Origin of the sequence: Neorhizobium sp. LMR1-1-1.1 (genome assembly GCF_040675795.1) — a bacterium.
Taxonomy (GTDB): Bacteria; Pseudomonadota; Alphaproteobacteria; order Rhizobiales; family Rhizobiaceae; genus Neorhizobium; species Neorhizobium cellulosilyticum.
The window spans coordinates 288,357-346,027 of the sequence record NZ_JBEGHE010000001.1 but is presented as its reverse complement, the minus strand read 5'-3'; the positions used below and the strand labels follow the sequence as shown (position 1 = coordinate 346,027).

The 57,671-nt window shown below is 59.7% G+C and carries 52 protein-coding genes (2 of these 52 cut by a window edge); 19 read left to right on the top strand and 33 right to left on the bottom strand.

Features of this window, described 5'->3' with window-relative positions; genetic code table 11:
* From MRBLMR1_RS01455 to MRBLMR1_RS01395, 13 genes are all read right to left on the bottom strand, one after another.
* Nucleotides 1–623, bottom strand: partial view of an ABC transporter permease gene (locus MRBLMR1_RS01455; RefSeq protein WP_148143163.1) — the 5' portion only. Its footprint begins 325 nt before the window's first position; only the first 623 of its 948 coding nucleotides appear in the window; its start codon is at nt 621–623; its stop codon lies beyond the left edge, outside the window.
* 274 nt (nt 624–897) lie between these two features.
* Entirely contained in the window at nt 898–2,421 is a 1,524-nt protein-coding gene (locus MRBLMR1_RS01450; RefSeq protein ID WP_148143161.1) for an ABC transporter substrate-binding protein, read from the bottom strand.
* A gap of 124 nt (nt 2,422–2,545) precedes the next feature.
* Nucleotides 2,546–3,298, bottom strand: coding sequence for an ABC transporter ATP-binding protein (locus MRBLMR1_RS01445; protein ID WP_500063500.1), 753 nt, complete (start codon nt 3,296–3,298; stop codon nt 2,546–2,548).
* Nucleotides 3,295–4,146 (bottom strand): ABC transporter ATP-binding protein, encoded by an 852-nt coding sequence (locus MRBLMR1_RS01440; protein WP_148143158.1) that lies wholly within the window; start codon nt 4,144–4,146, stop codon nt 3,295–3,297. Before MRBLMR1_RS01440 ends, MRBLMR1_RS01445 begins: the two co-directional genes overlap by 4 nt.
* Nucleotides 4,143–5,075: an ABC transporter permease gene (locus MRBLMR1_RS01435; RefSeq protein WP_500063498.1), complete on the bottom strand. Its 933-nt coding sequence runs from the start codon at nt 5,073–5,075 to the stop codon at nt 4,143–4,145. The genes MRBLMR1_RS01440 and MRBLMR1_RS01435 overlap by 4 nt, the downstream gene beginning before the upstream one ends.
* Nucleotides 5,072–6,076 carry an ABC transporter permease gene (locus tag MRBLMR1_RS01430; protein ID WP_500064026.1) on the bottom strand — a complete coding sequence of 335 codons (1,005 nt, stop codon included), beginning with the start codon at nt 6,074–6,076 and terminating at the stop codon, nt 5,072–5,074. Before MRBLMR1_RS01430 ends, MRBLMR1_RS01435 begins: the two co-directional genes overlap by 4 nt.
* A 285-nt stretch (nt 6,077–6,361) precedes the next feature.
* Nucleotides 6,362–8,002, bottom strand: coding sequence for an ABC transporter substrate-binding protein (locus MRBLMR1_RS01425; RefSeq protein WP_148143642.1), 1,641 nt, complete (start codon nt 8,000–8,002; stop codon nt 6,362–6,364).
* 49 nt (nt 8,003–8,051) lie between these two features.
* Complete coding sequence (locus tag MRBLMR1_RS01420; protein WP_148143152.1) at nt 8,052–9,101, bottom strand: dipeptidase; 1,050 nt, start codon at nt 9,099–9,101, stop codon at nt 8,052–8,054.
* 381 nt (nt 9,102–9,482) lie between these two features.
* Nucleotides 9,483–10,160, bottom strand: coding sequence for a phosphoribosyltransferase (locus MRBLMR1_RS01415; RefSeq protein ID WP_148143151.1), 678 nt, complete (start codon nt 10,158–10,160; stop codon nt 9,483–9,485).
* 19 nt (nt 10,161–10,179) lie between these two features.
* The gene (locus tag MRBLMR1_RS01410) at nt 10,180–11,967 is read right to left on the bottom strand and encodes an adenine deaminase (protein WP_500063495.1); all 1,788 of its coding nucleotides are present in this window, start codon (nt 11,965–11,967) and stop codon (nt 10,180–10,182) included.
* Nucleotides 11,964–12,887, bottom strand: a complete 924-nt coding sequence (locus MRBLMR1_RS01405) for a nucleoside hydrolase (RefSeq protein WP_148143149.1) — start codon at nt 12,885–12,887, stop codon at nt 11,964–11,966. The genes MRBLMR1_RS01410 and MRBLMR1_RS01405 overlap by 4 nt, the downstream gene beginning before the upstream one ends.
* Nucleotides 12,888–12,971: 84 nt before the next feature.
* Nucleotides 12,972–14,033 carry a LacI family DNA-binding transcriptional regulator gene (locus MRBLMR1_RS01400; RefSeq protein ID WP_246712515.1) on the bottom strand — a complete coding sequence of 354 codons (1,062 nt, stop codon included), beginning with the start codon at nt 14,031–14,033 and terminating at the stop codon, nt 12,972–12,974.
* Nucleotides 14,034–14,141: 108 nt separating this feature from the next.
* A complete protein-coding gene (locus tag MRBLMR1_RS01395) occupies nt 14,142–15,059 on the bottom strand; it encodes a LysR family transcriptional regulator (protein WP_148143146.1) in 918 nt (305 codons plus the stop codon).
* A gap of 131 nt (nt 15,060–15,190) precedes the next feature.
* On the opposite strand from MRBLMR1_RS01395, the gene MRBLMR1_RS01390 reads away from it, so the two are divergent.
* Nucleotides 15,191–16,366, top strand: a complete 1,176-nt coding sequence (locus tag MRBLMR1_RS01390; RefSeq protein WP_148143144.1) for an acyl-CoA dehydrogenase — start codon at nt 15,191–15,193, stop codon at nt 16,364–16,366.
* A 59-nt stretch (nt 16,367–16,425) separates the two neighbouring features.
* Here the strand turns inward: MRBLMR1_RS01390 and MRBLMR1_RS01385 are convergent, their stop codons facing one another.
* Nucleotides 16,426–17,340 carry a GNAT family N-acetyltransferase gene (locus MRBLMR1_RS01385; protein ID WP_500063492.1) on the bottom strand — a complete coding sequence of 305 codons (915 nt, stop codon included), beginning with the start codon at nt 17,338–17,340 and terminating at the stop codon, nt 16,426–16,428.
* Between the two features lie 597 nt (nt 17,341–17,937).
* Between MRBLMR1_RS01385 and MRBLMR1_RS01380 the strand changes: the two genes are divergently transcribed.
* The 3 genes from MRBLMR1_RS01380 (at nt 17,938) to MRBLMR1_RS01370 (ending at nt 21,371) form a co-directional block, all read left to right on the top strand.
* Nucleotides 17,938–18,534: a cupin domain-containing protein gene (locus MRBLMR1_RS01380; RefSeq protein WP_148143140.1), complete on the top strand. Its 597-nt coding sequence runs from the start codon at nt 17,938–17,940 to the stop codon at nt 18,532–18,534.
* Nucleotides 18,535–18,700: 166 nt separating this feature from the next.
* The gene (locus MRBLMR1_RS01375; RefSeq protein ID WP_148143139.1) at nt 18,701–20,137 is read left to right on the top strand and encodes an NAD-dependent succinate-semialdehyde dehydrogenase; all 1,437 of its coding nucleotides are present in this window, start codon (nt 18,701–18,703) and stop codon (nt 20,135–20,137) included.
* A 127-nt stretch (nt 20,138–20,264) separates the two neighbouring features.
* Complete coding sequence (locus MRBLMR1_RS01370; protein WP_148143137.1) at nt 20,265–21,371, top strand: YhaZ family DNA alkylation repair protein; 1,107 nt, start codon at nt 20,265–20,267, stop codon at nt 21,369–21,371.
* Between the two features lie 39 nt (nt 21,372–21,410).
* Here MRBLMR1_RS01370 and MRBLMR1_RS01365 read toward each other — a convergent pair whose 3' ends face one another.
* From MRBLMR1_RS01365 to cysP, 7 genes are all read right to left on the bottom strand, one after another.
* Nucleotides 21,411–23,501 carry a DEAD/DEAH box helicase gene (locus MRBLMR1_RS01365; RefSeq protein WP_148143135.1) on the bottom strand — a complete coding sequence of 697 codons (2,091 nt, stop codon included), beginning with the start codon at nt 23,499–23,501 and terminating at the stop codon, nt 21,411–21,413.
* 166 nt (nt 23,502–23,667) lie between these two features.
* Complete coding sequence (locus tag MRBLMR1_RS01360; RefSeq protein ID WP_148143134.1) at nt 23,668–24,081, bottom strand: DUF2442 domain-containing protein; 414 nt, start codon at nt 24,079–24,081, stop codon at nt 23,668–23,670.
* A complete protein-coding gene (locus MRBLMR1_RS01355; protein ID WP_404945818.1) occupies nt 24,074–24,274 on the bottom strand; it encodes a DUF4160 domain-containing protein in 201 nt (66 codons plus the stop codon). The genes MRBLMR1_RS01360 and MRBLMR1_RS01355 overlap by 8 nt, the downstream gene beginning before the upstream one ends.
* A gap of 95 nt (nt 24,275–24,369) precedes the next feature.
* A complete protein-coding gene (locus MRBLMR1_RS01350) occupies nt 24,370–25,392 on the bottom strand; it encodes a sulfate/molybdate ABC transporter ATP-binding protein (RefSeq protein ID WP_148143132.1) in 1,023 nt (340 codons plus the stop codon).
* A complete protein-coding gene (gene cysW / locus MRBLMR1_RS01345) occupies nt 25,389–26,267 on the bottom strand; it encodes a sulfate ABC transporter permease subunit CysW (RefSeq protein WP_500063488.1) in 879 nt (292 codons plus the stop codon). Before cysW ends, MRBLMR1_RS01350 begins: the two co-directional genes overlap by 4 nt.
* Nucleotides 26,268–26,270: 3 nt before the next feature.
* On the bottom strand, nt 26,271–27,095 hold the full coding sequence (cysT, locus tag MRBLMR1_RS01340; protein ID WP_148143128.1) for a sulfate ABC transporter permease subunit CysT: 825 nt from the start codon (nt 27,093–27,095) through the stop codon (nt 26,271–26,273).
* A 243-nt stretch (nt 27,096–27,338) separates the two neighbouring features.
* Entirely contained in the window at nt 27,339–28,322 is a 984-nt protein-coding gene (cysP, locus tag MRBLMR1_RS01335) for a thiosulfate ABC transporter substrate-binding protein CysP (protein WP_500063486.1), read from the bottom strand.
* 277 nt (nt 28,323–28,599) lie between these two features.
* Here cysP and MRBLMR1_RS01330 point away from each other — a divergent pair, with 277 nt between their 5' ends.
* From MRBLMR1_RS01330 to MRBLMR1_RS01320, 3 genes are all read left to right on the top strand, one after another.
* Nucleotides 28,600–29,499 (top strand): DMT family transporter, encoded by a 900-nt coding sequence (locus tag MRBLMR1_RS01330; RefSeq protein ID WP_404945814.1) that lies wholly within the window; start codon nt 28,600–28,602, stop codon nt 29,497–29,499.
* A 77-nt stretch (nt 29,500–29,576) separates the two neighbouring features.
* Nucleotides 29,577–30,593 carry a glycosyltransferase family 2 protein gene (locus tag MRBLMR1_RS01325; protein ID WP_148143123.1) on the top strand — a complete coding sequence of 339 codons (1,017 nt, stop codon included), beginning with the start codon at nt 29,577–29,579 and terminating at the stop codon, nt 30,591–30,593.
* 9 nt (nt 30,594–30,602) lie between these two features.
* On the top strand, nt 30,603–32,249 hold the full coding sequence (locus MRBLMR1_RS01320) for a hypothetical protein (protein WP_148143121.1): 1,647 nt from the start codon (nt 30,603–30,605) through the stop codon (nt 32,247–32,249).
* 17 nt (nt 32,250–32,266) lie between these two features.
* Here the strand turns inward: MRBLMR1_RS01320 and MRBLMR1_RS01315 are convergent, their stop codons facing one another.
* A complete protein-coding gene (locus MRBLMR1_RS01315) occupies nt 32,267–34,330 on the bottom strand; it encodes an ATP-binding protein (protein WP_500064025.1) in 2,064 nt (687 codons plus the stop codon).
* A 98-nt stretch (nt 34,331–34,428) separates the two neighbouring features.
* Nucleotides 34,429–35,028 (bottom strand): TetR/AcrR family transcriptional regulator, encoded by a 600-nt coding sequence (locus tag MRBLMR1_RS01310; RefSeq protein WP_148143120.1) that lies wholly within the window; start codon nt 35,026–35,028, stop codon nt 34,429–34,431.
* Nucleotides 35,029–35,187: 159 nt separating this feature from the next.
* Here MRBLMR1_RS01310 and MRBLMR1_RS01305 point away from each other — a divergent pair, with 159 nt between their 5' ends.
* The gene (locus tag MRBLMR1_RS01305; RefSeq protein ID WP_148143118.1) at nt 35,188–35,586 is read left to right on the top strand and encodes a RidA family protein; all 399 of its coding nucleotides are present in this window, start codon (nt 35,188–35,190) and stop codon (nt 35,584–35,586) included.
* A gap of 418 nt (nt 35,587–36,004) precedes the next feature.
* Here the strand turns inward: MRBLMR1_RS01305 and MRBLMR1_RS01300 are convergent, their stop codons facing one another.
* The 6 genes from MRBLMR1_RS01300 to MRBLMR1_RS01275 form a co-directional block, all read right to left on the bottom strand.
* On the bottom strand, nt 36,005–37,084 hold the full coding sequence (locus MRBLMR1_RS01300) for an enoyl-CoA hydratase/isomerase family protein (protein ID WP_148143116.1): 1,080 nt from the start codon (nt 37,082–37,084) through the stop codon (nt 36,005–36,007).
* Between the two features lie 143 nt (nt 37,085–37,227).
* Nucleotides 37,228–40,395: an efflux RND transporter permease subunit gene (locus MRBLMR1_RS01295; protein WP_148143114.1), complete on the bottom strand. Its 3,168-nt coding sequence runs from the start codon at nt 40,393–40,395 to the stop codon at nt 37,228–37,230.
* A gap of 28 nt (nt 40,396–40,423) precedes the next feature.
* Complete coding sequence (locus MRBLMR1_RS01290; protein WP_500063482.1) at nt 40,424–41,587, bottom strand: efflux RND transporter periplasmic adaptor subunit; 1,164 nt, start codon at nt 41,585–41,587, stop codon at nt 40,424–40,426.
* Nucleotides 41,588–41,646: 59 nt separating this feature from the next.
* Complete coding sequence (locus MRBLMR1_RS01285; protein WP_183685270.1) at nt 41,647–42,249, bottom strand: TetR/AcrR family transcriptional regulator; 603 nt, start codon at nt 42,247–42,249, stop codon at nt 41,647–41,649.
* Nucleotides 42,250–42,411: 162 nt separating this feature from the next.
* Nucleotides 42,412–42,684 carry a DUF4242 domain-containing protein gene (locus MRBLMR1_RS01280; protein ID WP_148143109.1) on the bottom strand — a complete coding sequence of 91 codons (273 nt, stop codon included), beginning with the start codon at nt 42,682–42,684 and terminating at the stop codon, nt 42,412–42,414.
* 44 nt (nt 42,685–42,728) lie between these two features.
* A complete protein-coding gene (locus MRBLMR1_RS01275; protein ID WP_148143108.1) occupies nt 42,729–43,280 on the bottom strand; it encodes a hypothetical protein in 552 nt (183 codons plus the stop codon).
* 181 nt (nt 43,281–43,461) lie between these two features.
* On the opposite strand from MRBLMR1_RS01275, the gene MRBLMR1_RS01270 reads away from it, so the two are divergent.
* The 5 genes from MRBLMR1_RS01270 (at nt 43,462) to MRBLMR1_RS01250 (ending at nt 48,959) form a co-directional block, all read left to right on the top strand.
* Nucleotides 43,462–44,598, top strand: a complete 1,137-nt coding sequence (locus MRBLMR1_RS01270) for a LuxR C-terminal-related transcriptional regulator (RefSeq protein WP_148143107.1) — start codon at nt 43,462–43,464, stop codon at nt 44,596–44,598.
* A gap of 160 nt (nt 44,599–44,758) precedes the next feature.
* Nucleotides 44,759–46,705 (top strand): hybrid sensor histidine kinase/response regulator, encoded by a 1,947-nt coding sequence (locus tag MRBLMR1_RS01265; RefSeq protein ID WP_148143106.1) that lies wholly within the window; start codon nt 44,759–44,761, stop codon nt 46,703–46,705.
* Between the two features lie 67 nt (nt 46,706–46,772).
* Entirely contained in the window at nt 46,773–47,066 is a 294-nt protein-coding gene (locus tag MRBLMR1_RS01260) for a BON domain-containing protein (protein ID WP_148143105.1), read from the top strand.
* 160 nt (nt 47,067–47,226) lie between these two features.
* The gene (locus MRBLMR1_RS01255; RefSeq protein ID WP_148143104.1) at nt 47,227–48,105 is read left to right on the top strand and encodes a sulfurtransferase; all 879 of its coding nucleotides are present in this window, start codon (nt 47,227–47,229) and stop codon (nt 48,103–48,105) included.
* A 32-nt stretch (nt 48,106–48,137) separates the two neighbouring features.
* Nucleotides 48,138–48,959, top strand: coding sequence for a MetQ/NlpA family ABC transporter substrate-binding protein (locus MRBLMR1_RS01250; RefSeq protein ID WP_148143103.1), 822 nt, complete (start codon nt 48,138–48,140; stop codon nt 48,957–48,959).
* A gap of 97 nt (nt 48,960–49,056) precedes the next feature.
* Here the strand turns inward: MRBLMR1_RS01250 and MRBLMR1_RS01245 are convergent, their stop codons facing one another.
* Together MRBLMR1_RS01245 and MRBLMR1_RS01240 are read right to left on the bottom strand one after the other, a co-directional pair.
* Nucleotides 49,057–50,397, bottom strand: coding sequence for an enoyl ACP reductase FabMG family protein (locus MRBLMR1_RS01245; RefSeq protein WP_148143102.1), 1,341 nt, complete (start codon nt 50,395–50,397; stop codon nt 49,057–49,059).
* A gap of 191 nt (nt 50,398–50,588) precedes the next feature.
* The gene (locus MRBLMR1_RS01240; RefSeq protein WP_183685271.1) at nt 50,589–52,931 is read right to left on the bottom strand and encodes a glucose/quinate/shikimate family membrane-bound PQQ-dependent dehydrogenase; all 2,343 of its coding nucleotides are present in this window, start codon (nt 52,929–52,931) and stop codon (nt 50,589–50,591) included.
* Between the two features lie 255 nt (nt 52,932–53,186).
* Here MRBLMR1_RS01240 and MRBLMR1_RS01235 point away from each other — a divergent pair, with 255 nt between their 5' ends.
* Nucleotides 53,187–53,912: a glutathione S-transferase gene (locus MRBLMR1_RS01235; protein ID WP_148143100.1), complete on the top strand. Its 726-nt coding sequence runs from the start codon at nt 53,187–53,189 to the stop codon at nt 53,910–53,912.
* A 2-nt stretch (nt 53,913–53,914) separates the two neighbouring features.
* Here the strand turns inward: MRBLMR1_RS01235 and MRBLMR1_RS01230 are convergent, their stop codons facing one another.
* Entirely contained in the window at nt 53,915–54,430 is a 516-nt protein-coding gene (locus MRBLMR1_RS01230; protein WP_148143099.1) for a superoxide dismutase family protein, read from the bottom strand.
* A gap of 30 nt (nt 54,431–54,460) precedes the next feature.
* Nucleotides 54,461–54,967 (bottom strand): sigma-70 family RNA polymerase sigma factor, encoded by a 507-nt coding sequence (locus tag MRBLMR1_RS01225; RefSeq protein ID WP_343062176.1) that lies wholly within the window; start codon nt 54,965–54,967, stop codon nt 54,461–54,463.
* Between the two features lie 165 nt (nt 54,968–55,132).
* On the opposite strand from MRBLMR1_RS01225, the gene MRBLMR1_RS01220 reads away from it, so the two are divergent.
* The 5 genes from MRBLMR1_RS01220 to glgA all read left to right on the top strand — a co-directional run.
* On the top strand, nt 55,133–55,339 hold the full coding sequence (locus MRBLMR1_RS01220; protein WP_148143098.1) for a hypothetical protein: 207 nt from the start codon (nt 55,133–55,135) through the stop codon (nt 55,337–55,339).
* Between the two features lie 185 nt (nt 55,340–55,524).
* On the top strand, nt 55,525–55,695 hold the full coding sequence (locus tag MRBLMR1_RS01215; protein WP_183685317.1) for a hypothetical protein: 171 nt from the start codon (nt 55,525–55,527) through the stop codon (nt 55,693–55,695).
* Between the two features lie 119 nt (nt 55,696–55,814).
* Nucleotides 55,815–56,315 carry a YciE/YciF ferroxidase family protein gene (locus tag MRBLMR1_RS01210; protein WP_148143097.1) on the top strand — a complete coding sequence of 167 codons (501 nt, stop codon included), beginning with the start codon at nt 55,815–55,817 and terminating at the stop codon, nt 56,313–56,315.
* A 479-nt stretch (nt 56,316–56,794) separates the two neighbouring features.
* Nucleotides 56,795–57,184: a DUF2934 domain-containing protein gene (locus MRBLMR1_RS01205; RefSeq protein WP_183685272.1), complete on the top strand. Its 390-nt coding sequence runs from the start codon at nt 56,795–56,797 to the stop codon at nt 57,182–57,184.
* A gap of 375 nt (nt 57,185–57,559) precedes the next feature.
* Nucleotides 57,560–57,671 carry the 5' end (the start) of a glycogen synthase GlgA gene (gene glgA, locus MRBLMR1_RS01200; protein ID WP_148143094.1) on the top strand. The gene runs 1,364 nt beyond the window's last position, so 112 of the gene's 1,476 nt are visible here — the first part of the coding sequence; the start codon lies at nt 57,560–57,562; its stop codon lies off the right edge, out of view.

The following is a 57,671-nucleotide window of genomic DNA, read 5'->3' as shown; positions in this document are numbered from 1 at the left end:
ATCACATCCAGCACCGCGCTACGCGCCACCCGTGTGAGCACACCCGCCTGCGGCAGCGCCAGCGCGATTGCCGGCATCAGCAGCGCAGCAAGCCCTGTCCAAAGCCCCGCATTCCAGCCCGGAAATCCGCCGGCCGGCATCCAGCCCAGCTTGGTCGAAAAGGCGATGATCAGCAACAATCCCACCCAGAAGGCCGGCACCGCGATCGAGACATAGGAAAACGCCCCGGCGATATAATCGAACACACCATTATGCCTGCGCGCCGCCGCCACGCCGAGCGGCACGGCAATCGCAACCGACATCACCACAGCCATCAACGCCAAGGGCAGCGTCACCGCCAACCGCTCGACGATCAGCCCTGCGACCGGAACGCCATAAGTATAAGACTGCCCGAGATCACCCTGCAGCACGCCGATAAGCCAGGCGAGATAGCGAACGACAAGCGGCTCATCCAGCCCCATCTGGGTCCTGAGCGCCGCCAAAGTCTCCGGCGTCGCCGAAGTCCCAAGCATGATCGCCGCCGGATCGCCGGGCAGGAGGTTCATGACGGTGAAGATCAGCAGCGAGACGACCAGCAGCGTGACGATCAGGCTGACGAGACGACGTATGAGGATGGAGATCATGGCTTACAGCAAGCTCCCGCATAGCCCATCGCTGCCCTCTGCCTAAACCAGAAAAGGCATGAGAGAGAAACGAGGCAGACGCAACGGCCTCCAACTGATCTCCCCCCCTGTGGGGGAGATGTCACGAAAGTGACAGAGGGGGGTGCACCATCACCGCCCGTCATGACGTCAAAGATTGAAGGGCGTTCCATGACAGCCCCCCTCTGCCCTGCCGGGCATCTCCCCCACAAGGGGGGAGATCGGAATGCCGCCCCGTTATGCCAGACCAAACCCCTCACTCTTCCCAAAACACCTCGGTCAGCACATTCGACGGGATCGGCTCGTTCTCCCACAGCCCCTTCAGCTTCTTGTCCCAGATCCCGAGCTTCGGCATCACGAACAGAAACAGCGCCGGCACGTCGTTGGCGAGAATGGTCTGCGCTTCGCCATAAAACTTGTCCTGTTCGGCAGCATCTGTGCTCGCCTCGACCTTGGCGAGGATCGCATTGAATTCCGGGTTCTTGTAATTGAAGTAATAGGGGTCGCGCGCGTAGATATCGATATCCATCGGCTCCGCATGGGCAACAATGGTCATGTCATAGTCAGCGGCCTTCAGGACATCCGCCACCCATTTCGCCGGAAACTCGGTGGTTTCGATATTCATCGTCACGCCGATTTCGGCAAACAGCGCCTGCAGTATCTGCGACGAGCGTTGCGCATAGGCCATCTGCGGCGCCTTCATGGTGAAGGAGAAACCGTTCGGGTAACCCGCTTCCGCCAGAAGCGCCTTGGCCTTTTCGACATCATAAGGATAGACGCCGGTAAGATCCTTGTAGCCACGGTCATTCGGCGTGTAATGGCTGCCGATCGGCGTGCCGAGGCCCGACCATGCACCCTCGACCACCATCGCCCGGTCGACCGCCATCATCAGCGCCTGACGGACCTTTTTGTCGGAAAACGGCTTGCGGGAATTGTTCATGCCCGCCACGACCTTGAGCTCGGTGTTACCGATCACCGTCGCCAGCTTGTCGCTGCCCTCGAAGGAGGAAACCAGTTCCGGCGCACCGAATTCAGGAAAAGCATCGACATCGCCTGCCGTCAACGCGGCCGACTGCGCCTGCGGGTCGTTGATGAAACGGAAGGAAGCCGTCTCCAGCTTCACCGAAACATCCTTGTTCCAGTAACCGGCATTCTTCTTCAGATCGACTTTCGTACCCTTGGCCCAGCTGCTGAAAACAAAAGGCCCGGTTCCGACCGGATTGGTCTTGTTATCAGCAGCAGTCGATGGCTCCACCATCACGGCCGCCGGCCAGCCGAACCAGTAGAGCAGGCTGCCGGTCGGCTGCTTGAGTTTCAGCACCAGCGTCGAGGCATCCGGCGTCTCGATCGTGTCGATCGAGGTGAAATAACGCTTCTGCGGATTGACGCTATCAGCGCCGCGGGCGCGGTCGAGCGTGAACTTGGCGACAGAACTGTCAAAGGCCACGCCATTGTGGAATTTCACGCCCTGCCGCAGCTTGAACGTATAGGTCTTTCCATCTGGCGAAACGTCCCAGCTCTCGGCAAGCTGCGGCTGCACCTTGCCCGCCTTGTCGATCGTCGTCAGGCCTTCAAAAATGTTCTGCCATGTCACCTGCCCGATCATCACCTGCGCGCCGATCGTCGGATCGAGACCACCCGGCTCAACCGTCATGCCGATCGTCGCAGCAGTCTTGGGCGCGGCCTGCGCATAGGGTGCCGCCAAGACAATGCCAGCGCCAAGCGCCAGCCCCATCACACCACGCCGAGAGACCTGAGACCAGGAGAAGATCGTCTGCATCGTATAAGCTCCCCGTTATTCGCTGCCTGCAGCTTTGTTAAATGCAGTCTAAGGGCATTTCGCAACTGCACACAATGCTCATTCGCGACCTTCCAAGCACTTCCGACTTTGCTGAAACACGGGGTCAGACGCGGCGAAATCCTTCGCTGGCGGTCATGAGCTGCCGTGTATAGTCAGCAGAGAACGCACGGCTTTCCAGCGCATCGGCAGTAACCGTTTCAACAACCTTGCCCGACTTCATCACCGCCAGCCTTTCGCACATATGGCTGATGACACCGAGATCGTGGCTGACCATCACGAAGGTCAGCCCGCGATCTTTTCGCGCCTGTTCCAGCAGATTGAGGATTTCCGCCTGGATCGAAGCGTCGAGCGCAGAGGTCGGCTCATCAAGCAGCAGAACCTTCGGCTCCAGGATCAGCGCCCGGGCGATTGCCACGCGCTGCCGCTGTCCGCCGGAAAGCTGGTGCGAATACCGAAACCGGAAACCCGACCCCAACCCCACCTCGTCCAGCGCCCGCATGATCCGCTGGTCGACATTGTCGAACCCGTGGATCGCCAGCGGCTCCAGGAGCAGCCGGTCCACCGTCTGGCGCGGATGCAGCGATCCGTAGGGATCCTGAAATACCATCTGCACAGTGCGATAAAAATCCTTCGACCGGCTGCGGCCCGAATAGGACTGTCCGTTGATCGTAAGCGTCCCGGCGCTGAACGTGTTCAGCCCCGCCACCGCACGCAGCAGCGTCGATTTTCCAGACCCGCTTTCACCAACGATGCCGAAACTCTCGCCCTGAGCCACATCCACCGACACATGGTCGAGCGCGATAAACTCGTCGAACGTGACGACCATGTCTTTGGCGGAAAGAACATTCGTCGTCATAGCGCCCACTCCTTCTTGCGGTCGAGCACCGGCAGCGGATGCCGGTCGGTACCGATCGTCGGCAGGCAGTTGAGCAGGCCTTGCGTATAGGGATGCTGCGCCTTGGAAAGATCCGCCGATGGCAATTCCTCCACAACGCGACCCGCATACATCACCAGCACCCGGTCGCAGAAGGACGAGACGAGCCGCAGATCATGCGACACGAAGATCAGCCCCATGCCGCGCTCAGCCACCAGCTTGTCGAGAATGCCCAGCACTTCGAGCTGTACCGTCACATCGAGCGCCGAGGTCGGCTCGTCGGCGATCAGCAGTTCAGGCCCGCAAATCAGCATCATCGCGATCATCACACGTTGCCCCATGCCACCGGAAACCTCGTGCGGATAGAGCGAAAACACCCGCTCCGGATCACGGATTTGCACCGCTTCCAGCATCGCAAGCGTGCGCGCCTTCGCCTCCGCAGTCGAGATCTTTTCATGCGTCTTCAGCGTCTCGATGATCTGCCTTCCGATGGTCGAGACGGGGTTCAGCGAATATTTCGGATCTTGCAGCACCATGCCGATCCGTTTCCCCCTGATCTCCCGCCGCTCGCGGTCGGAAATGCTCAGAAGATCACGTCCGGCAAAGTTCAGCGTCTTCGCGGTAATCTTGGCATGTTTCGGCGTCAGTCCCATGATCGCCCGGCCCGTCTGCGACTTGCCGGAACCGCTTTCGCCGACAATGCCCAGCCGTTCGCGCCCGAGCGTAAACGACACCCCACGCACGGCCTCGATCACACCGGTGCGCGTCGGAAAACTGACCCGCAAGTCTTCGACCGTCAGAAGCTTGTCCGTCCCCACAGCGCCACTCATTGACCTGCCTCCTTCGGATCGAGCGCATCGCGCAATCCGTCGCCGAGCAGGTTGAAACCGAGCGAAACGATCAGGATCGCCGCACCCGGCATCGCCGCCACCCACCACTGGTCGAGAATGAAGCGGCGGCCCGACGCGATCATCGCACCCCATTCCGGCAACGGCGGCTGCGCGCCGAGGCCGAGAAAGCCGAGGCCGGCGGCGGTGAGGATGATTCCCGCCATATCGAGCGTCACACGCACGATCAGAGAGGAAAGGCAAAGCGGCATGACGTGGCGAAGGACGATGCGGAACGGCGAAGCCCCCATCAGCTTCACGGCGGAAATAAATTCCGAATTGCGAAACGTCATCGTCTCGGCGCGGGCAATACGCGCATAGGGCGGCCATGAGGTAACGGCGATGGCAAGAACCGCATTCTCGATCCCCGGCCCGAGAGCCGCGACCAGCGCCAGCGCCAGAACCAGTTTCGGAAAGGCAAGAAAGATGTCGGTGATCCGCATCAGCACCGCATCCACCCAGCCACCCGCATAACCGGACACCGTGCCGATGATCAGGCCGACGGGTGCTGCGATGATCGCCACCAGCACGACCACAAACAACGTCAGCCGTGAACCATGGATCAGCCGCGAGAGAATATCGCGCCCCTGGTCATCGGTGCCGAGCAGGTAACCCGCCGAACCCGGCGGCAGAAGCCGCGAATTGCGCAGGTCGCCCTGCACCGGGTTATGCGGCGCCAGCACATCGGCCAAGATCGCAACGAGGATCAGGAGAAGAATGATACCGAGACCGGCCAGCGCCAGCCGGTTGGCGGAAAACCGCCGCCAGATCACATAGGCGCGGCCAAGCTGTGCCTGATGCCGCGATGTAGGCTGTTCGGATAACAGCCATTCGCGGCTATAGGGCTTTTCACTTGCTTGAAGAACACTCATCGGCTTCTCGTCCTCGGATCAAGCGTCCGGTAGAGAAGGTCGGACAATATGTTGATGGCAATGAACACCGCACCGATGACGATCGTACCGCCGAGCACGGCATTCATGTCGGCATTCTGCAGCGAGTTGGTGATGTAGAGGCCAAGCCCCGGCCAGGAAAAGATCGTCTCCGTCAGAACCGAACCTTCCAGCAGACCCGCATAGGAAAGTGCAATCACCGTCACCAGCGGTACCGCGGCATTGCGCAACGCATGAAACCAGATGATCCGCGTCTCCGACAGCCCCTTGGCACGCGCCGCGACGATATACTCCTGCTGCAGCTCGTTGAGCATGAAGCTCCGCGTCATCCGGCTGATATAGGCGAGCGAGAAATAGCCGAGCAGCCCGCCGGGCAGGATGATATGGCGGAACAGATCCCAGGCCACATCCCATTGCCCTTGCCAGATCGCGTCGAACAGGAAAAAGCCCGTCTGCGGCATGAACGTATATTCGTAAACGATGTCGATCCGCCCCGGATAGGCCACCCATCCGAGCTTGGCGTAGAACAGGACCAGCGCCAGCAGACCGAGCCAGAAGATCGGCACCGAATAACCGATCAACCCGATCACCCGCACGATCTGGTCGGCGATCGATCCCCGCTTGACGGCGGCGAGCACTCCGAGGGGCACGCCGATCAGCGCTCCGATGATGGTGCCGATCGTTGCAAGCTCGATTGTCGCCGGAAACACCCGCGCGATATCCGCCATCACGGGATTGGTGGTCAGTACCGATGTGCCGAAATCACCCGTCAGCGCCTGCTTTATATAGATCCAGAACTGCTGGTAGAGCGGCAGGTTGAGGCCAAGCTCCTCCCGCACGCGCTCGACCACATGTGCCGGTGCCCGGTCGCCGACGATTGCCAGCGCCGGATCGATCGGCACCACGCGGCCAATGAAGAAGGTGACAGCCAGAAGGCCGAGAAATGTCGTAACGACAGTGACCACGAAACGGACCACCGCCATGCCAAAGGAGGAAGCACGGCGCCGGTTGCGCCGCGTCACTGCCGTCGTATCGGTAAGCGTCAAGGAGTTCTCCTTTGAGCAACGCGAAGGATTTGGGGCGTTGCGGCACGCGGCCTTCTCCCCGTGAAACGGGGAGAAGGTGCCGGCAGGCGGATGAGGGGCAAATGCCGCGAACTCAGCGCCCGCGACTACCCTTCATCCCCTCGCTAGCGCTCCGGACCTTCTCCCCGCAGGCGGGGAGAAGGAGGCAAGCCGCACCGTCCGAATTTCAACCCGCCAAGCCTGCTACTTCGAAACCGGATAGACGAAGTTCGTATCGAAGCTCGGGCCGAGCTTGAAGTCCTTCAGCTTGGAAGAGTAACCGGCCACTTCCGTCTGCTGGAAGATGATCACGAACGGGCTCTGCGCCAGCGCCTTCTTCTGAAGGTCCTCGTAGACTGCCGCACGCTTGGCTGCATCCTTTTCCAGAAGCGCACCCTGGGCCGCCTCTTCGATGTCCTTAGGCACATCCCAGGCATTACGCCATGCCAGCGTCTTGTTCTTGCCCTCGTCGGAATTGTCGTAGTTGATGACGAAGGTTTCGGCATTCGAGTTCGGGTCGAAATAGTCCGAACCCCACTGGCCGATATAGATGTCATGGGTGCGGGCGCGGAATTTCGTCAGCGTCTGCTTGCCGTCGCCCGGAATGATTTCGAGCTTGATGCCGGCCTGCGCCAGCGTCTGCTGCACGCTTTCGGCAATGCCCGTCACCGGCTGCGTGTTGCGCACATCCATGGTCACGGTAAAGCCGTCCTTCAGGCCCGCCTTGGCAAGCAGTTCCTTGGCCTTGGCGACATCCAGCTTGTAAGGGTTGTCGTTCAGCGCACCGAGCTGGCCCTTCGGCAGGAAGGTCTGGTGGATTTCGCCGATGCCCTTGATCAGCGTCGCGCCGATCGCGTCATAGTCGACCAGATACTTGAACGCTTCCGCCACTTCGGGCTTTGCCAGCTTCTCGTTTTTCTGGTTGAGGCTGAAATAGTAGATCGTGCCCTTCGGCGCAGACGTGATCGACAGGCCTTCCTTCTTGGAAACAGCCTCCACATCGTTCGGCTCGAGGTTACGGGCGATATCGATATCGCCGTTTTCCAGCGCCAGACGCTGGCCGGAGCTTTCCTTCATGTGGCGATAGATGACGCGCTTCAGCTTCGGCTTCTCGCCGTAGTAATTCGGGTTGGCTTCCATGATGACGGCCTCATTGGCGCGCCATGCCAGCACCTTGTACGGGCCGGAACCGGCAAAACCGGTCTTCATCCATTCATTGCCGAAATCACTGTCATATTTGTAATCGGCCGAAGGCGTCATCGCCTTGGCATGTTCCATCACCACCTTCTTGTCGACAACGGAAGCGACGGTGGCGGTCAGAACGTTCAGGACGAAGCTCGGCGCATAGGCCTTGTCGACCGTGAAGGTGAACGTGTCGGGCGCGGTCGCCTTGGCTTTCTCGGCAACATTGTCGCCGCTCAGCCCGAACTGGGTCAGCAGAAAGGCCGGCGACTTGTCGAGCTTGACGGCGCGTTCGAACGAGAAGGCAACGTCTTCGGCGGTCAGCGGGTTGCCTGAAGCAAATTTCAGGTCCGGCTTCAGCTTGAACGTATAGGTCATGCCATCGTCGGAAACCGTCCAGCTGGCCGCCAGATCACCTATGACCTTGGATGTGTCGGCCGGATCCAGCATGACCAGCTTGCTATAGGTATTGGCAGTCACTTCGGCAGTGGAAAGCTCGAAGGCTTCGCCCGGATCAATGGTGATAATGTCGTCGATCGCAAAGCCTTCGACCAGCGTATCGGCCGGCGTCGCGGCGAATGCCTGCGGTGCTGCGACCAACAGCAGCGACAACGCTGCGCTCGTGGAAAGCATTCGGACGGAAGTGCGGAAAGAGTGGAGCATGATCAGTTCCCCTGTTGTCATTTGCTCATGTCCGGCCCGCTTCGGGCCGTTATTCGTGCCAGGCTTTGCCGAGAACCCTCAACCAGTTCTCGCGGGCCAGCTTGGCCAAATCCTCGCCAGCGTATCCCGCTGTTTTTAAAGCTGCAACCAGATTTTGATTGCCCGCAGCATCACGAATTTCGACCGGTACGGTGCAGCCGTCGAAGTCCGATCCGATCGCTACATGGTCGATCCCCATCCGCTCAACCATGTAGTCCACATGGCGTATCATCTCGGAGATCGGCGTGGCCGCAATGTCCAGCCCGTCGTCGCGCAGCATGGTGACCGCATAGTTCAGGCCCACGAGCCCGCCGCTCTCCTTGATCGCGTCCATCTGCCTGTCGGTCAGGTTGCGCGCGACTGGCGTCAGAGCATGTGCATTGGAATGGCTTGCGATCAGCGGCTGGTCGGAAGTTTTTGCCACATCCCAGAACCCCTTCTCGGTAATATGCGACAGGTCGATCAGGATGCCGAGCCGGTTGCAGGCCTTGACCAGTTCGAAGCCGAGATCGGTCAGGCCCGGCCCGGTATCCGTCGTCATCGGAAAGGCGAACGGCACGCCATGGCCAAAAATGTTGTGGCGGCTCCAGACCGGCCCGAGCGAGCGAAGACCGGCCGCATGGAAGACGTCGAGATTGGCGAGGTCCGCGTCGATCGGTTCGCAGCCTTCCATGTGCAGCACGGCGGCAAATACGCCGTCCTTCATCGCCTGCCGGACATCGGCGGTGGACCGGCAGAGTTTCCAAGCCCCTGCCCGGTCCAGCCGCAGCGCGATTGCCGCCTTTTCCAGCCCTATATCCAGTGAAGGTGCGTATTCGAGCGGTGCGGCAAGCGGCGTCACATAACTCCCGTCCGGTTCGGGATCCTTGAGCACCAGATCGCCGGAGGGAATGTAGATCGCGCAAAGACCACCCGCGAGACCACCCGCTCGCGCCCGCGGCGCATCGATATGGCCTTCGGGGGTACCTTTGGAGAATTCCACAACGGGATCAGCTCCCGCCTTCATGTTCCGCCAGAGCCGCAACAACACATCGTTATGGCCGTCGAACACCAGTTCCATCAAAGTCTTCCTGAAAATTTCGCTTGGGTCTTGAGGTAGGATGTGGCGATCCTAGCCAGCAATCTCATGTCCGCAAGCCGAAAATGGAACTGCCTCGTCGTGTGCGAACAAGAGTCTTTTCGCCGCGCAGACGCGCGTCGGCTGGATTCCTGTGACAAGCTCAGGAATGAGGATGGGAAGGTTTCCGCCAACCTCCTATCGAAACGGTGCCACGCCAAAGGAAACAGCGCTTTTGCCAGTCGAGACAGGGAGCATAGCGCTAGAGAGGGTTGCCAAGCGTACCACAAATTCCCTCATTCCTGTGCTTGTCACAGGAATCCAGCCACGCGAAGTCCTTCGCGTGAAAGAACTTTCCATATCAGACAATCTGAGCAACAGCCGTCAAGCCGACCAAAGCCCCTCGCCGGCCTTGTTCAATATCGGCGTACGGAAACACGAAACCACGCGGCCCTTCCAATCCGGGCCAAAGTCGTCGAGCTTCTTTTCCCAGCGATCCGATTGCAGCATGGCAGCGCCGATCACCACCGGCTCGATCCCGAGAGAGGTCATTAGCGTCAGCCCCGAAATGATCGAGGTGCCGGAGGAAATCACGTCATCGATCAGCGCCACGCGCTTGCCTTCGATCAGCGGCATCATCCGTGGGTCGACATAAAGCCGTTTCTGTTGTTCGGGTGTGGTGATCGACGAAAGCGGCACCGAAAGCTCCTCGTCATACCAGAACTTCTTCGATGTTCCGAGCGGTACGTAACGGGCAAAACCCAGCATCCGCGCCACCGCAGCGGCAAGCGTCAGGCCCAGTGTCGGCAGGCCGACAATCACTTCGGGCCGAAGTGCCGCGATCTTCGGCGCCAGATCGGCGGCGAGCGCATCCTGCACATCGAAACTCGCCTGATTGATGATCAGCGATGCCAGCGCATGTTGTCCGTCTGAAAGCGGCCGGATCGGCAGCCTGATCTGGTCGCCGCTGTCGAGCCTCGCCGGAAAGAAACCGGAAAAAGGCCCGGCCTCGTCGAAAGAACCGGGAGCGTGCAGCTCCTGCCAGAATTCATGCGGCTGCATCGCTTTTCCTAACCCTATATTATGCCAGAATTTCCAGTATCGGGCTCTCCATTAGCGTGCCGGTGGTCACGTCGGCAATGCCCCGGTCGGTCTGATGTGGCCCTGCATTGCAGGCCAGCGTCGCGCCGAAACAGGCCTTGAACACCAGATAGGGCGGCTCCCAGTCGACGACCTTGTCCATTGCCGCACGGATAGCCCGGAACTGATCGGCCACCACCTCGACCGGCTCTTCGGACACGAGGCCCGCCAGCGGCAGCGGAAGCAAGCTCACCACCTTGCCGCCGATTGCAACCGCCATGCCGCCGCCCGACGCGATCACCGCATTGGCGGCAGCCGCCATGTCGCGCGGATCAGAACCGAAAACGGTGAGGTTATGGCTGTCATGTGCCACGGTCGTCGCGAAAGCGCCCTTCCACTTACCCCATCCGGTGAGGAAACCCAACCGGGTGCGGCTGTCGACACGGCCATGGCGATGAGTCACGGCGATCAACACCGATTCCTGCGGGGGTACCACGAACCCGTTTTCGACAACCGCATCCGCCTGCCCCCAGCGTGTGAACCGCGGCCGATCAATGGTCGCGACCCTCACCCTGGTACCTTCAGAGCGAAGTTTGAAATCATCTTCCTGCAAATTCTGCAGCTTTACCGAACGGCGCAGCGGATTGGGGTTCATCCGGCACACATCGCCCGTCATCTTTCCATCGCGCGAGACGATGTGGCCGCTCGCCACGACCGCACGTGTGCGAAAATCCTTGAGATCTTCGAAGAGAACGATATCTGCCCGGCGACCGGCCGCGATCAACCCGAGATCTGCGCGGCCGATCCTGACCGATCCGTTCAGCGTCGCCGCCTGCAGCGCCCATTCCGGCTTCATACCGTAGCGCACCAATCGGCGCACCACGTCATCGAGACCGCCGCCATCGACAAGATCGTCGGGGAACACGTCGTCGGTGCAGATCGTCAGCGTCTGCGGCAGATGCCCAAGCTTATTCAGCGCTTCGACGAATTCCGGCAGAAGGTGGTCATGCGAGCCACGCATCTCGATCGTCAGACCGGCACGCAGCTTCTGCATCAGGTCTTCGGCGGAAGTCAGCTCGTGATCGGACGTGACGCCAGCCGTCATGAAAGCTGCAAGATCACCGCCGGCCAGTCCCCGGGCATGGCCGCTGACAAGCTTTTCCGAAACGAGTGCATTCTGCACGATATTGCTGATGCGTGGTTCGCGATCAATCACGCCGCGCATGTTCATCACTTCCGCAAGACCGGCAATCTTCGGCCACAGCAGCATTTCATCGATCACATCGGCATCGAAATCCGCGCCGGCAACCTCGTAGCCGGGGGCGGAAGGAACGCAGGACGGTGCCATGACGACGGCCCTTAGCGGCAAGGAGCGGACAGCTTCCACTGACCATGCCACGCCATCGACACCGCAGACATTACCGAACTCATGCGGATCCCACACCACCGTCGTCACGCCGCGCGGCACCACAGTCTCCGCATAGGTCGCCGGCGTCACCATAGAGCTTTCGATATGCATATGCGTATCGATCAGGCCGGGAGAGACGAACGCGCCAGTCGCATCGATCACCTGAGCCGCATCCGAGCGCGCACCGCGCTCGTGGACGCTGACGATCAGTGGCCCGACAATGCCGATATCGGCCGGGCGCAGCTCGCCGGTCACCACATCCACCAGTGTGCCGCCGGAAATCAAAATGTCGAAGGGCGCATCTCCGCGTGCGACCTTCACGGCATTGTCGCGAAAGCACGGTTCGGTAAATTCGCCAACGGTTGCGATAATGTCCTTCACCAGCTTGCCTCCGCCTTTAATGCGTCGAGAATGGATTGCTTGGCCTTTGCGGCATCGATATCCGCCGCGAACTGAGCATTGAATTCGGCCCTGCCCGCTCGTGTCTCGACCACGGTGCGACCGCGCGTATGGCTGCCCGTCAGTTCCATGTCGATCCGTGCATCCTGCCATGTCGCAAGATCCGGCTGCACGAAGGCCACCGCCGCAACAGCGTCATAAAGCGACATCGCCTTGCGCCCGCGGCTGGTAGCGATCGAAACGAAACCAGCAAGCAGATCGGCCAAGAGCGTCGCATTTCGGCCACCGGCAGAGCGCACCGGCTCGACATCTTCCGGCGCGCAAAGCACCTTGCGGCATAGATCGAGATCGACCATCCGGAACGGAATGCCGTGCGCAAGAACGATCGCCACCGCTTCCGGATCGGCAAAGGCGTTGAACTCGGCGGAGGCCGTGTGATTGCCGGCCGTCAGTCCGCCGCCCATCCATGTCAGGTCGGTGATCTTGACGGCGAGGTCCGGTCGCGCCAGCGCCACGGCGGCAATATTGGTGAGAGGCCCAAGCGCCAGAATGCGTCGCTCGCCTTCGCTGCGCTCCAACCATGAACAAAGCGCCTCGAATGCATCCTCGACGAACGCATCCGGCGCGGCCGGCAAGGCTTCGCCCGCAGTCGGCATGCCAGCATCGCTCAATATGGAAACCGCAGTTTCCAGCTTGCCGAGCACCGGCTTTGCCCGTCCGGCGTGAATGGGAAACGGCCAGACGAAGGCAGCGGCGGCGCCGGCCGCATTGCGGCGCACCTGATCCAGCGGCGCATTACCCAGGACAAGCGAAATCCCGTCGATGGCAAGCCCGCCATGGGCGACAACCATGATGGCGGCCAGATCATCGAATCCCATATCGGTATCGATCCAAACACCCATTTCAAGCACACTCCAAAAATACAACCGGACGATCCATTGGGGCGTCCATATACACGAGAGATTGAGGAGAAAGGATAAGGGTTTTCACCTACCATCCTTCCGAGCATGCGCGGCAGCAGCTACAACCGAATGCATCGTCGGACCCGTCGATTGCCGGATCACCAGCTTCATCGGCACACCATCACAATCCGGCCTCGCGGCGATCATGCTGCCGGCTGCGGCCTCACCGTTTCCAATCGCGTGACCAAGAGCCTCGACCGCACATTCGGCAATCGTCGCAAGGTCCTGCCGCAAGGTCGTGATCGGCGGCATAACGACAGATGACCAGACAAGATCATCGAAACCGCTGACACTGGCCTGAAGCGGAACGTCGATACCGTCACGCTGCAATTCGGTGAGCGCACGTAGCGCCAGAAGATCATAAACGGCGGCGAAGCCGGTAAACCCATCGGCCACCCGGGCAGAGAGACCGAGCGCGCAACCCACTCCCTGCGAAGCCTCAAGATCTCCCACCCACAGGGTCTCGCAGCAAACATCCTTGCCGAGACCGGCCTTCAGGCCGCCGATCCGGTCATTCTGCACATTCGATTCCCGGCTATGGGCGATCAGCAACACCTTCCGGTGCCCGAGAGACGCAAGATGACGCCCCATCTGCACGCCGCCCTCCCAATGGTCGGACGACACGGTGTTGCCCGGCGTCGAGGGGCTATCGATGATCGCCACGGGCGTGCCTATATCCGCGATCCGCGATCCACGACGGGGAACGACGATCATCCCGTCGACACCGCGTTCGATCAGGCGGCCGATTGCCGCCGTCTGCTGGGCAATCTCTCCGCGACTGTCGGCAATCAACACGCCGAACCCGGCAGAAGCCGCCGCCTGCTCGATTGCCTGCGCGATCTGCGGAAACAGTGGATTGGAGATATCCGGCAGCACCAGCCCGATAACGCCTGTCCGCCCTGTTCTGAGCGCCCGCGCCGCATGGCTCGGCACATAACCAAGCTCTTCCGCCGCCTGCCGGATTTTCGCTGAAAGCTCGGCGGAGACCCGCCCCTTGCCGGAAAGCGCATTGGACACGGTTGCCGAGGACACACCAAGGGCGGCGGCAATTTCCGTCATCGTCGCTGGCGTCCGACCGACACTCATCGTCCTGCTGCGTTCCAAGATGATTAATCGTTTAACCAACTATACCCGCACACATGCCAAATGTCGAGCGAAACACAACCTTTCATATAGAGTAATGCACAGCCGTTGCTACCAGGCCACGATTTCCTGTCGATAGCGCGCCACTTCTTCCATCAGCCATGCCCGAAACGCGACAACCGGCGGAAAACCGGCCTTTGCCTGCGGCGCGACCACGTAATAGGCGCTGGGACTGACCACCTGATGCGGAAATGCTTCCACCAGCTGCCCGCTCGCCAGTTCCGTATCGATCAGAAAAAGCGGCATCAGCCCGACACCCAGGCCGGCAATACAAGCCTGCGTCACGCTGCCGAATTGTTCGAAGCGCATGCCCTCGCTCATGCTGCCGGCAATCCGAAGGCTCTCGAACCAATGCTTCCACCCGCCCGGCCGTGACGCCATATGCAGAAGCGGCAGCCGCAACAGATCTTGCGCCTGCACAACCGGATGAGAACTGAGAAATGCAGCCGAGCAGACCGGCGCCACCATCTCATCCATCAGGAAGGTGCATTCGGCACCCGGCCATTCGGGTTGACCGACATGGATCGCCATATCGATACCGTCCCGGTCGAAATCGAACACGCCGATACGGGTTGCGAAGTTGAGCGTAATCTCTGGATGACGGGCAACGAAGCCCGGAATTCGTGGCATCAGCCAGCGCGTACCGAATGTCGGCAGGATCGCCAGGTTGAGCTGGTCGCTATGTCGTTTGGTCATGGCATGGAGCGATGCCGAGCGGATCTGCGAGAGGGCGCCTGCAATCGCTTTCGCAAATTCCGCACCCGCCGATGTCAACACGACGCCACGGCTGGTTCGGTCGAAAAGCAGCACGCCCAACTGCTCTTCCAGCCCGGAAACCTGCCGACTTATCGCCCCTTGCGTCAGCGACAGCTCGTCTGCCGCCAGCGAGAAGCTGCCCAGCCGAGCAACGGAATCGAAGGCGGCAAGCGCCGAGGTGGAAGGCAGGAGTTTTCGCGACAGCTCTTTCATGGCCTATTACTAACCCTCATGGCCGATTGAGTAAACGGGCCTTGCGACAAACGACCACAGGACGATAATCTGCACGGGAAATTGCTTGGCGATTGAGACACCCGTCCCGTCCAAAAACATCGGAGACCCCCTTGGCCTTTATCTGGAACGACCCCTTCCTCATCGAAGATCAGCTGACCGAAGAAGAGCGCATGATCCGCGACGCGGCGGCCGCATTTGCCAAGTCCGAACTCCTGCCGCGGGTCGAGGAAGCCTATCTTGAGGAAAAGACCGATGTCGGCCTGTTCAAGCTGATGGGCCAGACCGGCCTCCTCGGCGTCACGCTTCCGGAAGAATATGGCGCAGCCAATGCCTCCTACGTCGCCTATGGCCTCGTCGCCCGCGAGATCGAACGGATCGATTCTGGCTACCGCTCAATGATGAGCGTCCAGTCCTCGCTGGTCATCTACCCGATCTTCGCCTACGGCTCCGACGAGCAGAAAAAGAAATATCTGCCCGGCCTCGTCTCGGGCGAACTGATCGGCTGTTTCGGCCTGACCGAGCCGGATGCCGGCTCCGACCCCGGCGGCATGAAGACCCGCGCCGAAAAGATCGAGGGCGGCTATCGCCTGCGCGGCTCGAAAATGTGGATTTCCAACGCACCGATCGCCGATGTCTTCGTCGTCTGGGCAAAATCGGAAGCTCACAACAACGAGATCCGCGGCTTCGTTCTGGAAAAGGGCATGAAGGGCCTCTCTGCCCCCAAGATCGGCGGAAAACTGTCGCTGCGCGCCTCGATCACCGGCGAAATCGTCATGGATAGCGTCGAAGTCGGCGAAGACGCGCTTCTTCCAAACGTATCAGGCCTCAAAGGTCCGTTCGGCTGCCTCAACCGCGCCCGCTACGGCATCTCCTGGGGCGTCATGGGCGCAGCCGAAGATTGCTGGTTCCGCGCCCGCCAATACGGGCTGGATCGCAAGCAGTTCGGCAAGCCGCTCGCCGGCATGCAGCTCTACCAGAAGAAGCTTGCCGACATGCAGACCGAAATCACGCTTGGCCTTCAGGCCAGCTTACGCGTCGGCCAGCTGATGGACCAGCACCGCATGGCGCCGGAAATGATCTCCATCGTCAAGCGCAACAACTGCGGCAAGGCGCTGGATATCGCCCGCCAAGCCCGCGACATGCATGGCGGCAACGGCATCCAGGTCGAATATCACGTCATGCGCCATTCGCAGAATCTGGAAACGGTCAACACTTATGAAGGCACCCACGACGTCCACGCCCTCATCCTGGGCCGCGCTCAAACGGGCATTCAGGCGTTTTTCTGATCGACACCAACGACGCAGGTAATGTCACACTGAAGCCCGGCCGCCATGCGAGCCGGGCTTTATGCGCTCGGCTCGATCTGGCCCGTTGGCGGCCGGTTCCGGCCATTCAGCACGGGCCGCCATTTCATCATCCGCCGGATTGCCGCCCTCTGCTCCGCATTAGAAATTGCGTGAACCGTCCAGTAGAAGGAATAGACGAGATAGGCAGGCAGCAGAACCGCTGCACCCTTCGCTGTCAGAGGCACGCGATATTGAATCCGGACTGTCTGCGCGTTCGACCACCGTTCCTTGTAGTCCATGCGCAGTATCCGCATGTCGAAATCCAGGCCATGCTCGAAACACCAGCGCACCGTATCCTCGATGATCAGCATGCCTGGTGAATAACGCGAATAATCGGGGTCAAAACTGGTGGTCAAAAGCTCGACGCGCATGCGGTCAATCATGGTCAGGAACGCTGCTATCGGCTTGCCGTCCAGCGTAAGGCGAAAGAGCCCCACGCGCCCCAGCTCGCCGCGCTTCATCGAAGCCGCCAGAAAAAACGCACGCGCCTCGCCCTTTCCAAGCCATGGGCATGACTTGTCCATGCGACGGAGCCAGCGTCGCTTCTCCTCGATCACCCAATCGATCGTCTCGACGGAACTGGCATAATCTTCCGGAAGTTCGAACCGCAGCTCACCAAGTTTTTGAAGTCTCTTGCGCCCCTGCTTCAGGTTGGTGCGGAATTTGGAAGAATAGGACGGGAGCAGATCATCGAGGTTTTCCACGCCACGCCGTTCGATCATGTAACTATCCAACGGATTGGGAATTTGAAAAGCGCCCGTTCTTTCCAGCACCTGCCGCACGGCGCCATCCTGTTCAACAAACGGCACCTCGATGATATCAGCCATCGGACGCAGGAGCGCCATCAACTCCCTGCAGATTTCGGCCGCATTCATATCGGGCGCTATCAGCGGATCACCATATTCCTCATGCATGCCGCACCCCAGCGGCTCGAGACGGGTCGCAGGGCCTAGCCTGTTTCGCTGGAACGGCCAGACCGCAACCAGCCGACTATCAGACCAGATAGTCGCGCATATCAACCGGTCACCTGCAGAAGCGTCCCTCGTCTCCCACCCGAGTTTTGCCCACTCAAAGGTCTGCGTGTAGTGGCACGTCACGACTGATCGCGCGAGGGCGTTCCACTCATCTTCAAGTTGAACGAAAGCCTCCACGCCGTCGACTAAAACAGAGCGCAACATCCGACCTCCCCTTCGGATTCACCGTGGGCCTAAATAAAAACCCATCTTGATTTAATCGATAACAAACAAACACCAAATAAACAAAGCATATTTAGACACATCACAAATACACTTTCGTGATTTACATTCATAAAACTGGAATAAAGGACAACTTACGAGCTGAGAGCGAGATTTCCTCAAATAATTGGAGAAGAAGACGACAACCGGTCTCAAGGCATGGAAACTCTCAGTTCGCGCCGCTATTCGTCATTGGCCAAGGCGATGCGCCGGGTGTATCAACGAGATGCAGCTCGAAGAAAGCGATAAACACGCACAGGAAAGACCTCGCAAAGCATGCACGCAACGGATGACGCGGGAAAAGCCGTCGCTCAGAACGATACCGAGAACCAATTCGATGTCGGCGATCGCCTGCGCCTCGTGCGGCAGAGCTACGGTCTGTCGCAGCGGGCATTGGCGGTAAAGGCCGGCGTTACCCATTCGCTCGTATCGCTGATCGAAAAGAACAAGGTCAGCCCTTCCGTCGCGTCGTTGAAGAAGATTCTTGAGGCGATCAACTATCCGCTGACGGATTTCTTTGCGCTTGCCCTGCCGCCCGTCGACCAGATTTTCTTTCGCGCCGACGAACTGACACCCTTGTCGAAAGGCCCGCTGACGCTGCTTCAGGTCGGCGATGCGAAATCCCATAGCGTCCAGATCTTTCACGAATTCTACGAGCCAGGCGCCGATACCGGCGAAACCATGCTGGCCCACGAGGCGGAGGAAGGCGGGGTTGTCGTCGCCGGAGAACTGGAAGTGACTGTCGGCAGCCAGACCCGCATCCTGAAACGCGGTGATGCCTATTTGTTCAACAGCCGCCTGCCGCATCGTTACCGAAATATCGGCACGGAACGCTGCGAAGTCGTCAGCGCCGTTACGCCGCCCTATCTCTAATCGGCAGACCGCCAATCGTTAATCCAATTAGTATGACTTTTTTGACCGCACCGCCGGTTGATTGTCGGCAGTGATTGTCTTAACTCAGGCACCGGAACCCATCCGCCCCTTCTGCCCGCGGCACCCCGCCGCGCGACCTGACGTTTCAAAACGAAAGTGGACCCCCATGCAGACCTATCCCGACGTAAAGCTTTTCATCAACGGCGAATGGCGCGATGCCATCGGCGGCGAAACGATCGAAGTGACCGATCCGGCCACCGACGAAGTAATCGGCAAGATCGCCCATGCCCGCAAGGCGGACCTTGATCTCGCGCTTCAAGCCGCTGACAAGGGTTTCAAGATCTGGCGTGACACGGCTCCCTTCGACCGCTCGAAGATCATGCGCAAGGCAGCCGATATCCTGCGTGAGCGCGCTGATGCGATTGCCTTCCTGATGACCCGCGAACAGGGCAAGCCGCTGGCACAGTCCAAGATGGAAATCATGGGGGCCGCCGACACGATCGATTGGTTCGCCGAAGAGGCACGCCGCACCTACGGCCAGATCATCCCGGCCCGCTTCTCCGGCGTCGCCCAGATGACCATCAAGCAGCCGGTCGGCCCGGTCGCAGCCTTCACCCCGTGGAACTTCCCGATCAACCAGATCGTCCGCAAGCTTTCCGCTGCCGTCGCAACCGGCTGCTCGATCATCGTCAAGGCCCCGGAGGAGACTCCGGCTTCGCCTGCCGAACTGATCCGCGCCTTTGCCGATGCCGGCATCCCGGCTGGCGTCATCGGCCTGGTCTACGGCATCCCGGCTGAAGTATCCGAATACCTGATCCCGCATCCGGTCATCCGCAAGATCTCGTTTACCGGCTCCACCCCGGTCGGCAAGCATCTCGCAGCACTTGCCGGCAAGCACATGAAGCGCGCCACGATGGAACTCGGCGGCCACGCACCGGTCATGGTCTTCAACGACGCCGACCTCGACAAGGCGATCGAAATCAGCGCCATGTCGAAGTTCCGCAATGCCGGTCAGGTCTGCGTCTCCCCGACCCGCTTCCTGGTTCAGGATGGTATCGCCGACAAGTTCCTTGACGGTTTCGTCAAGGCTGCCGAAGCCATCAAGGTCGGCAATGGCCTGGAAGCAGATACCGTCATGGGCCCGCTTGCCAATGAGCGCCGCATCCCGGCCATGGAAGCACTGATCCAGGACGCAGTCTCGAACGGCGGCGAACTGAAGACCGGCGGCAAGCGCATCGGCAACAAGGGCAATTTCTTCGAACCGACGGTTCTTGCCAACGTCCCGACCTCGGCCAAGATCATGAACGATGAGCCTTTTGGCCCGATCGCCATCATCAACCGCTTCTCCTCCTATGAAGACGCGATCAACGAGGCCAACCGCCTGCCCTTCGGCCTTGCATCCTACGCCTTCACCGGCTCGGTCAAGACCGCCCATGCACTCGGCCGCGAAGTCGAAGCAGGCATGCTGACGATCAACCACAACGGTCTGGCGCTTCCAGAAGTCCCGTTCGGCGGCATTAAGGATTCCGGCTACGGCACCGAAGGCGGCTCGGAAGCCGTCGCCGCCTATCTTGAAACCAAATACGTCACCCAGATGAACTGATCGATCCATCTGCGATCGCATCTAAAGAACCGGCCGGAGCCACCGCTCCGGCCGGTTTTCTTTTTGGGCCTTGCCTGCATCAACGGAGTGGAATACGAAAACAAATAGTGAACATACGGATACAATGATGGCCGAGCCGGAAATGGAAACCGCCCCTCTCCTGAAGGAAATCTTCAACCATGACCGGCTGAGCCATTTCGCCCGCGAGATCTCCACGATCCATCCGGCTTTCGATGGCGAGCGCTTTCTCCAACTCGCATCCGAAGGATTGGACGATCTGAGTATCATGCAGCGTCTGCGGCAGGTCGCTGTATCCTTCCATGCGACATTACCCGGCCCCTACGAAAAGAACATAGAGATCCTCTGGGACCTCGCGCCACGCATCAACCACGGCTTCGCCTCGATCACCCTGCCGGAATATGTGGCGCTTTACGGTCAGGACCACTTTGACCTGTCGATGAGAGCCATCGCTTTTTTCACCCGCTTCGGCTCATCCGAATTCGCCATCCGGCATTTCCTCTTGAAAGACATGCCGCGCACGCTCGCGATGATGCAGAACTGGTCGATGGACGAAAACGAGCATGTCCGCCGCCTCTCCTCGGAAGGCTGCCGCCCGCGCCTGCCCTGGTCCTTCCAGCTGAAACAGCTGATCGCCGACCCCTCGCCGGTCGCACGCATCCTCGAAAACCTGAAAAGCGACCCCAGTCTCTATGTTCGAAAATCCGTCGCCAACCACCTGAACGACATCACCAAGGATCACCCCGACTGGGTTCTCGAAAAGCTCGCCCGTTGGGACAGGACGGATGCCCGCACGGCGTGGATCATGAAACAGGCGCTTCGCACGCTGATCAAGAAGGGCGACACTCGCGCCCTTCATCTCTTCGGCGCAGGCCACAAGGCCGAGGTGAAGGTAGATACGTTCACCGTCACCCCGTCATCACTCAGCCTCGGCGGCGCAGTCCAGATCACGGCAAAACTTACCTCGAACAGCTCCGCCCCACAGAAACTGGTGATCGACTACGCCGTCCATTACGTCAAGAAGACCGGCGGCACATCGAAAAAAGTGTTCAAGTGGAAGGAACTGACACTCGCACCCCATGCGGGCGCTGATCTCACCATCACCCGCCCCATTCGCAACTTCACCACCCGCGTTCATTATCAAGGGCGGCATGTGGTGGAACTTGTCGTGAATGGCGAGGTGCTGGGCGAGACCGCGTTTGAGCTCGACGCCTGAACAAAAAGAAAGAGCACCGCCGGGGCGATGCTCTGATCCTTACTTCCGCTTCTCAAACCCACCTTTACCGGCAGGCTTCTTCTTGAACGGCTTGTCGCCATCACCCTTGGCAAACGGCTTGTCGCCAAAGGCCTTCTTCTTGAACGGCTTATCACCGAAAGGCTTGTCGCCGCTCTTCTTGGCAAAGTCGCCCTTCGGCTTTTCACCCCAGACATCGTCGTCCATGCGGCGTTCGGCGCTGGCCTTTTCGCCCTTGGGTTTCCAGTCCTTGCGCGGCGCATCACCGAACGGCTTGTCGCCATCCTTGAAAGGCTTCTTTTCACGGAAAGGCTTGTCGCCAAAGGCCTTATCGCCACGCGGGCCGTCCTTGGCGAAAGGCTTGTCCTTGCGGAAACCTTCCTTCTTCGGGCCATCCTTCCACGGCTTGTCCATGCGTGGGCCTTCGCGCTTGGTAAAGCCCTCGTCATCCGTGCCGCGAGAGAATTTCGAAAAGTCCGGAGCGCCATCCAGACGCGTCACGCGGATGCCGCGATCCATAAGCCGGTCCTTGCCGAGCTTGGCCATGAACTTGTCGGCATGCGCCTCGGCAATCTCGACAAAGGTCTCGTCGGCCTGCATCTTGATCGCGCCGATCTCGTTCTTGCTCAGATCACCGCTCTTGCAGATGGTGGGGATCAGCCAGCGAGGTTCGGCGCGCTGCTTGCGGCCGACAGACAGCGAAAACCATACGGCCGGGCCGAAATCACCGCGCGGGGTGAGCGGTCGCGAGGCCGGATCACCCTGCCCGCCTTCGCGCGGCTTGCGTGCTTCGAGAGACACGACGCTGACATCTTCCGGCGCGGAATTCTTGCCGCGATAAAGCGAGACGAAAGCGGTCGCGAGCTTTTCGGCGTCGAAACGCTCGATGAGCTTGGCGATCAGAGCCTGCTCGTCTTCATTGGTCGTCACTTCGGTGAAGATCGGATCGGCAAACAGCCGCTCCTCGTCACGTACCGTCACCTCGTCGGCAGACGGCGGGTTCGCCCATGTCGGCTCCACCTTGGCGCCGAACAGCAGGCGCTCGGCCTTGCGGCGCTGGGTGACCGGAACGATCAACGCGCTGACGCCCTTGCGGCCCGCACGGCCGGTACGGCCAGAGCGGTGCAGCAGTGTTTCGGAATTGGTCGGAAGATCCGCATGGATGACGAGTTCGAGACCCGGCAGGTCGATGCCGCGGGCAGCAACGTCGGTCGCGATGCAGACGCGGGCGCGGCCATCGCGCATAGCCTGCAGCGCATGGGTGCGCTCGTTCTGGGTCAATTCACCCGACAGCGCCACGACGGAGAAATTGCGGTTGGAAAGCCGCGCATGCAGATGATTGACGGCCGCACGCGTCGAGCAGAACACGATCGCATTCGGCGCTTCGTAATAGCGCAGCACGTTGACGATGGCGTTTTCACGATCGGACGGCGTGACCAGCAGGGCGCGATACTCGATATCGACATGCTGCTTCTGTTCGGCAGCCGTCGCGATGCGTACGGCATCACGCTGGTAGCTCTTGGCAAGCTTCGCGATCGCGGCGGGAACCGTGGCCGAGAACATCAGCGTACGACGTTCGTCCGGAGCGGATTCAAGGATGAATTCCAGGTCTTCGCGGAAACCGAGATCGAGCATCTCGTCGGCTTCGTCGAGTACGGCAACCCGAACCTCGGACATGTCGAGCGCATTGCGGCGGATATGGTCGCAGATACGGCCCGGCGTGCCGACGACGATATGCGCGCCACGTTCCAGCGCCCGGCGCTCGTTGCGGATATCCATGCCGCCGACGCAGGAGGTGATCACGGCACCGGCTTCGGCGTAAAGCCAATCCAGTTCGCGCTTCACCTGCATGGCAAGCTCGCGGGTCGGCGCAATGACGAGTGCGAGCGGCGCCGCGGCGCGGCCAAAACTGTCGCGATCTTCAAGCAGGGTGGGCGCCATGGCGATGCCGAAGGCCACCGTCTTGCCGGACCCCGTCTGGGCGGAAACCAGCGCGTCGGACGTGGCGAGCGCCGGGTCCAGCATTGCCAGCTGCACGGGGGTCAGCGTCTCGTAACCACGCTTCTGCAAAGCCTTCGCGATCGCCGGAACGGCGCCGTTGATATCGGTCATCAATGTTGTCTTTCGGAATGTACCGCGCCTGCTGGCGCCTTGGCTGCAACGATCGCAGCCGAACGTTTGCGCCGTCCCTATAGGGTAAGCTGCAAAAAGTCAAAGCATGGGTGGTTTGCGCGGTAGAGGATGCAGGCCGCCGATCAGACAATACCGATCACAACCGTTACATTCCGGTGCTTGATTTCCTCGGTCGCCCACCTTTCGCGCCATTCGTCCGGCTTGCTGCAACCTTCGCCTCAGAACGGGACTGGCCACCGCGCCTGCGCGCATCCATAAAGGACTTGCTGCCGAATATTCCGCTCATCAGACCTGCGATCGAATAGTCAAGATCGAGTGCCTCCCAATGCAAACCGGTCTCGCCGAGCAAGACGACATCGGACAATTCCTCGGCGGTCGCCTTTTCCAGCCCCTCGATCGAGCGAGCCGGGAAGATGAAGGAAGCGCCATTGAGAAAATCGACGACAATCCGCTCGGAAGCTACATCGAAACGAACGGATGACGGCGACGGGCGTGCCTGACGCTCCGCCTGCCAGTTCAGTTTTGCCTGCGCGAGTTCTTCGTCACTAATCTCAGCCATGATACTTTCTCCATGTGTCGAGAAACAGTTGCCGGTTGGCCTCGATGACATCCACCGCCCGCCTCACATCCCTGTCGGACATTCCTCCCTGGGTGATGACAGACAGATTGACGATATCGATCCGTGCTTCGCCATCGCCGAAGACATGCGCATGCGCCGGCTCGTGGTCAGCCGTATAGATGACAAATCGCATTCCGTGCTGCTTCAGGACGGTGACCATCGCCAAGAATAACCCAACTACTTGGGAAACGCAAAGGGCGGCTCGCTGGAGCAGAGTTGTAACGCCTGTCAGCCCGCAGCAAACACCTTCGCCCGCCGCAGCGTCACGAACCCCGCATCCCCAGCCTTCACCACCCGCTCCGGCTCCACATCGAATTCCAGCGCCTCGCCAGCATCCGTCGTCGCCAGCACCCGCCTGCCATCTGCACGGTCAAGCACGCGGGTGATCTCCGCCGTAATCCCCGGCCCTTCCTCAGACCAGTCGATATCGCTCGGCCGCGCGTAAAGCTCGCCCCTGCCGTCGGCCACTCCGGCAGCCTCGACGGAAAGCCCGCCAACATGGGCGCGGCCATCCTTCACCTCGGCAGCAATCACATTCGCATCGCCTAAAAACTTCATCACGAAGGCCGACTTCGGGTCGCGGCACACCTCCTGCGGCGTGCCCTGCTGAACGATCTGCCCATCCTTCAGGATCACCACCCGATCGGCGAGATCGAGTGCCTCTTCCTGATCGTGGGTGACGAACAGCGTGGTGATCCCGAGTTCCGAATGGATCTCGCGCAGCCAGCGGCGAAGGTCGCGCCGCACATTGGCGTCGAGCGCCCCGAACGGCTCGTCGAGCAGCAGCACCTTGGGATCGACCGAAAGCGCACGGGCAAGGGCCACGCGCTGCCTCTGGCCGCCGGAAATCTGTGCCGGGAACCGGTCCCCGAGCCCCTCCAGCCGCACCAGACGAAGAAGATCAGCCACACGCCTGTCGATCGCCGCCCGATCACGCTTCACCTTCGACACCTTCATGCCGAAAGCGATATTGTCGGCCACCGTCATATGCGGAAACAGCGCATAATGCTGGAAGACGAAACCGACGCCTCGATCGCGCACCGGAATGTCGGTCGCATCCTGATCACCGAAATGGATCGCGCCGCCATCGGCATATTCCAACCCCGCCACCATGCGCAGGATCGTGGTCTTGCCCGAACCGGATGGCCCCAAGAGCGCAACCAGCTCGCCGCTTTCGATATCGAGCGACACGCCCTTGACGGCCTGAAAGCTCTCGAAGGTTTTGACGACGTTTTCGAGATGGATCTTCATGATGTTTTCTCTGCCGGATTTGTCTGTTTGCGGACACGGCCCGCACCCTGGCGCTCGAGCGCCACCTTGGCGATGATGGTGAAGACGGCGATCAACGCCAGGATGGAGGCGGCGGCAAATGCACCGGTCGCGTTATAGTCGTGATAGAGCAGTTCGATATGCAGCGGCAGCGTATTGGTCCGGCCGCGTATATTGCCTGAGACGACCGAGACGGCACCGAACTCACCCATGACGCGGGCATTGCACAGGATCACGCCGTAAAGCAGCGCCCACTTCACGTTCGGCAGCGTCACCGAAAAAAAGGTGCGCCAACCCGAAGCGCCAAGCGAGGTCGACGCCTCCTCCAGATCCCGCCCCTGCGCCTGCATCAGCGGGATCAGTTCGCGCGCCACGAAGGGCGCGGTGACGAACATCGAGGCGATGATGATGCCCGGAACGGCAAACAGGATTTTTATGTCATGTGCATCCAGCCACGGCCCGAACAGGCCCTGCAGCCCGTAGACGAACAGGTAGGCGACACCGGCAACGATGGGCGATACGGAGAACGGGATCTCGATCACAACGAGCAGAAACCGCTTGCCCCAAAAGTCGAATTTGGTGATCGCCCATGCGGCGGCAATGCCGAAGACGGTATTGACCGGCACGGCGATCAGCGCCGCAAGCACGGTCAGCATCACCGCATGCAGCGTATCGGGATGGATGACCGTATCCCGATAAAGCTGCCAGCCCTTCGAAAAGGCCTCGACGCCGATAATGACCAGCGGCGCGATGATGACGAAGGCGACGAGCACGAAAACGATGCCGATCAGCGAGCGGCGAAACAGCAGGGCATCACCGACACGCGGCGGCTTGCGGCGAGTGGAAAAAATGCTCATGACCTACCCCTTCACCGTATAACGCAGCGCCCGCGCCTGCAGCCAGTTGGTGACGGCAAGCATGAAAAAGGCGGCAAGCAAAAGCACCGAGGCGATCGCGGCAGCAGCCTGGTAATCATATTCCTCCAGCCGGATGAAAATCAGCAATGCCGTGATTTCCGTCGACATCGGCTGGTTGCCGGCAATGAAGATGATCGCCCCGAATTCACCGAGGCAGCGGGCAAAGGACAGCGATACGCCGGCGAGAAGCGCCGGAGCCAGAAGCGGCAGGATGACCTTGCGAAAGATCGTCCAGTCCGATCCGCCGAGCGATTGCGCCGCCTCTTCCAGCGCCGGATCGAGATCCTCCAGCACCGGCTGCACGGTGCGCACGATAAACGGCAGCGAGGTAAAACACATGGCGATCATGATGCCGATCGGCGTATAGGCGACCTTGATGCCGAACCCTTCGAGCACCGAGCCGAACCAGCCGCTATTGGCAAATAGCGCCGTCAAAGCAATGCCGGCAACGGCGGTCGGCAGCGCAAACGGCAGATCCACCACGGCATCAATGATGCGACGGCCGGGAAACCGGTAACGTGTGATCACCCAGGCAAGCGCCAGACCGAAAAACAGGTTGAAGGTCGTGGCGCCAAGCGCCGAAAGCACCGTGACGCGATAGCTCGCCACCGAGCGTGACGACGAAACGATCCGCCAGTAATCTTCAAACCCCAGGCTCGCGGCCTTGAACGCAAGTGCAGCCAAAGGCAGCACGACGATCAGGCCGACATAAAACAGGGTCACGCCCAGCGATAGCGGCAGGCCGGGCAGGACATTGCGTCGTCTCACGCGGTCGTTTCCTTATTACATGACAAAACCCGGTGGATGGAAATCCGCCGGGTGGATACAGCAATTCGTGGCATCCCTCATCCCTGTGCCCCCACGGTATGTCACAGGGATCCAGCCGACGCGCGTCTGCGCGGCGAAAGACTCCTTCCAGCCCAAGGACTTGGGCTGGAAGGATTCCTGTGACGAGCACAGGAATGAGGAAGTGGAGGTGGCAGCCTAGCGCGAAAAGCTGCTGCCGAGCAATCAGCGGCTGCCGTAGAGCTTGTCGAGCGTGCCGCCGGAAGCAAAATGCTCGGACTGGATCTTGCTCCAGCCGCCGAACACGTCGTCGACCTTGACCAGGCGGACCTCGGGGAACTCGCTCTTGAAATCGGAAGCGACCTTTTCGTTATGGACGCGATGGCCGAATTCGGCGGCGATCTTCTGGCCTTCTTCCGTATAGAGGAAGTCGAGATAGCTCTTGGCGAGCGCTTCGGTGCCGTGCTTCTTGGCAACCTTGTCGACAACGGCGACCGGGAATTCAGCAAGCAGGCTGACCGACGGAATGACGCTTTCGACCTTGTCCTTGCCGAACTGCTTCTCGATACCGCGGGTTTCGGCTTCGAAGGTGATCAGCACATCGCCCTGGCCACGCTCGACAAAGGTCGTCGTTGCCGCACGACCACCGGTATCGAAGACCGGAACGTTGTCGAAGATCTTGGTGATATAGGCCTCGATCTTTTCCTGGTCGTCCTTGTACTCTTCCTTCGCCCATGCGGTGGCAGCGAGATAGGTGTAGCGCGCATTGCCCGATGTCTTCGGGTTCGGGAAGACGGCATGCACGTCGTCACGGGCAAGATCAGCCCAGCCCTTGATGTTCTTCGGGTTTCCTGCCCGCACCAGGAAGGCCGGGAAGGAATAGAAAGGCGAAGCATTGTTCGGGAATGCCTTGGTCCACTCGGTCGAAACAAAGCCCTGCTTGGCAAGGAAATCGATATCGGTCGACTGGTTGAAGGTCACCACGTCGGCCTCAAGACCTTCGACGATCGACCGCGCCTGCTTCGATGTGCCGGCATGCGACTGGTCGATGGTCACGCCCGGGTGGCCCTTCACGAAGGCTTCGTTGACGGCAACGAACAGTTCGCGGGCAACGTCATAGGAGGCGTTGAGAAGCTTCTGCTCCTGCGCGAAGCCCGGCTGGACGAAGAGTGCGGCAATCGCGGTGCCGAGAATAAGGAGGCGTTTCATCAGGTGTCTCCGGAATTTGGCCGAGAATGAGGGTGTGGGGAAACTATCGGCAGGCATGGGCAAGCGCGAGAAATCGCCCTCCTCTGCCCGCGCCCGTCTTAGAAATTCCGTCCATTTTTCGCCACATTCGGCAACGGTTGTGCCTGCGCTCGATATTTTCTTGCCCGCGACAAGAAATCGGTTCCGGCTGGACAGGCCGGTCTGGCGAAGCGATGCACAACCGTATAGGACCGGGATGCAGCCCTCCTGCCCTTTTCGACAGCCCGGCTCGTTTCCCTTGTCCGCATTCCTTGCCGAAGTCGTCACCCACATGAAGAACAAGAGCATTGGCTATTTCTACGTCCTGCTGGCCATAACCATTTTCGCCATTCAGGACGGATGCTCCAAATACCTTGCCGACAAATATCCGGTCATCGGCTTCACGATGATCCGCTTCTGGGCTTTTGCGGCCTTTGTCATCGTCTTCGCTGCGTTCTCACCCGGCGGGTTACGCAAGGCGTTCGTCAGCCGCAGACCTTTCCTGCAGATGCTGCGTGGGCCGCTGCTGGTGCTCGAAATCTTTATCGTCGTTTATGCCTATACCGGGGCAGGCTTGGCCATGACCCAGGCAATCCTTCAGGCGACGCCACTTATCATTACCATCCTCTCTGTGCCGCTCCTGGGGGAAAAAGTCGGCTGGCGGCGTGGAACCGCGATCGTGGTCGGCCTTTTCGGCGTGCTGATCATCCTCAATCCGGTCGGCGTCCGGTTCGATCTCCAGCTGCTCTGGCCACTGGCAGGCGCACTGGCCTTCGGTCTCTACGGCATCTCCACCCGCGCTGTCGGCCGCGAGGATTCAGCCGTCACCAGCGTGCTTTATACCGGCGTCTTCGGCGCGATCGTCGCGACTGCGATCGGCCCGTTCTACTGGGTTCCTATCGCGCCGGAACACTGGCCGGCCCTGTTTGCGCTCTGCGTCTGCGGCGCGACCAGCCATTTCTTCCTGATAAAGGCCTATTCGACGCTGACCGCCGTCGAAGTCCAGCCACTCACCTATCTGCAGATCGTGCTCAGCGTCGCTGTCGCAACCATCTTCTTCGGCGAAACGATCACGATCAATATGATTGTCGGCGCCATTATCGTCGTTGCGGCCGGTTTGTTCACCGTCTTTCGGGAGCACAGGCTCGGGATCAAATAACATCGACAGCATATGTCGGCGGCAACCGGACATAGCAAAGTAATTCTATCTTAAGCGGCAAAAACTATTCTGGTTGCATGACCAGAGCCGAGCTGTCCGTCGTCGTCCCCTGCTTCAACGAAGAGGCTGTCCTGGAAGAGTTTTCCGGCAGGATGTCGCGAGCCTGCGCCGCGGTCACCCGGGACTATGAGATCGTCTTTGTCGATGACGGATCGTCCGACCGCACATGGCCGATGATAGAAACGCTTTCTCAAAATGATCCCCGCATCGTCGGCGTCCAGCTTTTCCGCAATCACGGACACCAGCTGGCAGCCACAGCCGGACTTTCCATTGCGGCGGGAAATCGCGTTCTCCTGATCGACGCCGACCTGCAGGACCCTCCCGAATTGCTGCCTTTAATGGCTAGGCTTATGGATGAAGGTTACGACGTCGTTTATGGGAAACGCATTGCCCGCGCCGGAGAGACCACATTCAAGCGACTGACAGCAACTGTCTTTTATCGTTTGCTGAATAGGCTCTCGTCGGTTGCCATTCCGGAAGATACGGGTGATTTCAGGCTGATGTCGCGCCCGGTCGTCGATATCCTAAACAATATGCCCGAGAGGCACCGCTTCATCCGCGGCATGGTCAGCTGGATCGGCGGGCGACAGGCCGCCTTTCCTTATGCACGGGATGCGCGTTTTGCCGGCGAAACCAAATATCCGCTGCGCAAGATGATCTCGCTTGCCATCGACGCCCTGACCAGCTTCTCCACCAAGCCGCTGCGCGCCGCCGTCTGGCTTGGCCTCATGTCGTCGCTGTTCGCCTTCGCCATCCTGTTCTACGCCGTGTTCCAGTGGTCGGTCGGCAATGTCGTACCGGGCTGGGCCAGCTCCGTCGTCGCGATTTCCTTCTTTTCCGGCACGCAGCTCTTCGTAATGGGCGTGTTCGGCGAATATCTCGGCCGTGTCGTTCAAGAGGTCAAGGGCCGCCCCCTGTTCACCATCGGCAAGATCTGCCGCAAGGACGCGATGGCGGAAACCCCAGGTGACATCCAGAGCCTCAGGAACGCCGTGGCCGAATATCCGCGATCGGAAAACCGCATTTCTCGCTAGGGAGCAAGTATGACGATGACACCGGAAACGGATGACATCGCGACAACGACGGCTGGCGAAAGGAAAGCCGCCCGCGTTTCCGATCGACGGATCGTGGCTCTCATCATTCTCGTCGCGCTCGTTTCACTGATCCCGGTCCTTTCGGTACGCTTTCCGCCGATGACCGATTATGCCAACCACTATGTACGGCTCTGGCTTCTCGCCGGCGGCATCGAGCGCCCGATGATGTCGCAATTCTACCAGATCGACTGGAACGTTGCCTGGACCAATATTGCTATCGACCTTCTCGCCTTCTTACTCGGCAAGATCGCAACGATGGATTTCATCGCTCCCTTCGTCCTCGGGCTGGCCCTCCTCCTGCCGCCGATCGGTGTCACCCTGCTCAATCGCAAGCTCTTCGGCGGCTTTCACTGGTGGCAATTGCTCTGCTTCGCACTGGCCTGGAATGCCGTCCTTCTCTTCGGCTTTCTGAGCTTTTCGATCAGCCTTGGGCTTGCTCTGGTCTTTGCCTATCTCGATGAATGCCTGAAGCATCGCGGTCTTGCCACAGTCCTTGCACTGCGAGCAATCTGCGCAGCGATCCTTCTAACTGCACATCCATTCGGCCTTCTGTTCTACACCGCGCTGCTGGCAGCGCTGGCTTTCGGGCCATCGGCCGCCCCTCTGCGGCAAGCCAAAACGTTTGCTGCCGCCACGGGCCGGATGATGCTCGCGATCATCCCCGTTTTCCTGCCGCTGGTCATCTTTCTTCTGTTCGGCCCTTCATTGCCAGGTCAGGCAGATACATCTCTGCTCGACAGCATGCACTGGGACAATCCGTCAGCCATACGCTCGCTGCAGGTTCTGCTCCTCTATTTCAGAACCTATGATGCGCGCATCGATGTGATCTACCTGGCGCTTTTTATCGTGCTTGTCAGGGAAACCATCCGGTACAGGACCATCACCGTGCATTGGGGTCTCGTACTGGTTGCGATCGTCACCGGCATTCTGTCGATGTTCATGCCGACGAGTGTCTTGTCGACCGGAGGCATGGACGTCCGCCTGCCATGCATGATGACCCTTGCTGTAGCAGCAGGGTTAAGGCCGCAGGTGAAGGGGCGATTGTCATCCCTGGCATTGCCTTTGGTCCTTATTCTTGTCGTCTCCCGCACGGTCTACATCGAATATGTGTGGCTGCAGCGTAATGCGGATATCGCAGCCGTGGAACGGGCGCTGCAACAGGTCGAGCCCGGCAGTGCAGTTCTGCCGGCCCATGCGCAAACGGCTCCCGAAGATCTGGTGAACATGCCGGTCGGGCGTATCGTCGGCAGCATGTTTCCGAGCTATATCCATTACCCCGCGCTGGTAAGTTTCGAGCGGGATGCCTTCATGCCATATCTGTTCACCGCGGCCGGCAAACAGCCCCTGCGCGTCAGAGAACCCTGGCAGGAGATTGCCGTGCCGGAAGGCATTCCAATCCCCACCGATATGCTCAACGAACCGGCACCGGACTATGCACCCTATATGGCTGACTGGAAAAGCCGCTTCGACTATGTGCTGGTCCTGAATGCGGATATGGCCAGCCCAAACCATCCGATGCCGGCAATCGAAACCGTTCATCTGGTCGCCGACGAAGGTTTTGCAAGCCTCTACCGCATCGAGCATCCGAGCCAGTAACGACAATGACCGCCGGCCTATTCCGACAGCAGATCCTTCACCCGCCGCGCAAAAGCATCGCTGAGGAACGGCTTGGTCATCACATGCATGCCATGCTCCAGGTGGCCGTGGTTCAGCACAGCGTTTTCGGCATAACCGGTGACGAACAGCACCTTGAAGTCGGGCCGCTCCGCACGCACCGCATCCGCCAGCTGCCTCCCGTTCATGCCGCCAGGCAGACCGACATCGGTTACCAGGAGATCGATCGGCTGGCCTGAATTGATGATCTTCAGCGCCGTCGGCGCATCACCGGCCTCAAGTACGTGATAGCCAAGCTCTTCGAGTATCTCGACGGCCACCATGCGCACCAGCGGCTCGTCATCGACCACCAGGATAGTTTCGTGCTCGGCGGAGTGCGGTGTTGCGGTCACATCGACCACATCCTCCTCACCCACGTCATCCGCAAGGTGGCGCGGTAGATGGATGCAGATCATCGTTCCCTTGCCAGGTTCCGAATAAATCCGCGCCGTACCACCGGATTGACCGGCAAAACCATGCACCATGGAAAGGCCAAGACCCGTACCCTGCCCGATCGGTTTGGTCGTGTAGAACGGATCGAAGGCGCGTTCGACGATTTCCGGCGACATGCCCGTCCCGGTGTCGCTGACGCAGAGCGACACATATTGTCCGGGCGGAAGACCGCGCTGGCGGCCAGCCCGCTCGTCGAACCAGCGATTGGATGTCTCGATCGTCAGCTTGCCACCGTCGGGCATCGCATCGCGTGCATTGATACACAGGTTGAGCAAAGCATTTTCGAGCTGTCCAACATCCACGAATGTGGTCCAGAGCCCACCTGCAAAAGCAGTCTCCACATGGATTGTCGGCCCGACGCTGCGGGTAATCAGGTCCTGCATGCCAGAAACAAGGCGGTTGAGAAGCACCGGCTTCGGATCGAGCGTCTGCCGGCGTGAAAAGGCAAGCAATCGCTGCGTCAGGCCAGCGGCGCGTTTGGCAGCCCCCTGCGCACCAGTAAGATAACGATCAAGGTCACTGATCCGACCCTGCGCCAGCCGCGTCTGCATCAGCTCAAGCGAGCCGGAAATACCGGCCAGCAGATTGTTGAAATCATGCGCCAGTCCGCCGGTCAGCTGGCCAACCGCCTCCATTTTATGGGAGTGGCGCAACTGTTCTTCGGCACGCATCAGCTCGGCTGTGCGCTCGGCCACACGCTGTTCCAGCGTCTCGTTCAGCGCCTTGAGGTCAGAAGTCGCCTTGTCGCGCTCTGCCTCGACCGAACGTCGCTGTTCTATGTCGATCAGCACGCCGGGAAAATTCAGGGCTTTCCCGTCCGGTCCCAGTTCTACTCGACCATTTGCTTCGAGCCAGTAGTAGTTCCCGTCGTGTCGCCTCGTGCGATATTGATGGATATACGGGCCACCGCGCTTCAAGGCATCGGCAATCGCCTCCAACAGCCCTGCCCTGTCGTCAGGATGGACCGTTTCTGTAACCTGGTCGAGCGTTAGATTGCTGTGGCCGAGTCCCGGATCCAGTCCGAAGGCGGTCGCCAGAGCGTCGTCTCCGGTGAAGCGGTCGGCCTGCACGTCCCAGAACCAGGTGCCGATGATAGCACCTGCGGCGAGTGCGAGCTGTACCCGCTGAACGTTTCGACGAGCCACCGCCTCGCTGGCACGCAATGCTTCCTCGGCCTGCTTGCGAGCGGTGATGTCGCGGAACATGACCGAGACCTGCCTTAGGCTCGCAGGCTCCACCCGTGAACTCGACACCTCTATGTGCCGGCCGATCGCCTCGAATTTCTGCTCGAAGCGAACCGTCTTGCCGGTCTTCAGCACATCGCCGTAAAGAGCAATCCACTTGTCCGCTGCATCGGGCTCGATCTCCCGCAGCCTTTTCCCGACGATATCGGCAATCCCTGTCTGCCGTTCATAACCGGTATTGGCTTCGATATGAACATAGTCGCTTAGCGGCCCATGCGGACCGTCGATGAATTCGATGATGCAGAAACCTTCGTCGATCGCCTCGAAAAGCGCGCGATATCGCGCTTCGCTCCGGAAAAGGGCATCGTCATCCGGAAAATGAAGCATTTCGTCAGAACTCAAGGACAGATCCTCTTAACGGCGATGGACGTGAATACCATAACGCCGAAACAAGGAAATCGGTTGCTAGCCAACAAATATCGCGACTACGCCTTCAATCCGCCCGCCATCATCGCAAAAGCTTCCACCGCCTTGGGCAGCACCTCCGCCGGGTTGTCGCTTGCTGCGACCCAGAGCGCGGCGTTGAGCGCCGCACCGTTTAGCAACCGCGACGCGGCCTCGATATCGACGGGCTTCATGATCCCGTTTTCGACCAGGGACCGCACCCCCTTGCGCGTCTCGGCAAGGCAGCTGTTCTGGCTCGGCCACTGCGACGGATCGCCAAGCACCGCCGGCCCGTCGAGCAGCACGATCCGCTGGATTTCCGGGTCGAGCGCCATCTCGATATAGGCCGCTCCTTCGGCGAGCAGCGCCTGCCAGATATCTCCCTCGTCGCCGCCTGCCTTCTTCTCTGCAATCTCTCGGGCACGGGCCGCCATTTCGCCGTCGAGCTGATCTACAACCGCCGCCAGCAGGCCACGCTTGTCGCCAAAATTATGATAGAGCGCCCCGCGCGTCAGCCCGGCCTCCGCCGTCAAATCGTCCATCGGGGCATTCGCATAACCCTTTTCCGCAAAGGCCTTACGCGCCGCCGCGATCAGCTTCGCGCGGTTCTCCTCCATCTTTTCCAGACGTTTTCCAGCCATGACGGACTCCGGATTTCAGATACGCTACGTATATGAACTTGACATACGAGACGTATGCGACCAATTTACATACGAGCCGTATATCAAATTCGACCCCGGCTTGTGAAGTCGCATTCCATCGGATGCGCGATTCCAGAAATTGCAAGGAAAGGTCAGATCATGACAAAGCGTGAAACCATTTTCCCACCGAACCGCCACGCTCTTTATGAGCAGCACGGCTATTCCGCCGCCATTCGTTCCGGCGATCTCCTGTTCGTCTCGGGCCAGGTCGGCAGCCGCGAGGACGGCACGCCGGAACCGGATTTCAAGGCGCAGGTAGAACTGGCCTTCGACAATCTCAAATCCGTCCTGAAGGCGGCCGGCGCGGGGCTCGACGACATCATCGACGTCACGACTTTCCACACCGACCCCGAAAACCAGTTCGGCACGATCATGGAGGTGAAGAGCCGGATCTTCCCTTCTGCCCCCTATCCCAACTGGACGGCCATCGGCACCACATGGCTCTCGGGCTTCGATTTCGAAATCAAGGTCATCGCCCGCATTCCGCAATCGGCCTGACACGCCGTTTGCACACGGCGCGACATGATACAATGCCTGCGTTTGGCGGGGATGATATCACCCGGCACCGAAATTATTCCCGTGGCGCCGAAAGGACTTGGCCCGAATGCCGGGTCCGTTTCATCCTCACGCCGGGCGATAGCGCGACAATATCCCCGTCATCGGATGGGAACCGGGTTCGCGAACCGGCCTCCTTCACAACGGGCCGCAACTCGGTTTCCGGTGATGGTCGTGAATGCGGTCAAACGGGAACTGACCAGTCCCGAAAAGACCAAATGAACCGGCCGGGGCAGGCAGACCAAGATCTACCTTATACCCCATACCCACTGCCTGCCCCATTCCCGCTTCAACCACGCCGGCGCAAGCCTGCGTGGGTATAGGTGTTTGCGGCCGTATCGTCTCGCTCGGCTCACGAAGACTAAAGCCGGTGATCGGGAAACAACGGCGCATGCCCGCCGACGAAATACCGATCCAGCTCCGCCTCCGTCACCTCGGAAAGCGTCGCAGGCTGCCATTGCGGATTGCGATCTTTGTCGATCACCGCAGCACGCACGCCCTCATAGAAATCGCGGTTGCGTAGAAGCTCCGAAGCGACGGTGAATTCCCGCTCCAGGCATTCCACCAGGCTTGAGCTTTTCCGCCCGGCACGCAGCAATCTCAGCGTCAGTTTGAGGCTTGTCGGCGAACGCTTGACAATCACGCCCCGCGTGGACTCGGCGAAATTGCCTTCTTCCCTATCCAATGCCGCAAGGATCTCTTCGATAGTATCGAAGGAAAATACTCGGTCGATCAGCGCCCGCTGCCCTTCAAGCCTGCTCTCTCCCGGTGCAGTCGAAAACCTGCCGATCACCGCAGCCACATCCGCGTCCGACGCACCGGCACGGAGTGCGCTCAGCGCTTCTGTCATCGCACCGAGCTGTTCCGAAGGCACATGGTAATCCGCGAAACCTGCATAGATCGCGTCCGCGGCACCGACGATCTCGCCGGTCAGGCCCATCCACGTCCCTGCCTCACCCGGCGCACGTGGCAAAAGCCAAGTCGCACCGACATCGGGCACGTAACCGATCCCGGTTTCCGGCATCGCAAGCTTCGTCCGTTCGGTAACGATCCGGTGCTTTCCATGCGACGCGACGCCGACGCCGCCACCCATGACGATGCCGTCCATCACTGCCACATAGGGTTTGGGATAACGCGCGATCGTGTAGTTGATCGGAAATTCCTCGCGCCAGAACCGGGTAACTTCCGGATCATGCGCCTTGCCGAGCTGATAGATGGCCCTGATATCACCGCCGGCGCAAAGCCCACGCTCGCCCTCACCCATCAAGATAACGCAGGAAATCTCAGGGCTCCCGGCGAAGCGCTCCATCGCCGGCTTCATCGCATGCACCATAGCAAGGTTGAGGCTGTTCAGCGCCTTCGGCCTGTTGAGCCTGATGATCGCCGCCGACCCGATGCGGTCGAAAAGGATTTCGTCGGTCTGAACTGCGCTGTCGCTCATGCCTGCCTCAGGATGTCATTGACGGTTCCCGATCATAACGGGCGGCAAAGCGGTGAGGCCAGACAAAATATCGGACCGGATTGCCGCATCGGCGATATAGACGGAGCGAGGGCGCCTGCCTGAACAGGCCGGCGCCCAAGCTCTTATTCCGCAGCCATCGGTAGATCCCGACGACCTTCGAACAGATCACCCTGATTGGCAGGCGGCTTCTCGTTTTCGCCCTCCTTCACCTTCGGCTCGCGGCCGAAGAACAGGGCGTAACCCGCAGGCAGGACCAGGATGGTCAGCACGGTGGCGACCATGATACCGCCCATCATCGCATAGGCGAGCGGTCCCCAGAACAGACCCCAGGAGATGGGGATCAGCGCCAGCACCGCCGTCATCGCGGTCAGCATGATCGGCCGGAAACGGCGCACGGCAGCGCCGATGATCGCCTCCTGACGATGCATGCCCGCCGCAATATCCTGGTCGATCTGGTCGATCAGGATGATCGAGTTGCGGATGATGATGCCGAGCAACGCGATGACACCGAGGATCGCCACGAAGCCGAAGGGTGCGCCGGTGATCAACAGCGCCATTGCAGCGCCGATGATGCCGAGCGGACCGGTGGCCAGCACCAGCATCGCCTTGCCGAAATGCCTCAGCTGCATCATCAGGAGCAACATGATGACGAGCAGCATGATCGGCGCCTTGGCGGCAATCGATGCCTGACTTTCGGCAGCATCCTCCGCGCCACCCTGAATCTCGATCTTGTAACCGGCCGGAAGTGCGGATCTCAGGTCGGAGATGGAATTGTAGAAGTTGAGCGATGCCTGGGTCGACTCGATACCATCAGGCAGCGTTGCCTTGACGGTGATCGTCGGCAGGCGGTCGCGCCGCCATTCGATCCCCTGCTCCATGACGGGCACGACTTCGGCGATCTGCGACACCGGCACGAAGCCACCGAAATCGGTCGGCACATAGACCGACTGCACGGCAGAGAGCAGGTCGCGGGTCGCATCCGGTTCGCGCAGGACGATCGAGACTGTTTCCTCGCCATCGCGGAAATCGGCAAGTGGAGCACCGGCGGTTGCAGCCTGCAGCATTTGCCGCACGCGCTGAGACGAGACGCCGAGCGCACGGGCGCGGTCCTGATCGATGACCAGCTTCATGCCCGGCACCGGCTCCATCCAGTCGTCGTGGATCGAACCGAAAAGCGGGTTCTGGTGGTAACGCTCCTTCACCTGATCGGCGATACGGCGCACTTCCGCCTTGTCCGGACCGATGACGCGCATCTGCACAGGCCAGCCGGTCGGCGGGCCGAGGAACAGGCGGTCGACCTTGCTGCGCACGGTCGGGAAGTCGTCGGCCAGTATCTGCCGCAACTTGACGATCATCCGCTCGCGCTCTTCCAGCCCCTTGGACATGATCAACAGCTGGGCATAGTTCGGGTTGCGAAGCTGCTGGTCGAGCGGCAGGAAGAAGCGCGGTGCGCCTTCACCGATAAAGGTGGCGATGAAGGTCTTGTCCTGATCGAGCATGATCTTGTCTTCGAGCGCCTTGGCCTGACGTTCCACTTCCTCGATCGCGGTCCCTTCCGGCAGCCACATGTCGACCAGGATTTCCGGCCGCGACGATTGCGGGAAGAAGCTCTGCGGAATGAACTGGAACGACCACAGGCTGCCGGCAAAGATGCCCAGCGTGGAGAGAAGGATAATCGCCTTGTGGCGGACGGCCCAGGTCACCGCATGCCGCACGCCGCGATACATCCGCGTATCATAGGCGTCGTGATGATGGCCTGTCCCCGCATGGGCGCGCTGCTTCAACAACATGTAGCCGAGCCAAGGCGTGAAATAGACCGCCACGAACCACGACACGACCAGCGCGATGCCGACCACGTAGAACAGCGAGCGGACATATTCACCAGCGGTCGAATCCGCGAAGCCTACCGGAATGAAGCCCGCAGTGGTAATCAGCGTGCCGGTCAGCATCGGGAAGGCGGTGGAGGAATAGGCGAAGGTCGCAGCCTCGAGCCGCGGAAGCCCCTCTTCCAGCTTCCGCTCCATCATCTCGACCACGATCATCGCGTCGTCGACCAGCAAGCCGAGAGCAATGATCAGCGCGCCGAGCGAGATACGCTGCAGCTCGATGCCGAGATAATACATGATGGCGAGCGTTGCTGCGAGTACCAGCGGAATGGCGATCGCGATCACGATGCCCGAGCGCCAGCCGATCGAGATCAGCGAGACGACGAGCACGATCGCCAGCGCCTCCATCAGCGCCTGGGTAAACTCGCCGACCGCTTCGGTCACGACTTCCGGCTGGTTGGAAATCTGGTGCACTTCGGCACCGATCGGTAGCGTTTCGGCAAAACGCTCGTACATTGCCTCGACGTTGTGGCCGACATCGGTCACCTTGAAGCCGTTCGCCATGACGATGCCCAGCTGCACGCTGTCATGTCCATTGAAGCGGAACTTGCGCTCATAGGGATCGACCAGCCCGTCCTTGACGGTGGCGATATCGCCAAGCCGGATGACCTGGTTGCCGGTCTTGATCCTCAGCTCGCGAATATCCTCCGGCGTCGTCACGCCGCCCTCGACAGAGATGCGCACCGAACGGTCGGCGGTCTGGACGCTGCCGGATGCATCGATATCGTTCTGGCCGGCGAGTGCCGTCTGGATGTCGGTGACGGTCAGGCCACGCTCGGCAAGCGCCTTCGAGGAAACGTCGATGAAGATCTTCTGCGGCTGGTCGCCGAGAATGGTCGCCTTTTCGACACCCGGCACGGTAAGCAGCATGTCACGCGCTTGGATGGCGAACTTCTTCAGCTCCGGATAACCGTAACCGTCGCCAGTAATTGCATGCAGGGTGATATAGGTGTCACCGAATTCGTCGTTGAAATAGGGGCCGCGCAGCCCGGTCGGCAGGTCCTGCTTGATGTCGCTGATCTTCTTGCGCACCTGGTAGAAGGCGTCTGCCACGTCCTGCGCATTCGTATCGCCCTTGACCTGGATGGTCGAGATCGAAAAACCGGCGCGCGTGTCGGACTTGATCCAGTCAAGATGCGGGGTTTCCTGCAGCTTGCGCTCGATCTTGTTGACCACCTGGTTCTGCATCTCGTCGACCGAGGCGCCCGGCCAGGCGCTCTGCACCACCATGACGCGGAAGGTGAAGTCGGGATCTTCCTTCTGCCCCATGTTCATGATGCCGAGTGCACCCATGACGATGATTAGGCCGAACAGGAAGCGCGCGATGCTCGGATGGCCGATCGCCCAGCGCGACAGGTTGAAACCGCCCTTTTGCTGCGGATGTGCCTGATTGGAGGAACTCATTGGGGTTGTCCTTTTCAGCGCAGGGCGATTAAGGCTGTATCGAAGCAGTGGACTGGCTGGAGACGCTGCCGAAGCGTGACGCAACCGTCTCCGGCAGCTTGACCTTCAACCCGTCCCGCATGAACTGCGTACCGGCCGAAACCACGAGGTCACCCTTGGCAAGCCCTTCCGAGATGCGGGCGACACTGTCGCCATAGCCGGCGACCTTGACCGCCCGTGAACTGACCTCTCCCTTGTCGCGCTCGACGATCCAGACAACCGGCTTGCCGTCCTTCTGGGCAAGAGCGGCCAACGGCACGCCGAATGTCGGCACCACATTGTCCTCGACCGCATCGATCGTTGCCGTCATGCCGATCAGCACGCGGTCGTCGGCGGGAAGGCTGACGCGGACGGCAAAGGTACGGGACTGTGCATCGGCGCTGCCGGCAACTTCGCGAACCTTGCCCTCAAGCACCAGATCCCTTGCCGACCAGAAGCTGGCCTTGACCGCCTTGCCCGGCTTGAAATGCACGATATCCGTTTCCGGCACCGCAATCTGCACTTCCTTCTCGCCATCGACGGCAACGGCAACCACCGTCGTTCCGGCGCTGACAACCTGGCCGACATCAGCGCTGACAGTCGTCACGATGCCGTTCTGCGTTGCCTTCAGCTCGGTATAGGCAACCTGGTTCTGCGCTTCTTCGAGCGCCGATTCAGCCGATTGCAGCTGTGATTGCGCCTGATCGGCGGCAAGTTGCGCCTGTTCGAGCTGCGATTGCGAGGTCACGCTCTTTTCCGCCAGCGTTTCGGCGCGCTTGCGGGCAAGCCCGGTAATCTCAACCTGCTTCTGCGCCGAGGTAAGATCGGCATCTGCGCGACGGACCGAAAGCTGGTAATCGACAGCATCAAGCCTTGCGAGAATGGTGCCGGGCTCAACCCTGTCACCCACATCGACAAGGCGCTCGGTGATCTTGCCGGCAACGCGAAAGCCGAGGTTCATCTCGGTGCGGGCACGTACGGAACCGGAATAGACGAGGCTGCGGCCGATCTCCGGTCCACCGATCTCGACGACCTTCACCGGCCGGACGGGATCAGGTGCCTCAACCTTTTTCTCTTCCGAGCAGGCCGTAAGGGCGCTGAGAGCGACTGCGACAAGCAGCCCTTTTGCAAAAACGCAAGAACGTCGAATTTGGATCACGGACATGGCCCCCACTCCCGGTGGCGATTGAAGAAGGTGCCCTCAAGACACCGGCTATTGATTTCGAGGTGCTTCTATTTCAGCGCCCTGATGGCGAAATCGACCAGATCGGCCGGCGTCGTGCGACGGTTCTCGATCAGGCATTCGGCGATGATTTGCGGGTGACAGAGGGTCACCGTACTATCACAAAGACATTCCGCGGCAGCGTCTGCATCTTGAGCGCGAAACTCACCGGCGACAATACCCTCGCGGATGATGCCGGCAACGATCGCGCGCATCTGCATGATGTGGTCCTCGATCACCGACCACTGCTCCTGAATGGCGACGATTACCATCTCGTGCACCTTGTTCTCATGCAGCAGGGTCTCCACCGTGATGGCGTGCTGCTGCAGGAAATGGTCGCGTATTCGCTCTGCGGCACTCACAGGCCGCGCGGCATTTTCAAGCGCGACCGCACGGCCGGAATTCAACAGCCTGTCAGCCAGCGCCCGGTGAATTTCAGACTTGGACGAGAAGAACCGATAGATGTTTGCCGGCGACATCCCCAGATCCTTGGCGATGTCGGCAACATTCGTCTTCGAATAACCGTAGTGCTTGAACAGCCGCTCGGCCGCATCGAGAATCCGGGTGATGTTTTCCTGACGCACGGCTTCGGCCTGCATGTCGGCACTATCCATAAGCCCTCACAAATTACGACTGACGAATTTTAATTTTCGTCAGTCGTAATTCATAAAAGGAAAACTGTCAACATTGGCGCAGGCGGCAAAACCTCTGGCTGCAGGAGAAAGTCGGGTTGAACAAGTGGAGGGCGGCCCCTCGCCGGCCGCCCTCCACCGCGCTCACCGGCCCGAATGCGGTCCGATGAGGCCGGTGATCTCCGTCACGCGGTCCGCAGGGAACCCGCCCTCTCTGGCGTGACGATAGATCGCCTCGGCGCTTTCGGCCTCGTGGACGCAATACATCTTGTCGCCCGTCACATAGCTGGTGATCCAGGTATAGGGCTCACCCAGCCCATCGACGACCGCGTTCGACTTGGCCGAAATTTCCTTCAGTGTCTGCTGGTCCATGTCTCCAAGACCAGGAATGTTTCGCTCGATAACGAACTGAGGCATAGGAATTCTCCTTGATGGAATAATGAGACGCCTGTCTGGCGCAATTACTGGACGTGACCGGCAGCGGTCGACAGCAGTGCCTGCCTTTTTGCCGGCCCGGGCGTCTCTGCCTGGGCATGAGCGTGCTCGCAGCTGACATTCGGATTGAAGTCGGCAAACGTGCCCTTGGGGTTTTTGCGCCAGGCCCAGACATGCAGCTCGTAGAAAGCCGGCAGTCCGTATCGATTGGGCGCTCCGGTCAGGCTGAACAACTGCCCCTCCAGATTGGCCGGACCTTTGGTCGTGATATATTCCACCGCCACCAATTCCATACGGCCATGCGTGTCCGGCTCGTACATCACGGCCTCGGGCCTGGAGAGATCGATAGCCTCGTCCTTGATCAGGTCCGCATTGACATAATGAATGCCCATCGCCCCGCCATCCACGCCACTCGTGCAGGGAATGGGCGAATAGCCTTCCTTCACCGCCTGTTTCACATCCTTGAACCGGGCATTTGCCTCCCGCACCTTGTCGGGCAGGCCGCCGCCCGCAACAGCCACCGCCGGCAAGGCGGCAGATACGAGAAACATTGCCAACAACGTTTTTATTCGCGTCATGCGTGTCATCTCCAAAAAATGTGCTTGATGCCGGAACTCCCGTCCGGCCGGCGCAATTTCTAGGAAAGACGGCGCTCCACGCATCTCCCGTGCGGGGGATGAACAATATTTTCCGAAACATTATCACAATTGCAGATTGTCAAGATTGACCGCCATGGCACGGCAGGCGCAGGATCATTGCATGGACCAGAAACTGTCTGAAATCATCGGCGCGATTTACGACTGCGTTGCCAGCGAGGCGTCGTGGCCCAATGCCATGCGCCTGATCAACGAAAGGATTGACGGCTTTCTGACGACCATTGCAGTCTTTGACACGCAGACCCGATCCGCAAGCCTTGCGCAAATCGCCTGCGATGACGAGGAAGCCATACGCACCCTCATTCGATATGCGAAGGATGTGCCCTTCTTCCATCTGCTGCACCGGATGGAACTCGACGAACCGGATACGCTGGAGCGGATGTTTGCACTTTATGGCCCGGACGGCGAAGACGTCTGGCAGCGCGGCGATCTCTATCGCAATTTCCATTCCCGCTACGGCGTTTTGAACTCGATCGACATGGCGATCCTGAAACGCCCGCAACGCGTCGGCACGATCAACATTTCGGTCAAATATCAACCGAAGGATCCGGAAATCTTCAACCTCCTGGGCTTGCTCGGCCCGCATATCAGGCGGGCGGTAACGATCCATGACATGTTGGAGATCGAGCGGGATAAGAGCGCCGTTCTTCGCCAAGTGATCAACGCGCTCGACCATGCGGTCTTCATCGTTGCCGATGACATGTCGATCGTTTTCGCCAACGAGACTGCTGAAGCAAGACTGCGCGAACAACATGTCCTGCGCGCCCATGCCGGCAAATTGACCTGCCTGAATGAGTATGCCTGCAACGCATTATCGACCGCTGTCTTGCTTGGTGCGCGCGATGAGATCAGGCTCGGTGCCGCCGGCATCGATGTTCCGCTTGGCTCGAGCGACAGGCCGGCAGTTGCGCATGTCCTGCCTCTCCAGCGCCGACGAGAGGGCGGTGGATACGAGCGCAATGCCGCCGCCGCAATTTTCGTAGCTGCCGCCGGAACCGTGACACAGACAGCACTGGAAGCCGTCGCGGCACTTTTTGCACTAACCCCGGCCGAACGTCGTGTCGTGGGCTATGTCGCCGAAGGCCTGACACGCAACCAGATTGCCGAAGCGCAGGGCATCTCCGATGGAACGGTCAAATCCCAGTTGGGCGCGGTCTACGATAAGACGGGCGCTTCAGATCAGCGCAGCCTTCAGCAACTGATACGGGAATTGACGCCGCCAGTACAAAGAAACGTTTAGTAATGAGTTGTTCAAGTTAATGGCCGTTTTTCTGGCAGGCTATCGGATAAAGTGGTATCAGCAAGATACAGCGTAAATTGAGAAAATCCGCGGGAACGAAATTTCGGTTTGTGCGTTGGATAGCGCCCAGCCGCGAGAGAGTGCGGCTTCGGGGGGGTACATGCATGCAATGATGGAAAGTCACGACGTTTCACTGCTCGACCAGGAGCGCTATCGGCTGCTGGTGGATGCAATCTCGGACTATGCCATCTACATGCTCGATCCATCCGGCCATGTCGTAAGCTGGAATGCCGGCGCACAGCGTTTCAAGGGTTATGAGGCGGCCGAAATCCTCGGCCACCATTTCTCCCGCTTCTACACCAATGAGGACCGCCTCGACCGTCTGCCGGAGCAAGCCATTGAAGCCGCGGTAGCCCACGGTCATTACGAAAGCGAAGGCTGGCGCATTCGCAAGGACGGCACCCGCTTCTGGGCTCATGCCATCATCGATCCGATCTGGGACCGTAATGGCCACCTTCTGGGTTTCGCCAAGGTGACGCGTGACCTGACGGAGCGAAAGAAAGCGGAAGCGGAGCTGCGGCTCAGCGAGGAAAAATTCCAGCTGCTTGTCAACGGCGTCAGCGACTATGCACTTTACATGCTCGATCCCGATGGCTTCGTCACCAACTGGAATGCCGGCGCCGCGCGCATCAAGGGATATACCGCTGACGAAGCGATCGGCAGGCATTTTTCCCACTTCTATACCGACGAGGACCAGGGGAAGGGTGAGCCCGAGCGCAATCTTGATATCGCCCGCCGTGTCGGCAGGGTCGAGCGGGAGGGGCTGCGCCAACGCAATGACGGTACCACTTTCTGGGCCCATGTCGTCATTGATGCCATCCGTGATGAAAGCGGAAATCTGATCGGCTTTGCCAAGATCACCCGCGACGTGACGGAAAAGGTCGAGGCGCAAAAGGCGCTGACCAAGACCCGTGAAGACCTGTTTCAGGCGCAGAAGATGGAGGCGATCGGCCAGCTGACCGGCGGTATCGCCCACGATTTCAACAACCTGCTGATGGCGATCATGGGCAGTCTCGAAATCCTGCGCAAGCGCATGCCCGACGACCCGACCCTTCGCCCGCTGATAGACAATGCGCTTCAGGGTGCGGAACGCGGCGCGGCCCTGACGCAGCGCATGCTCGCCTTTTCCCGCCGGCAGGAATTGAACATGCGCCCGGTCGACGTACAGTCGCTGGTCGCCGGCATGATGGACTTTCTCGAACGCTCGCTGCGTTCATCGATGCGTATCGAAACCCGCTTCCCACCGAACCTGCCACATGTCCTCACCGACGGCGTGCAGCTCGAAACCGCCCTGCTCAATCTCGTGGTCAATGCCCGCGATGCGATGGGCGAAGGCGGAACAGTGACGATCAGCGCAGAACGTCACCAAATTGGCGAAGAGGGTGGAAAACTCCGCAGCGGTGACTATCTGCGTATATGCGTCCGCGATACCGGCGAGGGCATGGATCCCGAGACGGTCGCGCGCGCGACGACCCCCTTCTTCACGACAAAGGGTGTCGGCAAGGGAACAGGATTGGGATTGTCGATGGTTCAGGGACTGACGGAACAATCGGGCGGCATGCTCTCGATCGAAAGCGTCAGGCATGAAGGCACCGCCGTGTCGCTCTTCCTGCCGACGATTGATGAAGAGGATTGCCCCAAGGAAAAGGCGCAAGCCCCGGGCAACGGCGAAAAGCTCGGCGATCGCCCGCTTATCGTGCTTGCCGTCGACGACGATGCGCTCGTGCTGATGAACACGACCCTGATGCTGGAAGATCTCGGCCACCAGGTGATCGAGGCCTATAGCGGCCCGGAGGCGCTGTCGGCATTGAGGCAGGAAGACAATCGCATCGATCTCGTCATTACCGACCATTCCATGCCGAAAATGACTGGCGCGCAACTCGCCGCCGAGATCGCCACAGAATGGCCGGGCCTGCCCGTCGTGCTTGCCACCGGTTATGCCGAACTGCCCGACGGCAGTGGCAGCCACCTGCCCCGACTGCCCAAACCTTTCTCGCAACAGCAGTTGAGCGAAATGATCGGCACGGTGACAGGCACCGGCGCCTGACAAATCAACGCTGAACCATTCACCACGCCATGCGTTGTCTCCCCGTTCCAACACGGGAGGCATCGACATGGTCTTTAAGCATCAGCAATTCTACGAGGCGCCGCCGGAAATCGAGGTTGAGTTTCCCGGCCGGGCAACGCTGGAAGCAACCGTTTCCGACGCCCTCGCCTCATCCGGCGGCATCGATGCAAGCGATGTCATGGTAACCGCAAGCGGCACGGCCATCACGCTTTCAGGCTCCGTCCTCAGACAGGAAGAGCTTGCCCGCGCGGAGGAAATCGCTCGTAGTATCGAGGGTGTCACCGAGGTCAGGAATGACATCGCAGTGACCGGCCTCGATCAGGTTCAGCGCGGCATCTGATATCGCCAACAGGCCCTCTCGACACTCCGCATCAATCTGATCGAGAGGGACTGTAACGCTTTTTCTAAGATCGCCCGGATTTTTGGAACACGCATTGCCGCCAGCCGCGTAACGGCTGTGTAAGACTCATGACGATTTCAGCAAAAACCTAAGAATTGTCATGACTTATCAAAATCCAAGAAACCTCGCTTCGGTCGAGGAAATCAGCACGCAACTGGATGATCCGAACGTTGTCATCCTTGATTGCACCTCAACAGTCATCCCGACGGATGGAGGTAGCGGCTTTGCGGTCGCCGATGGCCGCGGGGCATTCGAAGCGGGCCATATCCCCGGCGCACAATTCGTCGATCTTGAGCGCGACCTTTCCACGCCGTCCGACCACCTGCTTTTCACCCTCCCCTCGACCGAACAATTCGGCAATGCCTTGAACAGGCTCGGGGTTGGAGCAGAAAGCCGCGTCATCCTCTATTCCACCGGCCAGCCCGGCTGGGCGGCACGCGTCTGGCTCCTGCTCCGCGCCTTCGGTTTCGAAAACGCCGCCGTGCTGAATGGTGGCTGGAAGGCATGGACCAATGCCGGCCTGCCGATTGAAATCGGCACGGCAAAGCCTCGTTCCGCGGCTTCAAAGCCATTCGACTGGACCTATCGACCCGGTTTCTTCGTCACAAGCGACGAGGTGGTCGCCCGCACGGAAGACGAGGCTCTGGTCAACGCCCTTGGCGCCGACTCCTTCCGCGGCGAGGCACCGATTGCCTATGGTCGACCGGGGCGCATTCCCGGCAGCGTCAATGTCCCGACATCTTCTCTCGTCGACCCCGACGCCGGCCTCTACCTCTCTCAACAACAGATCGAAAAGATATTTGCCGATGCAGGTGTGAAACCAGATGCGCCGCTGATCGCCTATTGCGGCGCGGGCGTCGCAGCCAGCAACGTCGTTTTTGCCCGCACGCTGAGCGGCGCAGGCGCGCGCTCCGTTGTCTACGACGGCTCGCTGCTGGACTGGTCCTCGGACCCTGATCGTCTGCTCGTCACCGGCTGAACGACATTTCAAAAACAGGAAAGAATTTGATCATGAAACTCCCTTTCGGACGCCGCAGCGCGATCCTGTCCGTGCTTGGCCTCACCCTGCTGGCCGGCATTTCCTCCCCCACATTTGCCCAGGCTGAAGAATTTGCCCCGATCAGGATCGGCATAAATGCCGGGCTTTCGGCAGATGCGGTCAATCAGGCCGCCAAGGAAGCCGCCGAAAAAGGATTGAAGGTTGAGGTCATCGAGTTCACCGATTGGGTCGTTCCCAACGAGGCGCTGAAATCGAAGGAGATCGACGTCAACTATTTCCAGCACCAGCCGTTTCTCGACCAGAACGCCAAGAAGGCCGGTTACGATTTCGTCTCGGTGGGCGTCGGCACACTGACCAAGCTCGGCCTCTATTCAAAGAAATACAAGTCGATCAAAGAACTGCCGGAAGGCGTGAAAGTGGCGATCTCCGACGATCCGGTCAACGGCGGCCGGGCACTCGAACTGCTGCAGTCGATCGGCCTGATCAAGCTCAAGGATGGCCTGACATCGGCAGCCATTCCGGCCGATATCGTCGAGAACCCGAAGAAGCTGGACATTATCGAACTGCCGAACCAGCAGATCCCGCGTGCGCTCGATGATGTCGATCTCGGCCAGGGATATCCGTCCGGCATGGGACTGTTCGGTGTCGATCCGAATTCGGCTCTCGTCTTCGACGGCGTGCAGACCCGCTACGCCCTGCGTTTCTTCGTTCGAAAGGAAGATGAGGCCAACAAAAGCGTTCAGGAATTCGTCAGGACATACCAGAACTCGCCTGAGGTCCGCGCCATCCTCAAGAAGCATTTTGGCGATCTGACCGTCCCTGCCTGGGACTGATAAAAGCCCAGCAAAAAAGGGTGCGACGAAAACCGCCGCACCCTTGATCCAATATCGAAATCCAACAGCCCTGCTTTCAGGCAGGGCTGAAAATGCCTCAGGCAGCAACTTCCGCGGCAGCCTCGGCATGCGATGCATTGAGGCGGCGGGCGACGATGTCGTGGTTGAGCCACTGGACCGGGCCTGTCGGCTCGGAGGATTCGGCAAAGATGAGCTTGCCGGTGGCTTCCACCACGAAGACGCTCAGCAGATCGCTGATCAGAGCCTTGCCGTCGCGGTGCATCTGGGAAATCTCGTTCGACGTCGAGATGGTGAGGTCAGCCTGTTCCTGGCTGTTGGCCATCGGCCATGCCGAGAAATCGTAGAATGGACGCATCACGGCGCTGCCCTGCATGTCGGTGATCTTCTGCAGAACATCCTTCATCGAGAACTCGTCCTTCAGAAGCTTCTCGCAGGCCTGCCACTGGCTTTCAGCCCAGGCACCGCCATTTTCCTTCTTCAGCGCCAGAAGCAGCGGGATCAGCGGAAGCTCGATACCGGTGAAGACGTCGGAAGAATTGGTGCGGATTTCAGGACAATTGTAGACGCTGGCCTTGATGCCTGCACCCCAAGCCTTTTCCGCGATGCCTTCGAGACGCATCTTGGCATAGCCCTGGGTGTAGTTCGTGTAGGTCTGCCAGCGATAATCGCCGTCGATCAGCACTGCAGTGCCATGGTAACCATAGGCCGTGTAACGAACCTGGTTGCCGGCAGCCTCGACGCGCGCACGGATCGCGGCGCTGGCATCGATCAGATGCTGGAAGGTGATGGCGGAAACTTCGTCAAAATTCTGCAGGATGAGCTTGCCCAGATCGCTTTCGATCAGCGCCTGTGAAGACATGTGACGAGCAGCTGTGCCCTTGTAGATGCGGTTGGCGATGACGAGGAAAACCTTCGCCTTCGGAATGCCGCCGGCCATCGTGTGGGCGAAGAAGACGTTGCGGCCTTCGCCGATCATGCCGTCGAGAACGGTCATGACTTCGGAAACAGCATTCTTGAACCGCGCGGTGCCTGCGTCACGGCACTTCTGGATATAATCCCAGTCGAGCGTCTCGGTCTGCCAGTTTTCCAGCGTCAGCTTGGCCAGCAGCTCGGTCGGCGTCGGGCCGCCCTCGGGCGCATCGAGGTCGAAGCCGGCCATGACCGGGATGTTGATGATCTTGCCGCCCAGACGCGCTTCGGCTTCGCTAAGTTCTTCGGCGTTGAGCGGGCGAAGCGCGTTGTTCTCGTCGCGCCGTCCGACCGTCACACCGACGATCGTCATGCCGGCCCGCTTTGCTTCGTCGAGAAGGCCGGTTGCATATCCGCGACCGAACAATTCGCCGAAGAGAACGAAAACGTCGCCCTTACGAAAGACGGTGTTCTCTGCGAGGCGATTTACTGCGACTGGGTTCTTCATGCTGTCAGCTCTTTAGTCAAATTGGTCTTCGAGTCGTCACTCGGAAAGGGTGTCGACAGTCTCATGACCGGAATGGCACGGAATAGGAAGTCATATTAAGTGACTGTACATTTCAAAGCGTGAACAACGCCTAAGTTAGCGTGCATGAAAAGGGCGATGGCTGCGACAAATCTCGCCGCAGCCACATTGGCTTATCTCGGCAGCGCATAGGCGATCACGTAATCGCCCGGTGTCGTCCCGACCGACCCATGACCACCGGCAACGATGACGACGAACTGGCGACCGTCCTCCACCGCATATGTCATCGGCGTCGCCTGCCCGCCCGCCGGCAACCGGGCTTCCCAAAGCTGCCGGCCATTGGTCAGGTTATAGGCTCGCAGGTAATCATCCACAGCTGCACCGAGGAAAGCGACGCCGCCCTTGGTGATCATCGGCCCGCCGATCCCCGGCACGCCCACCTTGAACGGCAGGGGCAGAGGCGTCATGTCCATGACGGTGCCGTTGCGATGCTTGTAGGCGATCTCTCCGGTGCGCAGGTCGGCACCGGCAACATAACCCCATGGCGGCGCCTGGCAGGGGATTTTCAGCGGTCCGAGGAACGGCCCCATGAACACGCCATAGGGTGCGCCGTCATTGCGATTCAGCCCCTGCTCCGATCCCTTTTCGTCCTGCCCCTTCGGCGGAATGTCGGCACGCGGCACCAGTTTCGAAGTAAAAGCGAGGTAGGTCGGCATGCCGAACATCACCATCCGCTCGGGATCGACCGCGACCGAACCCCAGTTGAACGTTCCGAAATTACCGGGATAGACGATCGTGCCGTTGAGCGACGGCGGAGTGTACTGTCCCTCATAGTTCATCTGCTCCAGCCGGATGCGGCACACCATCTGGTCGAACATGGTGACGCCCCACATGTCCCGGCCTTCCAGCGTGCGCGGCCGGAAATTCAGCGCCGAGATCGGCTGTGTCGGCGAAGCGTGATCCTCGAGGATCGTGCCGCCCGGCGCCGGCTGCTCGGTGACGGGAATGATCGGCTCGCCGCTGCGACGGTCGAGCACATAAATATCACCCTGCTTGGTGGGGCCGACCAGCGCCGGAACGACGGTATTGTCCGGCTTGGTGATATTGATCAGCACCGGCTGGGCCGGCACGTCCATGTCCCACAAATCGTGATGCACCGTCTGGCGCACCCACTTGTCTGCACCGGTATTGATGTCCAGCGCCACGATCGACGACGAGTATTTCTCGACGTTTTCCGAACGGCCCATGCCGAGCTGGTCCGGCACCTGGTTGCCGAGCGGGATGTAGACGAGACCGAGTTCCTCATCGACCGAGAAGACCGACCAGCTGTTCGGCGAGTTGGTCGTATAGGTCTGCCCTTCCGGCAGCGGCTGGGTCTGGCCCGGATTGCCCGAATCCCAGTTCCATATCAGTTGCCCGGAATTGACGTCGAAGGCGCGGATGACGCCCGACTGCTCCTCAGTCGAATAATTGTCGTTGACCGCCCCGCCGATGATGATCTTGTTGCCAACGATCGCCGGCGGCGATGTGGAATAATAGTAGCCGGCGGGATTGTATTTCATGCCCTTTTCGAGATGCAACGTGCCGCCCTCTGCAAAGGATGCGCAGACCTCCCCGTTCTTCGCATCGAGAGCGATCAGCCGTGCATCCGCAGTCGGCAGGTAAACACGCTCGGCGCATGGCGCCCCAGCTTGCGCGGCCTGATCCCGGTAATAGCTGACGCCACGGCAGGTCTGATGCTGCCGGTCGGGATTCATCCCCGAATTGGCGTCGTATTTCCAGATCTGTTTGCCGGTCGCCGCATCGAGCGCGATCGCCAGATTGTGCGGCGTGCAAAGATAAAGGGCGTTGCCGATTTTCAGCGGCGTCACCTGATAGGTCGTCTCACCGACATCGTCTGGCCGTTTCACGTCGCCGGTCTGGTAACGCCAGACCTCCTGCAGTGAGCCGACATTGTCGACATTGATCTGGTCGAGCGGCGAATAACGCTGACCATAGGGCGTGCGGCCATATTGATGCCATTCGCCATCCGGCACATTGCCGCCGAGCACAGGCGCTGCCGCAACCTTTTCTTCCGGCAGATCGCCGCTCTGGCCGAGTGGATCGAAGAACATCGAGACGACTGCAATGACGACAGCAGCCAATACCGCAAGAGCAAGCGGCTTGGCGCTTGCGCCATAACGTGCGCCCGTCGGGCTGATGAAGCCGAGCGGACGGCGGATCCACGGCGTGAGCAGCCACATGCCCAGCAGAATGATCACTCCGCCGCGCGGGCCGAGCTGCCACCAGTCGAAGCCGACCTCCCATATCGCCCAGACGAGCGAGGCAACGACGATCACTGCATAGACATGCAGCGCCAGAAGCTTGCGGGCGATGAGAAGCACCGCGACGATGAGGAAGCCAAGTCCGCAGAGAAGATAATAGGCGCTTCCGCCGAGTGAAAGCAGGTATGCCCCGCCGCCTGCAAGCGCGATCCCCATCAGCGCGATGATGATTGCCGTGATCCGAATAGCCATGAGCACCCTCGTCATGTCTCGATAAAGCGGCAGAAGGCCCTCTGTCCGCCCGCGCCCTGGACCTGACCCTCCGGTGAATATCCGAACCGGCCCCGCGCAAAAGGTAAATTAGGAGGAACAGTTGGAAAGGACAGAGGTTGGAACACTCAATGCGAGAGGATTGTACCAATCATCGCGAACAGATCGGAACTGCCGCCTTGAAAACCTCATGGCCCCCCTATGTCTTTTCTTGAAGTGAGGGAGTTTTCAGACAGCATGCCCTATGAACTTTATTATTGGGACGGCATTCAGGGACGAGGAGAATTTGTCCGTCTGGCCCTCGAGGAGGCCGGCGCCAAATATATCGACAAGTGCCGCAGCTCGACCGGCACGCAGGCGATGATGGAGTTTCTCAAGGGAAGCCACGGCCATGACCAGACGCCTTTCGCCCCACCCTTCCTGAAGGATGGCGAATTGGTCATCTCGCATGTCGCCAATATCCTGTTATATCTCGGCCCGAAGCTCGGGCTTGTTGCTGACGACGAAAAGAGCCGCCTGATCACGAACGGGCTGCAGCTGACGATCACGGATTTCATTGCAGAAATCCATGATACGCACCATCCGATCAGCACCGGCGACTATTACGAGGACCAGAAGGCGGAAGCCAAGGCCCGTTCAACCGCCTTCATCAGGGATCGCATCCCGAAATTCCTCGGCTATTTCGAACGGATGCTTCCCACCAATCCGGCAGGCAAAGGCTTCATCGTCGGACATGGCCTCACCTATGTCGACCTGTCACTGTTTCAGGTAATGGAAGGCCTGCACTACGCATTTCCAAAGGCGATGGGGGCTGCGGAGAACGACTATCCGCACCTATCTGCTCTTCGTGACCGGGTCGCCGAACGTCCGTCCATTGCGGCCTATTTGAAATCCGAACGTCGCCTTCCCTTCAGCGAGTCCGGAATTTTCCGTCATTATCCCGAACTCGACCTGACGAGCTGATTCTATTCGATGACCGCGCAGGCAAGGCGCTTGCCGGCGTTGCCGGAAGGTTGGCCGGAATAATCGTCGGGTCCGGCATGGATCATCAGCGCCCTGCCCTTGATGGCACTGTCACCATCTTCCAGCGTAACACCCGTATTGAACACATGCGCCCTGAGCGTGCCGTCGGCCGGCACATACTGGTTCGGCATGTCGCCGGCATGCTGGCCGTTTGCGGCAAGATAGCCGTGTTCCTTATTCGTGGGGTTGAAATGACCGCCTGCCGATTCATGGCCGGTCGTATGATCGCAGGTCCCTGTCTGATGCACGTGGAAGGCAACCCACTGACCTGCCGGCAATCCGCTGATTTCGGCAGCGATCATTACGCCGGCTTTCGTACCGGTAAGGTCCGCTTTGCCGATCTCCTTGCCATCTGCGCCGATAAATCTGGCCGTTGCCTTCGAAGCATCCTGGCTCATTGCCATGCTCGGCAGGGTGATGGCGGCAGCTGCGAAAGCTGCAGTCAGCAGATATTTCATGGTTTCCTCCTGGTTTTATGCGGCGGGCCGTCAGCCCGTCTCTTCCCCCAGTTCCTGCAGGATCTGGTGGCGAGCGCGATTGAGCCGGCTCTTGACGGTACCGACCGCGCAGTCGCAGATTACTGCCGTCGCTTCGTAGCTTTCTCCCAGGATCGCCACCAGCGTCAGCACTTCGCGGTAATGCGGTGGAAGCTTCTGCAACGCACGCTGCACTTCACGCGCCCGCGCCGCCATTTCCTGTGAAGCCGCGATCGGCGTGTCGCCCGACACATTCTCCTCGATCCCCGGCGCCTCGCGCCCGAGAATTTTGGATCGTGTATAGAAGGTGTTGCGCATGATCGTGAAAAGCCACGACTTGAGCCTGGTACCACGCTCGAACTTGTCGAGATTGGCGAGCGCCTTCATCAGGGTTTCCTGCACCAGATCATCCGCATCCGAGGGGTTGCGGCAGAAGGTGCGGGCAAATGCGCGAAGAGCCGGTATAAGCCTGACAATATCTTGACGAGCAGGGTCACCGTTCAACTGTGAGTCAGACACCGTTGCCTACCTCTCCTTACTCATCAGGGCTGAATTGACGGGTGGCAAACGCATGCATTCGCCTTTTGGTTCCGAAAACTCGGGACCTGTTTTGCCGTGGCGGAACAAAGCCCACCCGCCGCCCGTTTTTATCTTCGGGACCATTCAAGCACAGGAGACGAGATCATGGGCATGAACAACGGCTCACCGAACACGACATCGCGCGACGATAGCCAGAAGCGGGTCGAGAAATCCGCACGCGAGAAAGGAAATAAGCAGGATCTGGAGGAGCAGCTGAACGAAGGGCTGGAAGACACCTTCCCGGCAAGCGATCCGGTTGCCACCAGTACGACGTCCATTCCGGCCGGCACGCCAAAGCCGCCGAAACATTGAGACAGGGCATGCCCTGAACGGGCGGGCGGCACCGCAAGCCGCCCATTATTTTCGTTTGTATTCATCTGTGACATTTTCGGGATTTTGGGACGACCGGTCTTGCTGTATGGAAGTCTGCTATAAACTTCACATCTGGATATCGGTTGCCGGGTCTGCGTGCGGCGCCTCTGAACCTAGGGGTCGGAATGGCGAAGGAAAATGCTCAGGTCGATGAGCGCGAGGCAAGAATGGGACGCCGCGTCAATGGCAAGGTCTCAAGCCTTTTGACGGAGATCGAGAAGGAAGACATTCCCGATCGACTGCTTGACCTCGCCCGACAGCTGCAGACTGCGCTTAACGACAAGCTCGCACGATAAGCCTTTTCGGACAGACCACCTCCCTCTTTGTCCGCAACCGTACAGACGCGGAACTAACGCCGTCTTCCCGCAGTTAGATCGCCGCAATGTCAATCGGACAATCGATAGGGAGAACCAAGATGGCGACGTCAAAGACGCTGGACGACCTTTTCTACGAAACCCTCAAGGACATTTATTACGCTGAGCGGCAGATCGTGAAGGCGCTGCCGAAAATGGCGCGTGGCGCTCAGGACCCTAAACTGAAGGCTGCTTTCCAGACCCACAGGGAAGAAACCGAGGGTCAGATCGAGCGGCTGAAACAGATTTTCGAAACCCTCGGCAAACGCGCCCAGGGCAAGACCTGCGATGCGATCGAAGGCATATTGTCGGAAGGCGAGGAAATTCTGGACGAATTCAAGGGCACGCCCGCTCTCGATGCCGGCCTTCTTGCCGCCGCCCAGGCGGTCGAACACTACGAGATCAGCCGATATGGCACACTTCGTGCGTGGGCTCTGCAGTTGGGCATGAAGGATGTTGCAAAGCTGCTCGATGAAACGCTGCAGGAAGAATCCAGCACTGACGAACTGCTGACCAATCTCGCCGAAGGCGCCGTCAACGCAGCAGCGAAGAAAGCCGCGTGACGAGACAAATGCTTGAAAAAGCAAAGCCCGGATCACTCCGGGCTTTGCTTGGTTCAACGATAAGCAACCGGTCCTATCCCGGTACCGGGGGGCTGCATCACGGCGGCAATGTCGATTGGCAGCATATTCCCGTTAAGGGCCTGGCATCTGAAGATACGGCCATCGCGTCTGCCACGCGTTGCGAGGTGAGTTCGGGCCGCATCAAGCGCTAATTCGTAACTGTGATAGAATGACGCGGATTGAACGCCATCGATGACATAGACCCATCCGGTCGCATGAGGCATTATATCGCAGTAGTTGTGCATGACGATCATCTCCTTCCCGATAACGGAACCGAGCAACAGCGCAAAGGTTCCAGCATTTCGGGAAGAATTCGACTGATGGATTGCAATGTCTTCACGCGACATTGCAGTTTTTAACATTTCCTCGGAACTTTTTTGCAGTGCATGAGTTTTTCGATTTGGGCAATGGAGACGATGATGGCGGCTTCTCAGGAAAACTGGATCAAGCACAGAGCGTATCAATTGTGGGAGCAGGAGGGGTATCCTTCCGGCAAGGACATGGAGCACTGGGAGCGGGCAAAGCTGGAATATGCAACGCTCAAGCCCACGGCAGGGGAGACTGACGCGCCGAAGAATGGCGCCGCGGTAAAGGCTCCGAAGGCAGCAGAAGCTAAACCGGCCAAGGCAGGCCCGGCAAAGACGACAGCCACGAAAACGACCAAGACTGCCGCCCCCAAAGCGGAAAAGAAGACGGACAAGCCTACGACGGCCGCTAAGGCCGACGCCAAAGCTAAGGTTCCGGCTGCCGCTGCTGCGGTAAAACCGGAGCAAACCAAGAAGCGTCCCAAGAAAGCGGACGCCGAATAGGCTCTAACGTCAGAGCCAATTTTAAACACCGGAATGATGCAGTAACCGGCGACCCTGTCGCCGGGCAATTCTTTTTGTATTTTTATGGGATGAGGATATGGGCTCGAAAACCGGCACGAATGCAACTCCCCGACATTCATGCAACCGGCCAAGCAACCGGTTTGTTCGCCAGAGCCTGGGACCGTTCGCCGGAACTATCCGGTCTCAAATGCGAAAACCGGCACATTTTGACAAATCGCAACGCGATCACGCGATCTTGCAGGACACGAGCCGATGAGTGCTTATGTTTCGATCGACACACATAATACCCTCTATCCCCGGCGGCGAAATCGAGTAGGCTTTGATTCTGTCGCGGCCCAGGGGGAAAGTGCCAAGATGAAGATATTGTCGGTCACGTCGGAGATCTATCCGCTGATCAAGACCGGCGGACTGGCAGACGTAACCGGTTCGCTTCCCAAGGCGCTTGCACCGCTCGGGATCGAAACCA

Coding starts and splice junctions, on each gene's coding strand:
- MRBLMR1_RS01450 (WP_148143161.1), bottom strand. CDS start 2,421: ATGCAGACGATCTTCTCCTGGTCTCAGGTCTCTCGGCGTGGTGTGATG.
- MRBLMR1_RS01445 (WP_500063500.1), bottom strand. CDS start 3,298: ATGACGACGAATGTTCTTTCCGCCAAAGACATGGTCGTCACGTTCGAC.
- MRBLMR1_RS01440 (WP_148143158.1), bottom strand. CDS start 4,146: ATGAGTGGCGCTGTGGGGACGGACAAGCTTCTGACGGTCGAAGACTTG.
- MRBLMR1_RS01435 (WP_500063498.1), bottom strand. CDS start 5,075: ATGAGTGTTCTTCAAGCAAGTGAAAAGCCCTATAGCCGCGAATGGCTG.
- MRBLMR1_RS01430 (WP_500064026.1), bottom strand. CDS start 6,076: ATGGCGGTGGTCCGTTTCGTGGTCACTGTCGTTACGACATTTCTCGGC.
- MRBLMR1_RS01425 (WP_148143642.1), bottom strand. CDS start 8,002: ATGCTCCACTCTTTCCGCACTTCCGTCCGAATGCTTTCCACGAGCGCA.
- MRBLMR1_RS01420 (WP_148143152.1), bottom strand. CDS start 9,101: ATGGAACTGGTGTTCGACGGCCATAACGATGTGTTGTTGCGGCTCTGG.
- MRBLMR1_RS01415 (WP_148143151.1), bottom strand. CDS start 10,160: ATGCAGCCGCATGAATTCTGGCAGGAGCTGCACGCTCCCGGTTCTTTC.
- MRBLMR1_RS01405 (WP_148143149.1), bottom strand. CDS start 12,887: ATGGGTGTTTGGATCGATACCGATATGGGATTCGATGATCTGGCCGCC.
- MRBLMR1_RS01400 (WP_246712515.1), bottom strand. CDS start 14,033: ATGAGTGTCGGTCGGACGCCAGCGACGATGACGGAAATTGCCGCCGCC.
- MRBLMR1_RS01395 (WP_148143146.1), bottom strand. CDS start 15,059: ATGAAAGAGCTGTCGCGAAAACTCCTGCCTTCCACCTCGGCGCTTGCC.
- MRBLMR1_RS01385 (WP_500063492.1), bottom strand. CDS start 17,340: ATGCATGAGGAATATGGTGATCCGCTGATAGCGCCCGATATGAATGCG.
- MRBLMR1_RS01380 (WP_148143140.1), top strand. CDS start 17,938: ATGCACGCAACGGATGACGCGGGAAAAGCCGTCGCTCAGAACGATACC.
- MRBLMR1_RS01375 (WP_148143139.1), top strand. CDS start 18,701: ATGCAGACCTATCCCGACGTAAAGCTTTTCATCAACGGCGAATGGCGC.
- MRBLMR1_RS01370 (WP_148143137.1), top strand. CDS start 20,265: ATGGCCGAGCCGGAAATGGAAACCGCCCCTCTCCTGAAGGAAATCTTC.
- MRBLMR1_RS01365 (WP_148143135.1), bottom strand. CDS start 23,501: ATGACCGATATCAACGGCGCCGTTCCGGCGATCGCGAAGGCTTTGCAG.
- MRBLMR1_RS01360 (WP_148143134.1), bottom strand. CDS start 24,081: ATGGCTGAGATTAGTGACGAAGAACTCGCGCAGGCAAAACTGAACTGG.
- MRBLMR1_RS01355 (WP_404945818.1), bottom strand. CDS start 24,274: ATGCGATTTGTCATCTATACGGCTGACCACGAGCCGGCGCATGCGCAT.
- MRBLMR1_RS01350 (WP_148143132.1), bottom strand. CDS start 25,392: ATGAAGATCCATCTCGAAAACGTCGTCAAAACCTTCGAGAGCTTTCAG.
- cysW (WP_500063488.1), bottom strand. CDS start 26,267: ATGAGCATTTTTTCCACTCGCCGCAAGCCGCCGCGTGTCGGTGATGCC.
- cysP (WP_500063486.1), bottom strand. CDS start 28,322: ATGAAACGCCTCCTTATTCTCGGCACCGCGATTGCCGCACTCTTCGTC.
- MRBLMR1_RS01325 (WP_148143123.1), top strand. CDS start 29,577: ATGACCAGAGCCGAGCTGTCCGTCGTCGTCCCCTGCTTCAACGAAGAG.
- MRBLMR1_RS01320 (WP_148143121.1), top strand. CDS start 30,603: ATGACGATGACACCGGAAACGGATGACATCGCGACAACGACGGCTGGC.
- MRBLMR1_RS01315 (WP_500064025.1), bottom strand. CDS start 34,330: ATGCTTCATTTTCCGGATGACGATGCCCTTTTCCGGAGCGAAGCGCGA.
- MRBLMR1_RS01310 (WP_148143120.1), bottom strand. CDS start 35,028: ATGGCTGGAAAACGTCTGGAAAAGATGGAGGAGAACCGCGCGAAGCTG.
- MRBLMR1_RS01305 (WP_148143118.1), top strand. CDS start 35,188: ATGACAAAGCGTGAAACCATTTTCCCACCGAACCGCCACGCTCTTTAT.
- MRBLMR1_RS01300 (WP_148143116.1), bottom strand. CDS start 37,084: ATGAGCGACAGCGCAGTTCAGACCGACGAAATCCTTTTCGACCGCATC.
- MRBLMR1_RS01295 (WP_148143114.1), bottom strand. CDS start 40,395: ATGAGTTCCTCCAATCAGGCACATCCGCAGCAAAAGGGCGGTTTCAAC.
- MRBLMR1_RS01285 (WP_183685270.1), bottom strand. CDS start 42,249: ATGGATAGTGCCGACATGCAGGCCGAAGCCGTGCGTCAGGAAAACATC.
- MRBLMR1_RS01280 (WP_148143109.1), bottom strand. CDS start 42,684: ATGCCTCAGTTCGTTATCGAGCGAAACATTCCTGGTCTTGGAGACATG.
- MRBLMR1_RS01275 (WP_148143108.1), bottom strand. CDS start 43,280: ATGACGCGAATAAAAACGTTGTTGGCAATGTTTCTCGTATCTGCCGCC.
- MRBLMR1_RS01270 (WP_148143107.1), top strand. CDS start 43,462: ATGGACCAGAAACTGTCTGAAATCATCGGCGCGATTTACGACTGCGTT.
- MRBLMR1_RS01265 (WP_148143106.1), top strand. CDS start 44,759: ATGCATGCAATGATGGAAAGTCACGACGTTTCACTGCTCGACCAGGAG.
- MRBLMR1_RS01260 (WP_148143105.1), top strand. CDS start 46,773: ATGGTCTTTAAGCATCAGCAATTCTACGAGGCGCCGCCGGAAATCGAG.
- MRBLMR1_RS01255 (WP_148143104.1), top strand. CDS start 47,227: ATGACTTATCAAAATCCAAGAAACCTCGCTTCGGTCGAGGAAATCAGC.
- MRBLMR1_RS01250 (WP_148143103.1), top strand. CDS start 48,138: ATGAAACTCCCTTTCGGACGCCGCAGCGCGATCCTGTCCGTGCTTGGC.
- MRBLMR1_RS01245 (WP_148143102.1), bottom strand. CDS start 50,397: ATGAAGAACCCAGTCGCAGTAAATCGCCTCGCAGAGAACACCGTCTTT.
- MRBLMR1_RS01240 (WP_183685271.1), bottom strand. CDS start 52,931: ATGGCTATTCGGATCACGGCAATCATCATCGCGCTGATGGGGATCGCG.
- MRBLMR1_RS01235 (WP_148143100.1), top strand. CDS start 53,187: ATGCCCTATGAACTTTATTATTGGGACGGCATTCAGGGACGAGGAGAA.
- MRBLMR1_RS01230 (WP_148143099.1), bottom strand. CDS start 54,430: ATGAAATATCTGCTGACTGCAGCTTTCGCAGCTGCCGCCATCACCCTG.
- MRBLMR1_RS01220 (WP_148143098.1), top strand. CDS start 55,133: ATGGGCATGAACAACGGCTCACCGAACACGACATCGCGCGACGATAGC.
- MRBLMR1_RS01215 (WP_183685317.1), top strand. CDS start 55,525: ATGGCGAAGGAAAATGCTCAGGTCGATGAGCGCGAGGCAAGAATGGGA.
- MRBLMR1_RS01210 (WP_148143097.1), top strand. CDS start 55,815: ATGGCGACGTCAAAGACGCTGGACGACCTTTTCTACGAAACCCTCAAG.
- MRBLMR1_RS01205 (WP_183685272.1), top strand. CDS start 56,795: ATGGCGGCTTCTCAGGAAAACTGGATCAAGCACAGAGCGTATCAATTG.